This window comes from Streptomyces sp. NPDC048483 (assembly GCF_040651455.1).
Lineage (GTDB): Bacteria > Actinomycetota > Actinomycetes > Streptomycetales > Streptomycetaceae > Streptomyces.
Genome location: NZ_JBEZJZ010000070.1, coordinates 1 through 42,336 on the forward strand (window position 1 = coordinate 1; position 42,336 = coordinate 42,336).

A 42,336-nucleotide genomic window follows, 5' to 3' on the forward strand; every position below is an offset into this window, starting at 1 on the left:
GACGTCGTAGCCGGCCGCCTTGAACCAGGTCTCGTACTCGGCGGATTCCGGGCGGCGCTGCGGACGACGCGTTCGTCGGGAAAGCCCGGGGTGAGCTGTCGCCCCGGGTGGCCCGGGCGCTGTGGTGGGGGTCTGCCGGTCTGGTGCTGGCCGTCCTCGGTACCTCGGTGCTCGTCGCCGGCGCGGAGCACGGCCGTCGACTGCCTGTGGCCGTGGCCCTGGTCCTCGCGCAGGCCTGCGCCCTGAGGTGGCAGGCGCGCGCCCCGGTCGCCGTACTGGCCGTGAACGCGGCGACGGGGCTCGCGGTGTGGGCGCTGCTGCCCGCGGTGACCTTGACGGGGGCGCTGCTCGCGGCGCAGGTCTCGTTGTGCGTGCTGTCGGCCACCAGGCCGCGGCGGGTGTCGGTGCGGGCGCTCGCGGCGATGTGCCTGCCGGCGCCGCTGGCGTTCGGGGCGGGCGGCCCGGCGGGTCTGACGGTCTATCTGCTGACGGTGGTCCTGGCGTGGACCGCGGGGCAGTGGCGCAGGGCGCAGCAGGCACGGATGAGGGCGGAGATGCGCCGGGCTGTGGTGGAGGAGCGCGCGCGGATCGCGCGCGAGGTGCACGACGTCGTGGCGCACTCCCTGTCGGTGATGGTCATTCAGGCAGGCGCCGCCGACGACGTGTTCACCGAGCGGCCCGAACAGGCCCGTCAGGCGCTGCGGGCCATCGAGACGGGCGCCCGCTCGGCGCTCGGCGAACTGCGCCTGCTGCTACGTGCGTTCCGGCCTGATACGGAGGAGGACGGGGTCGGGGATCCGCGGGAGCCGGGTCCCTCGCTCGCGCGCCTGGACGATCTGGTCGACACCGTGCGCGCGACCGGGATGATGGTGCACGTGCACCGCGCGGGCGCCACCGACGAGCTACCGGCCGCGGTGGACCTGGCGGCGTACCGGATCGTCCAGGAGGCGCTCACCAACACGCTGCGCCACGCGGCCGGCGCCGACGAGGTGCGCGTGCGCGTGACGGCCGAAGGGGAGTGCGTGAAGGTCGCAGTGGTCGACAACGGGCATACGCCGCAGGGCCGTTCGGCCGCGGCAGGAGCGGGACGCGGTCTTGTGGGGATGAAGGAGCGCGCACGGCTCGTGGGCGGCAGCCTGCACGCCGGTCCGTTGCCTGGAGGCGGGTTCGAGGTGGCGGCGAGGCTGCCGGTGGAGGGCGCGTCATGACGCTGCGCGTGGTGGTGGCCGACGACCAGGTCCTGGTCCGTACCGGATTCCGCATGATCATCGACGCGCGGGACGACCTGGAGGTGGTCGGTGAGGCGTCCGACGGCCGGGAGGCGGTGCGGCTGACGCGGGAACTGGCGCCCGACGTGGTGCTGATGGACGTACGCATGCCCGTCGTGGACGGCATCGAGGCGACCCGGCAGATCGCGGAGTGCGGCAGTCGGGCCCGGGTGCTCGTGCTGACCACCTGGGACGTGGACGCACACGTGGTCGCCGCCCTGCGGGCCGGGGCAAGCGGCTTCCTGCTGAAGGACATGCGCCCCGCCGAACTCGTCGACGCGATCCGCCTCACCGCGCGCGGCGACGCGCTGCTGGCGCCGACCGTGCTGAGCCGTGTCCTGGACCGGTTCCTGCGGACCACGCCCGACCCGGCGCCGCCGCCCTCCCTGCAGGACCTCTCCGGCCGCGAGCGGGAGGTGCTCACCCTGATCGGGCAGGCGCTGTCGAACGCGGAGATCGCCGAGCGGCTGCGCCTGTCGGAGGCCACGGTCAAGAACCATGTCACCGCGCTGTTGCGCAAACTGGGCCTGCGCGACCGCGTCCAGGCCGTCGTCGCCGCCTACGACCACGGCCTCGTAAGGCCGCGCCGCCCCTGACGGCACCGTCTCCTCCTTGAGGAGGAGGCCGGGCCGCGGTCCTCCTGTGTTCCCAGTGCCACTCCGTTCCCGTGGCCGATCCGAGTCCGGGGTAGCCGCCCATAGCGTCGAGGTGTGATCGACGACTTGGCATGCCTCATGTATCTGCTCGCCCACGACGACGCGGCCGAAGGCCCTTACGACCGTTCCCGGACAGAGCTGCTGGTCCGTGCCGCCGCCCTGATCGACCTCGCGTTGCGCGGCCGCCTCAGGGAGGACGGCGGCACGGTCACCGTGTCCGGCACGGACCCGACCGGCGACCCCGTCCTGGACGGGATGCTGCGCGACGCCGCCGCCGGGCACGGCTGGAAGAACCTCGTGCGCCGCCACCGCAAGCGGACCCTGACGGAGGTGGAGGACCGGCTCGCCGAGGCGGGACTCCTCACGGTGAAGGCGCCCCGCACCCGCTTCGGCACCCGGCGGCTGACCGTGCCGGACCGCGCCGTGCCCGCCGCACTCCGCGCCCGCGTGTCCGCGGCGCTGCACGGGGACGGCCCCGTGCAGGAGATCCCCGCCGCCGACGCCGCGCTGCTGGCGCTGGCCGCGGCGGGCGGCGTCCGCTCGGTCGTGTCACGGCATGACCAGAAGACCTTCCGGGCCCGCATCGACGCCAGCACGGGGTGTCTCGCCGCCCTCGCGCCCGGCCTGGAGACAGCTGTACGCACTCTGCCGATGACCATGATCGCCGCGCAGGGCGGCATGGGCGGCAGCTGACCGGATGGGGAGATGATGAGCATGCACCGCGTCCTGACCACCCTGTGCTGTGCCCTGTCCGCCGTGCTCGCTGCGGCCTGTTCCGCAGCACCGCCGACGGAGCACGCCCGGCACGCCGCCGCCACGACGGTACGCACCCATGACGGCCCGGTGCGGGGCACCGCCCACGACGGCTACCGCACCTTCGAGGGCATCCCCTACGCGGCGCCCCCGGTCGGCAGTCTGCGCTGGGCGCCGCCCCGCCGTGCGGCCCCCTGGCCCGGGGTACGGGACGCGATCAGGCCCGCGAGCGCCTGCCCGCAACCGGCCGGCGAGGTGCCCGGCGGCAGCACTGACGAGGACTGTCTCCACCTGAACATCACGACACCCGACGGCGCAGGACCGGCACGCCCCCGGCCGGTGCTCGTGTGGCTGCACGGCGGCGGATTCACCACCGGTGCGGGCAGCTCGTACGACGCCCATCGCATGGCCACCCGCGGCGACGTCGTGGTCGTCACCGTCAACTACCGCCTCGGGGCCCTCGGTTTCCTCGCGCACAGCGGGCTGCCCGGCTCCGGCACCTTCGGCCTGGCCGACCAGCAGGCGGCGCTGCGCTGGGTCCGTGCCGAGATCGGCGCCTTCGGCGGCGACGCGCGCAACGTGACGCTGGCCGGCGAGTCGGCGGGCGGCTACAGCGTCTGCGCCCAGCTCACCTCACCCGCCGCCGCGGAGCTCTTCGACCGGGCGATCATCGAGAGCGGCCCCTGCACAGGCCGCCCCGACCGGCCGTTCGCCCCGTCCTCCGTCCCCCTGTCCACGGCGCGCGCCGCGGGCGCGGACCTCGCGGCAAAGGTCGGCTGCGGCTCCGCCCGCGACGTCCTGGCCTGCCTGCGGCGCGTGGACGTCTCCCGTCTGCTCGCGGCCCAGGACACCGATCAACAGCCCGCTCACACCACACCGTTGCTGCCCAGCGACCCCGCAGCGGCGATCGCCGCCGGCCGCTTCCACCGCGTCCCCGTGCTCATCGGCAACAACCACGACGAGGGCAACGGCTGGGCCGCCGGGATCATCCAGGCCGACCATCCCGTCACTCCCGGCACCTGGCCCGACGTCGTGGCCTCATTCTTCCCCTCTCCGGGGCAAGCGAAGGCGATCGTCCGCGAGTACCCGGTGCACCGCACCGACGGCGGCCCGGTGTTCGGCGCGGTCATCGGCGACGCGGACTTCGCCTGCCCGACGGCGCGCACCGACGGCCTGCTCGCTGCCCATGTGCCCGTCTGGCGCTACGAGTTCGCCGACGAGCACGCCCCGCCGCTCACCTCGGGCACGCCGCCGTTCCCGCTCGGCGCACCGCACGCGAGCGAACTGCCCTACCTGTTCGACCTGGGCGGCCGTCCCCGCGATCTGACCGCGGCACAGCACCGGCTGGCCGACACCATGATCGACTACTGGACCCGCTTCGCCCGCACCGCCGACCCGAACGGCCCCTCGTCGCCGCACTGGTCCCGGCGGACCGTGCTGTCCCTGGCTCCGGACCACATCGCCCCCACCCGCACGGCTCAGCCCCGCCACCACTGCGCCTTCTGGAACGCCCTCGGGTGACCACGGAGACGACCGCGTGAGGGTCCGCCGACTCGGCCGGCGGACCCTCACGGCACAACCACCTCGCCCCTTGCTCCAGCGCGCTGACCTGCGCTAACGTCCCGACCCTCGATGCCGCTTTCCTCAGAACTTCGCAGGGGCGAGATTGGCCGTTCCCTCGGCGGAAAGGGTCGACACCCAGGCGATGGGCCGCGGGACCACCGTCGCGGTCAGCAGCTTGCACCAACCGCCTGGGAAGACTTCGACCCGCCGCGGCCTGGTGTTCGGCGACGCGGGCGCGGGTGGTGGCCAAGCGGTAGGAGTCGGTGCCGGTCTCGATGATGTTGCCGCCGAAGGTGAGACGGTCGCCGATGGCGGGACCGCGGCGGCAGCTTCTTCCGTGGCTCCGGCCACGCCGAACGACAGCGCTTTCTGCACGGCGCGGAATCAGACGCAGTGCTTCGGGCGTGATAGTGGTGGATTCTCCTCTTCAACTGTCGCCAGTTCTCGTGGAGTACAGCCTGCTGCTGACCGTGTGTGATCGACGGCGGCGTACCGGCTCCAGGTTCCTCCGGCCTCGGACGCGAGGCGAACCGAGACCGCGCCTCGTCTGGCCGGTTTGTCGATGCCCCGAGGCCCGGATGACGGCGAACGCCTTGAGCGAATGCCTTATGGAGACTGCTCGTGCCGGGTGAACGCGGTGACCAGGGCGTGGGCTGTGTTGTTGTCGGAGTCGGTCCCGTGGGCCTCAGCACCTTCAAAGGTGGCAGCCTCGGTGCTGCGGGGGAACATGGCCTGCTCGTATTCGGTGAGCGCGGCCTCGATGTCGTCGGGGTGCGCGGCGAGGGCCTTGCCGAGTTCGGCGCCGTCGAGCATGGCCAGGTTGGCGCCTTCGCCGTTCGGGGCCGAGAGGTGGGCGGCGTCGCCGAGCAGGGTCACCCCCGGCACCCGGTCCCACCGGTGCCCGGTCGGCAGAGCGTAGAGGGGGCGCAGGACCGGCGCGATGTCGCCGTCGGTGATCAGCGCGGTGAGCTCCGGCACCCAGCCGTCGAACTCCTGCGCGATCCGCGCGGTGGCCACGGCGGCATCGGCGAAATCGATGGCGGCGAACCAGTCCTGCGGCTCGGACAGCCCCACGTAGGCGTGCAGAGTGTCGTCCCTTTCCCGGTGAGCGAAGATCTCCCTGCCCGGCGTGGGCGCGATCATCGACCCGCCACCGACCGCTTTTGCGGCGGCTGGGTGCCGGGTGTCGGCGTCGAACAGGTAGGTCTCGACGACCGACTTGCCGACGTACTCGGGTGTGGCGGTGGAGAGCAGCGGCCGGACCCGTGACCACGCGCCGTCCGCGCCGACCAGCAGGCTGGTGACGACGGTGCTGCCGTCGGCGAACGTCACCTCGTGGCGACTCTCGCTGAGGGTACGGGTGCTGCTGACCTTGTGCCCCCACTGGACGGTGCCGACCGGGAGTGAGTCGAGCAGGATCTGTCGCAGCTCGCCGCGTTGCACCTCGGGGCGTCCCCCCGTGCCGTCGTCAGCTTTGTCGAACAGGACGGTCCCGTCCGGGTCGAGGACCCGCATTGCCTGGCGGCCCTCCAGGATGAGGCCACGGAACTCGTCCATCAAGTGAGCTGATTCGAGGGCAAGTTGTCCGTTGTAGTCGTGGATGTCGAGCATTCCGCCCTGCGAACGCGCAGCCAGGGAGGGCTCCGCCTCGTAGACCGTGGCCGGTATTCCGTGGACGTGCAGGACGCGGGCGAGCGTGAGGCCGCCGAGTCCGGCGCCGATGATGGTGACGTCAGTGGTCATGGGGAGGGCTTCCTTCCTGATCGTGGACCGCTGGGCGGACACCCGGCAGGTCACTCCGGGAGCGCCGTTCCAGTGAGTGGGGACGATGCGATACTGGTGGCCGGTGCCGTTGATGGCCGGTGCCAACCGGCTCCAATGTCCCGGCAGCCATCGACACATCACCGACAGATCACCGACCAACGCCGACAACCAGCCGACACCGGCCCGGCCCCGGCCCCGGTCCACTGGCGGGCTCACCTCTTCACCTGTCGCCAGTTCTCCGAGGGGTCCAGCCTGGTGGTGATCGCCAGTGTGGTCTCCAGAGGCGTATCGGCTCCAGGTGCCTCCACCCTCGGAGGCCGGCTTGGCCGTGGTGACCCGGTGGTAGCCCAGAGCCTCCGCGACGACCGGGGGCGGGCATCTCCAGCACGTGCTGCCGGATCGCGGCGGTGCGGCCGGCTGTGGCGGGGATGCCGATGTCGTTGAGGAGGGCCGCAAGGACGTCGGGTGGAGCGGTTGCCCCGTCTTACTGAGGAGCAAGCCGCTGCCTACGGGGCCTTCGGCGAGGTGCCCAGGCCCCCGGAGTTGGAGCGGTTCTTCTTCCTGGACGACGACCGCGATTTGATCGCGTTGCGGCGGTCCGATGGGCATCGCCTGGGGATGGCGGTGCAGATCGGCACTGTCCCGCTACGTCGGCACGTTTCTGGGGGACGATCCGCTGGCGGTGCCCGGGGCCAAGTGGCAGAGGTGCTCTCCCCGATGGGCCTGCGCCTGTCGGAGGAGAAGACGGGTGTCGTCCATCTCGACGAGGGCTTCACCTTTCTGGGCTTCCGCATCCAGCGGCAGCGGCAGCAGGGAAGGGGCAAGCGGTACGTCTACACCTGGCCGTCCGACAAGGCTTTGACGTCGGTGAAGCACAAGGTGAAGGCCATCGCGCAGCAGACCACGAACGTCTCGCTCGGCACCCTGCTGCGCCGGATCAATCTGGTGCTGCGGGGATGGACTGCGTACTTCCAGCACGGCGTTTCCTCGCACACTTTCCATGACCTCAGCCACTACGTGTGGTGGCTGATCGGGAGGTGGCTGCGGAAGAAGCACCGCCATGCCAGCCGGGGAAGTACGTACGGCGTCGGTATCAAGTCGACCGATGGCTGTGGGCAGACCCACGGAGAACGTGCGGCTCTACCTGGCCGCATCCAGGGAAGTCACTCGCTACCGGTTCCGCGGCGAGAGAATCCCCACCCCGTGGGCCGAGTACGCGGCGCGCCAACTCGCCTGACGCCACGAAGCAGTGGAGAGCCGGATGCTCGGTAACGGGCATGTCCGGTTCGGGAGGCGGCCTGGGGAAACGGGCTGGCCGAAGGGCCAGTACCGCGCCCCAGGCCGACCTCACCGGGACTGCGACGGTGCGGATCTCCCGGAACTCCTGGCGGCGGCCACCGATGCCGGCAGGCCCACCGAGAACCCCTACCTCCAGGGTCCGTCCGCCGGGTTGCTCGCAGCCCTTGTGAGAGCGAGGCGGCACTCGCCGCCCGTTGATCAGTCAGTGTCTGCCGTCTGTCCCACGATGGACAGCTCGGGGAGGGTTCAGTGGAGCCCCCACCGAAGATGGCTCCACCGCCGCGGCCGTGCGGGCATTTACTCGTGGGCGCTGAGCACACCGCCGGCGCTGAGCACGATGGAGATGCCGTTGGCGTCGAGCCCGACGTCGTGCTGGTTCGTCTCCAGCGTGGCGGCCACGCCGTCGTGGCCGATGATCTGCGCGCGGTACCGCAGCTCGCCGACCTTCGTGACCTTGGCCGTCCAGCCACCCGCGAGCTTGAAGGTGCCCGGTCCCTGGTGTCCGCCGCCCATCCAGGAATGGACCTGGCCGTCCAGCGTGAGCGTGACGAACATGTCGTTGGCGTCGAGCCCGTCGTCGCGCCCCTTCGTCTCCAGCGTGGCCAGGACCGAACCTCGGGCGACGATCTTGGCGCGGTAGTGCTGGTCGCCGAGCTTGTAGATCTCGGCCTTGCTGATGCCGTCCGCCAGGCGCTGGGTGCGGACCGGGGATGCCGCCTTGGGCGTGGCGGACTGCGTACCGCCCGACTGCTTGCCCGTGGCGCCCGCCTTGGCATCGGCCTTGGCATCGGTGCTCGTCTTGCCATCGGAGTTCTGCGCTCCGGACCCGCCCGAGGCGGTGGACTTGGCGGCGGCCGAGCTCGTGCTCGTGTGGCCCGCGGACTTCGCATCGGCGGCGTCCGAGCCGGAGCAGGCGGTCAGGGTAAGGCCGGCGGCCGCGGTCAGGGCCGCAGCGGCGATGCGCAGAGTGCGGCGACGAGCGGTGCGGACAGTGGTGCTGGAGCTCATTTCGGATCCCCCCCGGGACGGTCGGTGTCATTGTTTTCCCGGTACGTCACCCACTCTGATCGGGGCCACTATCGCAAGGCTGCCGCTCCCCTAACGTCCGGCTAACACGGGTGCGGGCAGCGGAAACACGCCAGGGAGAACGCGAAGGACCAGGCCACGGGCGCCTAGATGCAATACCGGTGATTTAGGTTGTTTTCCGGCTGGTAGGTCTGGTCTTGGTCGGGCCGACCAGCGTCGCGCGGGGAGTGTCCGGCCGAGCCGGGTTGCGGTGCTGGGCGCGTTTGAGTTTCCAGTTGGACATCTTGCGTTTGATGACGCGGGGGCTGGCGCGCGGCCGCCGGGGCGGTAGGGGCCGTTCGCGGATCTCATGCAGGGCTGTGGTCAGGGCCCGGGCCAGTCGTGAGGGGGGAAAATGCCGCCTGGTCGGTGACGTGGCGGCGGACGATGCGCAGGGTGCGGGTGAAGGAGATCCGGTCGGGGTCCTGGCCGGAGTGCTGTGCTGCTTGGTGCATCAGGTCCCGCAGGGCGTGGTGAACCAGCAGGAAGCCGAAGATTTCCTGTTCGGCTCCGCGGGGGTGCTGGGAGCGCAGGATGAGGCGGGGGCCGCCCTGGTGGGTTTTGATCTCGTCCAGCGTGGTCTCGATCTCCCATCGCTGGGCGTAGAGCAGGGCCAGCGATGTGGCGGAGGCGGCCTTGGGGTCCAGGATGGTGGTGATCAGCCGGTAGACCGTGCCGCCGGTGCCGAGGGTGTACTCGATGACGCGGACTCGTGCCGGGTCCGCGCGGCGGTTCTTGTCCCTGGCGGCGACGATCTCCGAGAGGTAGGAGCCGTCCTCCAGCAGGGCCCTCATGGGCAGGACGGCGTCATTCTTGACCCGCCAGAGCAGGTCGGCGCCGGTTGCGGCAGCGGCCCGCCACAGGTCGAAGCCGCGAAAACCCCGGTCGGCCAGCACCAGCATCCCCGGCGTCAGCGCGCCGAACAGGCGCTGAGCCAGCTCCGTTTCATGGACTGCCAGCGGACCGGTCTCGGCCGCGAAGACGGCGTGAGTGCCGCATTCGACCAGCGCAGCCACTCTCACCTGCGGATAAGCGCTCTTCTCCTGTCCTCGGCAGACTCCCGGGCGGCCGAAGAAGCCGGCATTGGCTTCGGTGTCGGGCACGTCGAAGGTGGTGCCGTCCACGGCGACCAGCCGCCAGCTCCGGTACCAGGCCCCGCCCGTCTCCTCGGTCGCCACCGGTCGGCACACCCGGACGAACAGGGCCCGCAGCGGTTCCGGGCCCAGCCGCAGCCGGGCCCGGCCGATCGCGGCAGTGGTCGGCACCCGCCACGTCCCCTTCCACCGGCCCATCCGCTGCAGCCCGTGCGTGAGGAGCCGCGCGACCTCCTCATAGCCCTGCCCGGAAAACAGGCACATCGCCAACACGAAATAGACCACCACCCGGGCCGGCAGCAGCCGGTGGCGCCGCTCGGCCCGGCCGCACTCCGCGACCACCTCGTCCACCAGCTCCGGCGGAAACGCGCGGGTCAGCATTCCGAGCGCAATCCGGTCCGAAAGCCGGTCATCCACCAACGACTTCACCTGTCCGGGCCTTGGCACACCAAACCCAACGAGGCGAAGACCCCAAAGTCACCGGTATTGCGCCTAGATGATCGTTTCCAAGGGTTAGTGGTCGCAGGCGGTCAGTGAGTGCGGGACGCGTTGTCCGATGTGGTCGTTGTGCCAGATCGCGGCGGTCAATGCGAGGATGCGCTGCATGACACGGGCGATGACGCCGCCTGGGGTGCGGCCACGGTGTTGTTCGAGGTCGAGCTGGCCCTTGAAGCTCTCGTTGACCGACTCGATGACCTGCCGCAACGGCTTGAACAGTCGCGTGCCGGGCCGCTCCGGTTCGCCCTTGCGGTCCGGCCGCAGCAGCCGGATGCCCTGCTCAACCAGTTGATGTGCAAACCCGCGACCGAAGGAGTTCTTGTCGCCGACCAGCGTCTGACCGGGCCGGTCGGCAACGAGGTACGGCTCGGCCGCAAGCAGGTCCAGCAGGGTCTCGCGTTCGTCGACGTTGGCCCCGGTCAGGGCGAAAGCGACCGGCAGGCCCTGCAGGGTGCACACCAGGTGCAGCCGCAGGCCCCAGAAGAAGCGGCTGTGACTGGCGCAGTACCCGTACTCGGCCCATCCCAGCCAGGTCGGAGCGTTTGACGGTCTCGCGGGAGCGGCCGCACTCCACCAGCCTGGAATCCACGATCCACACATCGTCGCTCCACACGGAGGTGTCGGCGGCCAGCCGCTGGCTGACCCGACGCAGCAGGTCGGCGGCCTTACGCAGCCGCTTGTGGTAACCGGGCTGCGTGGGTAAGTACGGGAAGAGATGCCGCAGGTAGGAACGGGCGTGGCGGAGCCACCTGGCCTCGGAGGTGAAACCGAGCATGGCCTGCATCATCGCCGGCGTGACCAGCTCGGCATCGGTGGGCCGCGGGGCGATCCCCACAGTCGGCCGCCACGGCGCGAGATGCGGTGAGCCCTTCAGCAGATCATCGGTCTTCACGTACAGCGCGGTGGCGAGAGAGTCCAATTCTGTCTTCACACACTGACGTTGGGCCCCTCGCCCATGCGCGCAGCCGACCCCGCGGAATCGATCAGTTAAACACGCAGGGCCCCGTCAAGAACGGTGACCGCGTGCCCGGTGAGATGAACGCGGTCACCGTACACGGCGGTCCTGACCAGCCCGGTGCGCGCGGATACTTGCAGTCCGGTGAGCTCGTCGCGGTCGATCCGCGTCGACCAGTAGGGGGCCAGTGCGGTGTGGGCGCTGCCCGTGACCGGATCCTCGAGGATGCCCTCGGCGGGTGAGAAGAAGCGGGAGACGAAGTCGTACTCCAGGCCAGGACTGGGTGCCGGGGCTGTGATGATGACGCCGCGCAGGCCCTCGCGGCGGGTCATGTCGGCCATCACATCGAGGTCGGGGGTCACGGCCCGGACGGTGGCCTCGTCGGGCAGGACGGTCAACAGATCGCCGAGCGCACCGGTGCGGAAGGCGGCCTCCGGCCTCACCCCCAGGGCCTCCGACAGGCCTTCCGGCAACGGGCTTTCAGTGCCGGGCGCGGCAGGGAAGTCCAGGGTGATGCGGCCGTCCTCGTGCGCATGCGCGGTGAGGATGCCGCTGAACCGGCTCCGGAAACGCAGCGCACCGACAACCCCACGCTCCCGCCTCAGTGTGTGGGCCGTGGCCAAAGTGGCATGGCCACACAGATTGGTCTCGACGAGTGGGGCGAACCAGCGGATCTCCCAGTCAGCGTCGTCGCCAGCGGGGAGCGGCCGCGCGAAGGCGGTCTCCGAGTAGTTCATCTCGGCAGCTACCTGCTGCATCCAGGCATCCTCAGGCCAGTCTTCGGTATCGAGCAGGCATACGCCCGCAGGGTTGCCGGCGAACGGCCGGTCGGTGAAGGCGTCTACGACGTGGATACGCATACCGCGACCGTATCGATGCCAATCACAGTTTCGCGAAGTCCAATGTGATGAAAGTGGACCTCGTTTTCCGCCCGGAGCATCCAACCGCACACCGATCTGTGCCGCGAAGGCCGGGACCAGATCAATCAGTTGGGGCGGGCCGATCGCTGCATTCGCCTACGATCACTCCCCCCCGACACACCTGGACCGCCCACCACTGGGACGACCGCTCCACCCGCCGACCCTGCCCCCGCACCTGTCCGCGCGGGCCTCTAATATCATTTCGCGTTCTCCGACGGGCGCTGACGCCCGCTGGGTCGTGCCCGCCGCCCAACGCCCGATACGACACGACGACGTCCACCGCCTGGCGATGGAGTCGAGCATCGAGGAGAGGAACGTTCATGCGCGCCCGGAGCATCGCCACGGCCACCGCAACAGCATTGGCACTCGTGGCCGCTCGTGACCTTGTCCAGAAGAAGCACGCATTGCTCCGGAACTTCCCGGTGATCGGGCACGCCCGGTACCTGTTGGAGACGATCGGGCCGGAGCTGCGGCAGTACATCGTCACCTCCAACGACGAGGAGCGCCCGTTCAGCCGCGACCAGCGCACCTGGATCTACGCGTCGTCGAAGGGGGAGAACAACTACTTCGGGTTCGGAACCGACAACGACGTTGAGCACATGCAGGGACACGCCTACGTGAAGCAGCGCACGTTCGCCGGCACGCTGCCCGACGCACACGACCCACAGGCCCCACTGCCCTCGGCCAAGGTGCTGGGCGGGCCGCGCGGGCGCGCCAAGGCGTTCCGGCCGGCGAGCGTGGTGAACATCTCGGCGATGAGCTTCGGATCCCTCTCCGGCGCGGCGATCACAGCGCTCAACAAAGGGGCGGCGCTGGCGGGCACGATGCAGAACACGGGAGAGGGCGGCCTCTCGCCGTACCACCGCAACGGCGGCGACCTCATCCTTCAAATCGGTACGTCCTACTTCGGCTGCCGTAACGAGGACGGCAGCTTCAACATCGACAAGCTCAAGGATGTGGTCGCCGGCGCCCCGGTCAAGGCGATAGAGATCAAGCTCTCCCAGGGCGCCAAGCCAGGGCTGGGCGGGATGCTGCCGGGCGCGAAGGTGACCCCGGAGATCGCCGAGATCCGCGGCATCCCGCTCGGCAAGGACTGCGCCTCCCCGTCGCGGCACACCGCGTTCAGCGACGTCGACTCGATGCTCGACTTCGTCGAACTGCTCGCCACCGAGACCGGTCTGCCGGTCGGGATCAAGAGCGCGGTGGGCGAGATGGAATTCTGGCAGGAGCTGGCCACGCTGATGGCACGTGGTGACCGTGGCGTCGACTTCGTGACCATCGACGGCGGCGAGGGCGGCACCGGGGCGGCGCCGCTGACCTTCTCCGACTCGGTATCGCTGCCCTTCCGGATGGGCTTCTCCCGGGTCTACGGCACCTTCGCCGAGCTGGGGCTGACCGACAGCCTGACCTTCATCGCCTCCGGCAAGCTCGGCCTGCCCGAGAACGCCGCGGTCGCCTTCGCTCTGGGTGCCGACATGATCAACGTGGCCCGTGAGGCGATGCTGTCGATCGGCTGCATCCAGGCGCAGAAATGCCACACCGATAAGTGCCCCACCGGCATCGCCACCCAGAACCCGTGGCTGGCCCGCGGCCTCGACCCGACCTCGAAGGCCACCCGAGCCGCTGTCTACCTGCGCACCCTCCGCAAGGAGCTGATGAAGGTCTCGGCGGCCGTCGGCGTCGCCCACCCGGCACTCATCACGGCTACCGACATCGAGATCATGAACGGCGACTACGAAGCCCGCACCCTGGCCGGCGTCTACGGCTACAAGGACGGCTGGGGCGAGCTCGGCCCGCACCTCGCCGATGAGATCACTGCACTGCTCACCACCAAGCCGGCCTCCGTGCAGAAGCCGACCGCCTGACGCGCCGACAGCGACAAACACCGCGCTCACTGCTCTACTGCTCGGAGCACGCGCGTGGCACCAGCCGGTGTCGCCCTCGTCCCCCTGCCCCACGAACAGTCCATGCCTAGGTGATCACAACATGACCGAAAAAGTGAGATTCCCGAGCGTCGTCGGTCCCGAACTGGCCGGAGCGATCGATCTGCCAGACGGCGAGATCCGAGGCTGGGGGATCTTCGTGCACGGATTCACACTCGGCAAGGACTCGCCGGCCGCCTCGCGCGTCAGCAAGCAGCTGGCACGCGAGGGGATCGGAATGCTGCGCTACGACAACCTCGGGGTCGGAGACTCCGACGGCGACTGGGGGGACGGTTCCTTCACCATCAAGGTCCAGGACACGGTCCGTGCAGCACATCTGATGGCGGAGCGAGGGACTCCAGCAGACCTGCTGGTGGGGCACTCATGGGGAGGCGCCGCAGTCCTGGCCGCAGCGGCCGAGGCAACCGGCGTCCGCGCGGTCGCCACGATCGGGGCGCCTGTCGACCCCAGCCACGTCGAGCGACAGTACGACGCGGTCATGGATCGTGTGCTCAGCGAAGGGTCGCACGAGTGGTTCGTCGGCGGGAGGACCCTGGTCCTCAAGCGCGCCTTCGTCGAAGACGTCCGCCGTGCTCACCTGCGCGACCGGATCGGCGAGTTGAACCTGCCGCTCCTCGTCCTGCATTCGCCTACCGACAACACCGTTGACATCGACAACGCCGGGGAGATCTTCCGCGAGGCACGACACCCGCGAAGCTTCGTCTCGCTCGAAGGAGCAGACCATCTCCTGACCGCACGAGGACAAGCGAAGCGAGCCGCCCACATCATCAGTGCCTGGGCCGACCAGTACATCGGCCCGGAGGCAAGACATCCCAGGTGATGAAGAGCTCGCTCGGATAGGTGTGGGGCAGCGTCGTCGGGTGGGGCGGTCGTCCCAGCGGTAGTGGTCCCGACACGCAGTCCGCCCGCGGACAGCCAGAGCCTGGAGCGGCTGCGTGACATGGGCGTCTTCATCCGGGACGGCGCCCTGGTCACCGTGCACTTCGCAGCCGGGGCCGGGGGCGAGCGTGCCCCGTCGGTCGGTCCGGTGGGACTGGTCCCACCGTCTGACGGCCCTGAGCGCATCCACCAGTGGCGAGAGCGTGGGAGCGGGCAGCGGTCGCTCGACCCGGCGGAGTACGCGGACGAGGAGTCATCACGGCGGCCGAGCGCGACCTCACCGGCTCCGCCTCGCAGAGCGAACTGGTGCGGGGCGGGGTATTCATGAGCGCCGGGGCAGTGATCCTGCCCACCGCGCTCACGCGGGTCGCAGCGGCCGGACGTCCCCGTACATGCTCGGGGCGGTCAGGTCACCCAACACCGCCCTGACCACCTCGCCGCCTACGCCCCGAAGCGCCCCGGCGCCTACCTCCGCATCTCCTCCGACCGCTTCGGCCTGGAAGCCGAAGTCGACCGCCAGCTCGAAGGCGCCGAGGACTCCAGGATCCGCCTGCGCTGGGGCCCTTCACCAAGGTCTACCGGGAGAACGACACCTCGGCCTTCAAAAGCGCCAGGTCATCAAGCCCGACGGCTCGATGGACTGGATCGTCCTGCGCCCCGAATTCCGCGACCGCCGGGCCCGAGGTCGTCCAGGGCCGCGGCCAGCGCCTCGTTACGGGCTCGGCCGTCGCCGGTCGGCAGCGCCCTCGCCAACGAGCCGGAGCTGGGTGTGGGCGGCGATGACCAGCCAGATCACACTCTTGGCTGCCACCAGCGGAATCATCGTCGTGTCATCGCCATTTCATCGGCGGGGGTTAGCGTCGACACCGTCCGATGCAGGCAGGCTGCCCCGCGTCGGTCGTTTACCGCACTACGGAACCGGCCTCACCGGGCGCCGCGCCCCGCGCAGGGAGGCGTGCGGCTCCTACCGAAGGGATAACGCACCACAGATGCAAGGGAGATGTGTGAGATTTCTGCGCGGACGCCTGCCCAGAGCCTGTCTGTCGGCCTGATGCACCGCGGAGAAGCCGCACTCCCGATCATTACTCAGCGCCACACGCGACTTGGCCGTCGCTGTACGGGAACAGACCCGTGGGAACAGACCCGTCCAGTCCATCCTTGGATTCCTCCAAAGCTCCCGCGCTACCGCAGAAGGCCGGGCCCCTCTCGGTGCCGCTGCCCTTGGCGAGGGGCGCGCTCCTGTTACGAGCGACTCGACTCTGAAAGGCATCGACAGAATGACACGTCCATCGGACGAGAAGGACCCGACGACCAGCGGATACTCCCGTCGTAAGCTCCTCAAGATCGGCATCGGCGTAGGCGTCGCAGTGGGGGCGGGGGTCGTCGGTTCGGGTACCGAGGTAGCGATGGCCGGCGGGCCGGGCGACCCGACCAGCCCCACCCTCGCAACCAAGATCAAGAACCTGAGCGGCCCGGCCGAGACCGGCTCATTGGCCTCGCCGTGGACCGACCTCGGCATCCCCGTACTGTGCCCGAATGGCACCATGCTCTTCGTCGGCGGCGACACCTTCAATGGCGACCACGTACCGCAGCCGGGCGAGCCCGCGGACGACTGGCGCGCCCCGGTCGGCCTGCGCTCCAGCAGTGCGGACGTGAACAATCTGCGTATCGACGGCAGCGTCGGCGGCGACCATGCCAACAGCCTGGTCGACGAGCCGCACACCCCGGTCGGGGACAAGGCCACGACGGCAATCCCGTCCGATGTGTTCGTCGTCGACGGCGTCATGTATATGCACCTCATGCGCGGCGTCATCTACGACACCCACCACACGGACTTCTGGCGCTCCACCGACAACGGAGAGACCTGGGAGTACCTGTGCCAGTGGCCGGGTGACCTGCACGGCGGCCAGTTCCAGCAGAAGACCTACGCGGTGGCCGAGGGTGACTACTGCTACGTCCTGTCCACGGTCTTCAACCGCGAGGTCGAATCGGGGATGTTGCTGCACCGGGTGCGGAAGGACAGCCTCGGCAACGCGGACGCCTACGAGCCGTGGGGCTACGCCGACGGTGACTGGCGGTGGGGTGCGCCCCCGACGACGGTCTTCGGCGCCCGCAAGTGGGGCGAGATCTGCTTCCGCGCAATGGACGGCAAGTACGTCCTCACGTGGCTGAACATGAACCCGCTGTCGATCCGGGCGATGGTTTTCCCGCTCCCGACCTCGGACCTGACCAGGACGCTGGAGCAGACGATGATCCTGCCCTGCGCCCCGGGGCAGGAGGTGGCCAACCTGGTCGCCAGCCCGTACGGCGGGTTCGTCATCCCTGGCTCGACGTTCGGCAACTTCCACATCGTCGTCAGTCAGTGGTACGACCCGAAGAACTACCGGATCATGCAGTACAAGGTCAACATGCTGTCCTGAGCCGGCGCATCCGGTCCAGCGCACAGAGCCGCAAAATCGCCCAGGAAACCGAAGCTGCCGAACGGGAACGCCTTGTGACACTCGGACAGATCTCGCTGGCCGCATGCAAGTCCCTCATGGCCGCCGCCCGGCGAAGTTCGAACGGTCACAGCTGTCGGCTCCAGCCCACCGTCTACGACCTGCCGGACGGTCACCGCCTGGCGCTCGTCGTCAACAGCCGCGACCGGTTGTACTCCTTCACCGAAACCGACGGCAGCACCACCACCGTCAGCTCGCCGAACGGAAACGACGCCGGCCTGCAGCTTCCGCTCGGCTGACCACACGACGACCGCGGCTTCCACCGTGAGCGGGCCGGTGCCCCACAGCGCCGGCCCGCTCACGCTCGTTGTCGGCGCTGCACACGGCACACAGCAACCGACCCGAGGGCCCGTTGCGGCAAGGCGCGGCCGGTGGCCGCAGGCATCGTGTCCGTGGAGATTCCGGCGCGGCGCGCGACGGCGGCCACCAGGGCGCGAAGCTCGTCGTCGCCCCGTTGCTGCCCGGTGTGCTTCCCCCCCGACGCTCCCCCGCACGACGCTCCCCCGACAGCACGGCGATGCGGGCAGCCGCACGGGTTGTCTGTGGTCACCGGGTCAGCAGGATCAGCGGCCACGTCGTCTGGTGTGGGTGGTTGCGTGTCGGGTGCTCCGGCGAGGCGCTGTCTGCGCAGCATTCGCCGTCGCAGTTGTTGGCAACAGTCACAAGGCCAGCTCCACGGTCGCTTCACCGGTCTGTTGCCTCCGTAGGCGAAGCAACGACATCGACAGGCAACATCACCAGCGCAGTCGTGCCGCCGGAGTCTGACGGGCGAAGCTGGACGCGGATGCCGTGTCGCAGGGACAGGCGGCCGACCACGAACAGGCCCATGCGGCGGGAGACCGAGACGTCGACCTCCGGCGGGCTGGCCAGCCGTTCATTGATGCCGGCCAGGGCCTCGGGGGACAGGCCGATGCCGGTGTCGTGGATCTCGATCAGTACACGGCTTTCGGGCAGCGCGTGACCGGTAACCCGCACCCTGGTATGCACCGACGAGAACGTCGTGGCATTTTCCAGCAGTTCAGCCAACAAGTGCACAAGGTCGTTGATCGCGCGCCCGGCGACCTCGACCGCTGGGACCGAAGAGAGCTCGATGCATTCGTACTGCTCCACCTCGGACGCGGCGGCACGCAGAACGTCGACCAGCGGCACCGCGCGCGTCCACCGGCGACGCGGCTCCTCGCCGGCGAGGACCAGCAGGTTCTCACCGTTGCGGCGCATACGGGTCGCGAGGTGGTCCAGCTTGAAGAGCGAGGAGAGCTGGTCCGGGTCGGCCTCGCGGGACTCCAACTCAGATATCAGCGATAGCTGACGCCCAATCAAGTCCTGGCTGCGACGTGAGAGGCTGATGAACATCGCGTTGACGCTCCCCCGTAACCGCGCCTGCTCAGCGGCCTGCCGAACCGCCACACCGTAGACCTCGTCGAAGGCGCGGGCCAACGGAGCCACCTCTGGCTGCGTGAAGGTGCCCACAGAATCGACAGGAAGGTCCATGTCTTGATGATCGGGCTGCGCTAGCAGGGCAACAACTTCGGGGAGTCTTCGACGGGCGAGATCCTCTGCAGCGTCCTGCAACTGACGCAGCGCGTCAGAACTGCCTGCATCTGGGGGCCAGATCTGATTCGCCTGCGCTTCCTCAACGAACTGCCTGGCCCTCACATCCGCTTCGGAAAGCCTGTTGTTCGCGGTCCGAACAATGTCGCGTACCCTCTCGCCGGCGAAATGAAGTTCTTCGGGCGGCTCCCGGTGACTCTGCCTGCGCAGACTTTCAAGCTCGGTTTCCCAATGGGACCATAGTTGGCCTGCCTGTTGACTCACTTCAGCCGCAGCCTGGCGGGCATGACTGATCACACGCTCGGCCTCGACCGCTGCCTGGTGCCGGACCTGCATGGCGTGTTGGTGCGCCTGACTTCGCACCGACTCCGCCTCGGAGACAGCCGCTGTGACGATGGCCCTGGTGGCGTGCCGTACACGCCGCAACGCGGATTGCACTCCGCGTTGCCGGAGATTCAGCTCTCTCCAGCGGTTCTTCCACTCCTCCATCCGCTCCGGTCGGGTCCCCAGGACCGGTGAGGCGTTTTCGGATACCCGAGGGCAGTCGCTCAGCACACGCACGATCTCCGCAATGACGTCGATCGACGGCAGGACTTTCCCGGAGAATGCATCGTCGATGTCGGCCTCGGCGAGTTTGCTACCCGAAGACGCCGAGATCATCTCACCGACTGAAGGCGCACCGAACTGGACATGAAGGCGTTTCAGAGCCCCGGAGAAATCCGAAAGAGCTTTGTCGTATGCCGCAAGAATCTCGAAGTCATCGCTGTCGACGCCGCGTCCGTCCAACGCCACCTTTTGTGCTCCAATGTGTTGAGTGGGAAATACCGTTCTCGCAGGCTGGCAGCGGTGCGTCCCTTGCATTCATTCCCATTGGAGAGCTGTTGCTGGGGAAAGCGCTGGGTCACCGCGCCAGCGGACGGCCACGAGCCCCTCTGGGCCGGCAACGGCCAAATTCTTGCCAACACAGGCAATCGCCTGAGCTGTCACGCCCAGGGGAAGAGTCCATGACGCGGTGGAGCACGGGTCCCATACCCGCACCGTGGTGTCCGTGCCTCCTGTGGCGAGCAGGGCACGCCCTTCCCCCTCCGGCTCAAACGCCACCATGGCGGTCACCGAGCCCTTGTGACTGCTCCGGGGCGGGCCAACCGCCCGGCCACTCAAGGGATCCCAGACCCGCACAGTCCGGTCGTTGCCTGCCGTGGCCAGGAGGAGCCGGCCGTCCGCACCGGTGAAGGCCGCAAGGGTACGCACCCAATTCCTGTGACCCACCATCGGTCTTCCGACGGCCTCGCCGGTCTTCAGATCCCAGACACGGATGGTTCGGTCGTTGCCGGTGGTGGCGAGCAGGCGCCGACCGTCGGGGGCGGTCAGCGCGCTCATGGCTCGAACCCAGTCATTATGGCCGATAAGGGGCTGCCCAACGGCATGGCCGGTGAGCGCGTCCCAGACCTGTACCTCGCCGTATCCCGTGCCTGTGGCGAGCAGTGGGTGACCGCTGGGGGTGGTGCATGCGGCCAGCGACAGGACGTTCGATCCGTAATGGGTCAAGGGCTGTCCTACTGTTTGCCCGCTGAGTGCATCCCGGACCTGGACGGTGTGTCCGTCGATCGCAATGGCCAGCAGGGGGCGGCCGCCGGGCGCGGTGAACGCCACCATGGCCTCGATCATGCCGTGGTCGCCGATCAGGCGCCGACCAACGGCATGGCCTGTTTCCAGATCCCACACCCGCACAGTCCCGGCGTAGTCGCCTGTGGCGAGCAGGGGTTGGCCATCGGGGGCGGTGAACGCCGTCATCGACAGCACTCCTGTCCCGTGACCCGTGACAGGCTCCCCGACCGACTCCTCGGTCTGTGGATCCCACACCCGCACTGTGCGGTCTTCGCTCCCCGTGGCAAGCAGGGGACGGCCGTCCGGGGCAGCGAACCCAGCCACCACCCCTGTCGCGCCCAGGTGACCGGTAAGCGGCCACCCGACGTCGCCGCTGCCCAGCGGATCCCTGATATGCACCTTGCCGCCGCCGCTGCCGACGGCGAGCAAGGCTCGGCCATCGGGCCCGGTGAAGGCCGCCATGGACAGCACTCCGGCCCCGTGTCCGGTGAGCGGCTCCCCCACGACCTGGCCGGTGAACGGGTCCCAGACCCGCACGGTGTGGTCCTGGCTCCCACTGGCCAGAAGGAGTCGATTATCCGGTCCGTGGAACGCCACCAGCGCCCAAACCCGGTGCTCGTGGCCGGTCAGGGGTTTGCCCACCGGACTTCCGCGCAGTGCGTCCCACAACCGCACTTCGCCGTCGCTGCTTCCCGTGGCGAGCAAGGCTCGGCCATCGGGCCCGGTGAAGGCCACCATGGACAGCACTCCGGCCCCGTGTCCGGTGAGCGGCTTCCCGATGACCCGGCCGGTGAGCAGGTCCAGAATGCGTACCGTGCGGTCGTCGCCCACGGTTGCCAGCAGAGTACGGCCGTCAGGCGTGACGAAAGGGGCTATCGCCGTTACGGAGCCCTCGTGACCGGTTTGGTGTTCCGCAACGTCTCGACCGGTGAGGGGATCCCATACGCGCACTGTCCCGGCGTCGTCCGCCGAAGCGAGCAAGGCACCCCCACCGTTCGCGTCGAACGCCGCCACCGCCCCCACCAGGCTCTCGTGGGTCACAGGCTGCCCGACGGCTCGTCCGGTGAGGGGGTCCCAGATGCGTACGGTGTGATCGTCGGCCGCGGTGGCGAGTAGCCGTCGTCCGTCCGCCGCCGTGAAGGGCGCTGCCGCCCACACTCCACCCTCATGGCCGTGCAGGGTGAGGTGGAGGGGCCGGGGCAGGAGGTGCGCCCATCTCACGGACCAAATGGCGGTGCCATCCTGATGGTGTATCCGGGTTGGCTGGTAAGTACCTGCGGTAAGTGCCATGCCCAGTTCGCGCAGACCGGCCCGGTCCTCGAGGGGTGCTGTCGCGGCGTGATGCTGAGTGGAGATCGCCCCGGCGATGGCAAGGGGCACTTCGATGCGACCGAAGGCATGCGTCATGAACTCAGCGACGAGCGAGACCACGTCGATGCGGTCCAGGACGCGTGGACGATGAGCGAGATCCTCCCATGCGCGCTGGCCGGCCTGGGCTACATGTGCCGACAGGTGGTTGACGATGTACGGGTTCAGCGCAGTGCCGGACGGGTGCGCGTCGGCCTGTGCGGTGAGGGCCTGCGCGATGGCATGGTGCAGGTCGCGGTGATCGGCCGCCTTCGTGGTGAAGAACTCGCTGAAGGTGCGATGGGCGAGGCGGTAGACCGTCTGCCCCGCTTCGGTGTCCAGGACCAAATAGGGTGCGGCGGCATCGGCGAGCGCGTGGATGGACGCGTCAGAGACGGTCGGTGAGTCGGTACTCAGCGCACTGGCTGCAGAGGCCCAGATGCCGTCGCGGAGGGGCAGGCCTCGGCCCTGGGCGAAAGCGAGGGCTTGCAACAGCGGGCCGAAGGCGGCTGAGCGGTCCGTGAGCCGATGGACGGCACGCGCAAACAGCTCACGGTGTGTGCTCGTCTGCAGGAGCGCGAGATCGTCCACCTGGGCCGGATCATGAAGGATCTCGTGAACGGCCAGGCGAGCGTGGAGGAATTCCTGTCCGCTGTGGCCCAGACGGATGGCCGCCTGCTCGATCTGCCACGGTTGGAGAGACAGGACGTTCCGCTGCGTGGCACGGGTGAGCCGGCGGCGGATGTAACGGGACATGGCATGGGGGTCACGGGCCACCACCAGTTGCCTGCTTGCTCCGCCATCTCCTCCAGAAGGTAGCAACAGCGCATCGAGGATGTCCGTGCGAGCAGGAACGGGAAGGTCGGGGTCTTCGTGAGTGGAACTGCGCGTTCCTACGATCGCGCGGACCTGGGGCAGGCTTGCAAGGGGGCGGATCAGCCTGTCTGCCAGCAGGAGTGGATCGGCGGCTTCGTCGATCGCGTCCAGCAGAACGGTGAACGGACCGGGCTGCTGGGCCAGGCGGTCGAGGAGCCAGTCGATGCGTTCACTGACGGTGAGTTCACTCGGAGGGCCGGCGAGCCCAGCGGCCTCGGCGAGCCGGTCCACGGCTTGCTGTGCAGTGGCACCCGACAGATGAAGCACTGCGTCAAAGGGATCGTCAGGGCAGGGAGTCCCGGGCGGGAGTGGGCTGAGGTGGCCACCACGCAGGAGTAGTTCCCGCAGCCGGGGCCGGGAGTGGAGGAGCACATGTCCCAACAGCGCGGACTTCCCCGCGCCGGCGGCACCAGTAACGGTCAGCAGACCTTGGTTGGCCGTGTCCAGCCAGCCAAGGATCGCATCGCGTTCTTCTTCTCGGCCTTCGAAGTGCCACGACTGCTCGCCCAGATCGGCGCCGGCCGCCTTGGGGAGGAAATGGCGTTGCTCGTCCGGCGGGAGCTGATCGATGACGGCTTGGATCTCGGTGAGGAGATCCAAGGTCGTGGTGATGGCGCCGGCTGCTGTGGGCACCGCGCGGCGCAGCAGGGCGCGTCCGGTTGAGGTATGGGGCAGCACCGGACAGTCGCGCAGGTTGCGACCGAGCTCTGTGGCCAGGTCTCGAAGGTCGATGACACCGTCGGCGGCGAACGTCGTGTTGAGGACCGCATGAAGGGCACGGCTGAAGGAGCCGAGGTCGGCGGTGGACCGGGCGGATGTGGCCACCAGAAGAAAGTTGTGCGGGCGCTCGGCAGCCAAGTGGGCACGAGCACTGAGGAGTTCAACGAAGCGGTCGGACCGGCAGGCATCAATGATGACGATCGCCCAGTGATCACGACTATCAGGGTGGGCCTGCCGCGCAGTGAGATAGGCCAGGATCTGCTCCGGTGTGATGCCGCTGTGCAGCAGCGGCATCGGGCTGACGGCGTGGGCGAGCAGGGCTCGGTCGTCGTTGCTCTCGCCATGGCCGACCCAATACAGGAACGTGTTGGCAGGGTGCCCCGGGTGGGCCCAGTCACTCAGGCGCTCTTCGACCGCGCCAGCGTCGCGCCCGGAGGGCGGTGTCTCCCACAGTGCGGTGCGCGGCGCGAAGGACGCCAGGGCATCCTGAACGGCGCTGACTTCCGCAGCGGTGTCGAGGTCATCGTGGTGCCGGTAAGAGCCGAGGTCGACAGGGAAGAACTCCAGCCCGAACGCGGGTAGTTCATCAAGGGCCACGTCAGTGTCTTACCCTGCGGTGTCTTCGGGTTCGTGGGCCAGGACCAGTTGAGTGAGCGGCGTGATACCCCCTGCTGTGACCACAACCCGGAACAGGCCGGGGGTAGGCGCCGTGACCGTGGCAGCCAGTTCTCCGTCGCGGGCGGCGAGGCGAGCCCTGGCGACCTGACGTCCGGTATCCGCATCGGTGAGTACGCAGCTCACACCCGCGGGGACGGTCCGGCCGGTGACGCGTATCGTCCACGGTACTCCGGCGATCACGCCCTCCTCAGGAACGGCAAGACCCAACTCGCCCTGCCCCATGGGGGGGCCGATCAGGCCGTCGTACTCCGTCAGGACGGCGTGCACGTACTTGAGTGCGGTCTCGTTTTCGGCCAGTGCTCCGTGCTGCACTGGAAAGTAGCTGGGCTTGACAGCGCCGCTACACGCCGCGTCCCGGTAGACAGTGCCATCGCCCTGACGGTTTCGACGTTCGGGGATGCCGTGGGCGTCGCGCCGCAGACGCCCGTCGGAGTGGGTCAGGAAGGCTTCGTATTGGGCTGTGACCACCGCACTGCTGATGCGAATGCTCTGTACGGTCTCCTGCGCCACTCCGACCACCGCGCGGTGGTCGGGCATCACCACAGCTCCCGGTGCTCGCATCCTTGACTGGCGGGCGATCGCGGCGGCGGCGAGTTCCCTGTCACCGCCCAAGGCTTCCACCATGAGTGGGTCCAGGCGGACGACCTCCAGCCCTTCGTCGACACAACGGTAGTCGGGCAGAAGGTCGTGCACTCCGGGAAGTGTCGCAGCCAGAGCCTGCAGGTTCCGAAGCAGGCGGGCCGGGAGACGGCTCCCGCGGTCGCCGTTCAGCACCACGGCAGTCTTGGCCGCGCCCAGAAACGGTGTGCCGAGGGTGATGACGGTACGTGTGTCCGGCACCAGGTCACGGTGGTGGTCCAGAGCCTCCCAGGTGACCAGCCCGCCCATGGAGTGGCTCACGAAAACCAGCCGCGGAGGCCGTTCCCACAATCTGCGCAGCGCCGGTTCGGCGGTGGCCGTGGCGGTCCAGGTTTCCAGATGCCGGCGGGCCGCTCGCGCAAGCAGACGGCCGTTGTACTCCACGGAAAGTCGCCAGTCGTAGGGAAACGTGAGCACGGCACGTGGGTCGGCGACCGCATCGTCCACAGTCCTGCACAGGGCAGCATAGGGTTCGAAACCCTGGAGGACCGGCGCCCAGGCTGGGGCCCTGAGCAGGGCGGTGGCTCGCACACGCCCGAACGTCCCGGCGCGTTCCCACGGTGTCAGGCGCAGCTCCTGAAACATCTGCGAGTTCCGCCATGCCTGCTCCAGCAGGCGCGGGTTGAGCCCCCAAAGCAGTCGTCCATCTTTGGCGTCGCGCAGTTCACTACCCATTATCCCCGGTACGACGACGACAGCGTCGTACGTGGCATCGGCGTGCAGCGGCGGACGTGCACGCCATAACCGTTCGGTGCCCGGTCCTTGGTTCCTCGTCCCCCCAGTTCCCATAGCCCAGCACACTACCGGGCCCGTCCTGTGGGCCGGCACCCTTCCCTGCCAAGGGGAATGGGGGACGGCAAGGGGGCCGCTGACGGAACCGAATCCGACCGGCCGCGGCAAGCCGGGATCGGAAATCCACCTGATCACTGACCGGAACGGACTGCCACTGTCCCTCCGTGTCTCCGCGGCCAACCTCCATGACAGCCAGGCTCTGCGACCACTGGTCCATGGCTTCGAAGCCGGGGCATCACCCACCGCATCGCCCGCAAAGGGATCGAGCCCTCTCATCGGCCGGGACGCCAACGCCTGCCCCGGCGCCCTGTTCAAGTGCACCAACATCCCGCAAGCGCCGTACGAGTTCTCGAAGATCTTCTCGCAGTAACATCGGCTGACATCGGTCAGCTCACCTGCGGTGGTCGCCCTCAGCGCCCAGCTGTCGGCTGTCAGCTGTCAGCGCAGGGCGACCACCGCGCCCGTTCGTTCGGTGGCGATCCTGACGGCGAAGCCCGCCAGCGCGGTGCCCATCGCATACCGGTGCAGGCGCTGCCAGAGCGGATGCCGGGCGAAGAACCCGGCGACGGAGCCGGCCGTCACGATGAAGAACGCGTTGCCCGCGACCCCCACCGCGATCTGGGTCAGCCCCAACAGCAGCCCCTGCAGGCCGACATGGCCGCGCGTCGGGTCGACGAACTGCGGCAGCAGCGAGATGTAGAGGACGGCCACCTTGGGATTGAGCAGGCAGGTGAGGAAGCCCATCAGGAAGAGCTTGCGGGCCCCGTCCTGCGTCAACTCCTGGGTCGCGACAGCGGATCGGTTGCCCGGCCGGACGGCCTTCCAGGCCAGCCAGAGCAGGTAGCCCGCTCCGGCCAGCTTGATCGCCAGGTAGATCTCCGGCACCAGCGCGAAGACGGTGGCGATACCGGCGGACACCGCGAAGAGGTAGGCCAGGAAGCCGAGAAAGACCCCGGCCAGCGAGATCAGCCCCGCCCGTCGGCCCTGGGCGATCGAGCGGGAGACCAGGTAGATCATGTTCGGCCCCGGCGTCAGCACCATGCCGAGCTCCACCACCGCGATCCCCGCTAGTGCTCCCAGCCCGATCACAGCACAGCCTCCGTACACGCGTTCGCCTGGACGCAACCTAGCAGCCCACGGCCATGTGCGGCTCAGTGTGCCGAGCCGAGACAGCTGTCACCTCGCCACGCCAACTGTGACCAAGGTCGAGACCGGCGAAGTCGCGGCACGAGGTGACCCTCTTCACCGCACCGCAGCAGGGCGCCCCTCACGCGGCACGAAGCGCATTTCGGCAGTCAGCCTGCGGGCACGGGACCGGGCAGAGCGTCGTACGGCCAGGTGCCAGACGGCCATCAGGACGCCGGTCAGCAGGGCGCTGTGCCACAGCAGGGCGTCCAGCCGGCCGGCCGCGAGGTAGGCACCCGCGGCCACGGCCGCCAGGGCACACACGGCGCGGTCGACGATGCTCTCGACGGAGAGCAGGGTGGCACGTGGTGCGCCAGGGGGAATGGCATCGTTCACCAGCTTGCGCTGGAGCGGGTAGGTGAAGCCGCAGACGGCGGCGAACAGGCAGAGCAGAACGACGACGGTCCACGGGCCGCCGAGGGCGAAACCCGCCAGTGTCCCGGCCATCGCGAGGCTGAGCAGTGTCACCCATGCCGCCGGCCGCAGCCGCGAAGTGAGCCACTGCGGGCGGGCCGAGGCCACCGCCTCCGCGACGGTCATGGCGGCCAGTACCGCGCCGTGCGAGCTCTCGCCGATGCCGTGGTTCAGCAGCACCGGCTGGAAAAGGTTGACCTGGCAGAGCCGGGAGAGGGTGAAGACCGCTACTCCCTGGACCATGACCAGGGCGAGCCACGGGGTGGCGCGTAGGGTGCGCAGCGCCGCCGTGGCGTCGTGCAGGGCCGCGGGGCGGCGGCGCGGGGCGGCGACGTGCGGGGCCGGGGCACGGCCCGGCAGGACCTGGGCGCAGAGGAGCGAGCCGGCGGCGCTGCCGGCGCTCAGTGCGTACGGTGCGCCGTGCACGAGGTCCATGAGCGGGCCGACCAGCGGCCAGCACAGCACCTTCGCGCCCAGGCCCCACGCCCTCGCCTGTCCCTCGGCCTTCAGGTAGTGCTCGCCCGCGCCTTGGGCGTGCAGGCTGTCGTAAAGGTAGGCGCTGGCGGCACCGGAGGTCAGGGAGCGTCCGGCGGCGATCGCCAGGAAGTGCGCCAGGAAACCTGTGTACGTGGGAGCGAGGAGGGGGGCAAGGTTCGCCGCGGTCATCACCACGGCACCGGCGCGCAGGCAGTTGCGGGCCCCGATGCGGTCGGCCACCAGTCCCGTCGGAATCTCGAACAGGCAGAAGGCGATGTAGTAGATGCTCTGGATGCCGAAGATCTGTCCGTCGGAGAGGCCCGCCTGCCGCTGGTAGGCGTAGAAGACCGGCATCCACCACAGGAGGTTGAACAGCAGCTGGAAGGCGTTGTTCAGGCGGATGATCCGGCGGGCCCGTGGGGTCAGGGGCCGGGGCACGGTCCGCGGTGTACCGGCGCTGCCTGGGTGGGTGCTGCGGCGGCTCATCGTGCGTAGGGGCGGATCTGGACCAGGTGGAACGCGCCCTGATCGGTCATCAGCCACTCGATGTCGAGCGGACGGTCCACGTCCGGTGCGCTGAAGTGCGACTGGAGCAGCCGGCCGGCCAGGGCCAGGTGCGCCAGCCTCTCCCGTGTGGCGGCGGGCAGGTCCGTCCCGGACGAACCGAGCGCGACGGTGCGGCCACCGCCCTCGACCGTGTTGTAGAGGTATTGAAGGGGCAGCGCCGTGCCGTCGACGACGGCCTCGGGCGATCCGGGCGAGCAGTTCAGGCAGACGTTGCGGAAGTCCGAGCGCCTGGTCGGGTTGCAGGTCACCAGCACCCCGCCGAGGGCGGCCGGCGCGTACGGCTGGACGATCACGCCCATGTAGGTGTCGTCGGGGGAGATGCCCGCCTGATGGCGGAGCCGAACGCTGCGCGGCGACAGCAGGGAGGCCCACACCTCACGCACGGCGTCGAGGAGCTGGTCCGCGCCGTACACAGAGGTGACCGACGTGTAGACGCCCGCCGCGGAGAAGCCGGGCAGGTCCTCGGCGTTGGCGGACGAGCGGACCACGAGACGGTGGCCGGCGGCCGGCCCGATGGGCAGTGCCCGGACGATTTCGCGGGCCACCTCGTCGGGGAGGGCGGTGGTGCGGACGAGCTGTTGCAGCCGCAGGCAGAGCGGATCCAGGGCCTCGGGGGCGTCGCCGTCGAGGGCCGCCTTGAGGCGGATGACGCCCTCGCGCAGTGCCGGGGAGGAGAGCAGGAAGCGGTGCTGCAGGCCGAAGGGCAGGGCGATGCCGTCCGGGGCGCTGACGGTATCGGCCACGAAGTCGGCCGCCGCGGCCCGGAGTTCGCTGGGGGCCGCCGGGTTTGTGGTGCCAAGACGGGCGGCCAGATGCCGGTAGAGGTCGGGGCGGGGCGGTCGCGGCTGCCCGTGGAAGGCGGTGAGGTCGGCGGTGCGGGCTTCCAGGACGTGGTGGAGCTCCCCGAGGTGGGCCGCCTTGGTGCCGTAGCGGTTCTGATCCGCGAGGCGCAGCCGGCGCAGCGGTCGCGCCGAGATGTCGTCCAGCAGCGGCGTCCGCAGCCGGATCTGCTGCCGGTGCCGGGCCGGTGCGGCCGGTACCGCCGCCGGGGCGAGCGGGACGAGGCTGATGTCGTCCTCGGTGACCCGGTAGCGGACCCAGCCGCCGTCCAGGCCCTCGGCCTCGATGAGCCGGTCCAGGTCACGGACGATGGCGTTGGGGATGCCCCAGCCGGAGGCGAGGACGTTGGTGTGCGAGAGCGGGGTGGTCGCCGCGGTGTTGATGAAGCCCGCGACGCGAGGGACGTCGTCCGGCAGGCACGGCATGGCCAGGATGTCGGATCCGCCGAGTGTGGCGGCCGCGGCCGCGTACTCCTCGGTGGTACGGAAGTGGCGGAGCCGGCCGGCGGCTTCGCCGGGATTGAGTGGTGTGCGGGTGCGATGGCCGAAGAGCTCATGGCTGAGGATCCGCGGCACCCGGACGTCGCTGATGGGGGCGAGGGCCTGCTCCTGACCGTGGTTCGCCGGTTTCAGCAGGAGCGGCAGCCGGCCGTCGAGCCGGTGCCGGACGCACGTGTAGAACTCCTCCAGCAACGGACCGTCCATCGTGTCGGCCTCGGTCGTCTCCAGTACGAGGAAGGGCCGGCGGCGGCCCTCGGTGTCCTCGTCTGTGTGCAAGGAGAGCACTCCCAGCAGGAAGCGGCGGTCGGGGGCCATGTAGACGGAGGCGTTGAAGGCGTCCAGGCAGGAGTCCAGCTCCACCGGTTGCATGCCGAGGACGCGGGTGGCGATGTAGTCGACGTGGAAGGGGTGGACGGCGGTGTCGAGCAGGTGCCAGGTGTCCTCGACGCGGTCCACCACGACCTTGAGGTACGGATGGCCGGCCAGGGTTCCGGCCAGGCTCCGGAACAGTGGCAGGGCAAGGTGTTGGCCGACGGCCGTGCGGTCGGCGACGGGACGCGGAGCGGCGGCCGGCGGGACGAGGGTGGTGCTCATGAGCGGGCCTCCGTGGCGCCGGCAAGGGGCAGGATCTTCGGCAGGGCGTGCACCAGGGCCTGGAAGTCGCGGAGCACGGCTCCTGGGTCGGTGGCGGAGAGCAGGCACAGCGCCGCCATCGTGTTGGCGCCCGCGGTCGGGTCGTACACCGGCACCGGAGCGCCGTCCGGGAGCGAGTTGTCGGCCACTACGGACAGCCGGCCGGCGGCGCTGACCGGCAGGGTGTCCCGTACCGTCGGGAAATCCCAGACGCGGCGGTCCGGCCAGGCGTTACCGGCGGCGTCGACGGCGAGGACGACGAGCGAGCCGGCCGCACCGCGCGCCTCCTGGGAGGTGAGGGCCTGGGCGGGCCATACGACCGGGCGTCCCAGCAGGTGGTCGACGAGCATGCCGATGAGGTCCAGGCCGAAGACCTCCTCGATCTGCGGAACGGTCATCGCGCCACCGAAACGTGCGGCGGTCTCGATCACCCACATCCGGCCGTCCGCACCGAGCTTGACCTCCGTGTGGGTACCGCAGTTCTCCAGGCCGAGCGCGTCGACGGCTTCGCGGGCGAGGGCCACGATGCGCCGCTGGGCATCGTCCGGCAGCGGCGCGGGGGTGATGCCGGCGCGCTCGGTGAACGGCGGCACGGTCGGCATCCGGCCAGTGAGACACACCGGGCGGAACTCCCCGTCGGCGACGACCCCCTCGACGCTGACGTAGTCGCCCCAGCCGCTCTGCCCGAACCAGCCGTCCGCGGTGCCCACAACGATTTCCTCGACGAGGAAGTCCGCACCGGCGCCGGCCACGTGGAGTTCGGCGTAGCCCAGCTCCGCGGATTCGGCCATCACGGCATTCGCCCGGTCCCAGGCCGCCGGTATCTCGTCGGCGGAGCGAATGATCTGGTGTGCGGTGGAGCCCGCGCTCCAGGCGGACTTCAGCAAGAGGGGAAGGCAGAGCGTGCCGGCCGCGGCGCGGAACTCCTGCTCGTCCGCCACGGGGCGAAACCGCGGCTGGGAGATGCCCCGCTGCATCCAGGCGCGGCGCATCAGCCGCTTGTCGCGGGCGAGCGCACTGGATCCGCCGGCCCCGGCAAGGCCGAGCTTCGCACAGGCCTCGGCGACCGCGACGACCGCGTACTCGGAGAAGGTGACGATCGCGTCCGCGCCGACGGCCTCGGCCCGGGAGACGATCAAGGACACCAGATCGTCCCGCTCGGCCCTGTCGGGGTTCACCACCGAGGCGCACAGCCGCTCGGCGGCCGGGGCTGCGGTGGACGGCAGCGTGCTGAGCGCCAGCAGGTGCACTGCCGACCGCGCGGCGACCCGTGACAGGGCATACCCCAAGGGCGGACCGCCCTTGGCATACACGAACAGCACAGTGCTCACTGGAATCCGACTCCTCTACAGGCGGGTGGGGGCCGTACCTACCGGTGGACCGGGGCGGCCGACGACGCCGGATCCGCTGTCCGTTCGCCGTACCTCAAGCGAAGCAGCCGGGCGCCGCCCGCTGCGCCACGGCGGGCCTCACGCACTCAGGCAAACGCCAGAGTTGTGGACTTCGCGGTCAGCCGGTGGAGATTCCGTGATGCTGTATGGCGGTGGAGGGAGTGCGTCCGGAGGCCGGACACATGCGCCCAGATCGGCCGAGAAGTGCGTATGCGCCCGGGGAGCGCCGGATACGCATGGCGGTGGCGCGGCATACGTGCCGTCGCTGGACTCGTGAACTCATCACCACAGAGAGGTCGTTGTGGACGAGACCGGTCTGAATTCGCTGCTCGAGCACCTTCCGGCGTCCTGGTGGGAGGCCGACCGTGAGCTGCGTGTGATCGACAGCGGCGGTGGCGCCTTCGACGACACGGGGACCGCGCAGCGCTTCCTGGACACCGTGCGCCAGAAGCCATACGGCCCGTCCGCCGCCGGACTCAGCCACTGGCAGGCGCAGTTCGACGGCCGGCTCTTCGACGTGCACTGGCCCGTCGGGGCGCCGCGGCAGGGGCGCTCCCTCGGACTCGCCGTGGAGGTGGGCACCGGTCCGGCCGCCGACCGTCGTTACGACGCCTTCGCCGACCTGGCCCCCGCCGCGGCCTTCATCCGGGATGCCGGCGGTCACCACCTCTGGGCGAACCACGCCTACGCCCACCTGTACGGCACCACACCGGAGCAGATCATCGGCAAGCACGTCGAGGAGGTCGACTCCCCCGTCGACGCCGCACGGGTCCTCGCCCTCGACAACGATGTGCTCACTCGCGGAAAACCGGTGCGGCACACCCTCACCTATCACCGCCCGGACGGCAGCAGCGGGCAGGCGGCCGGTCATCGCTTCCCCGTACAGGAAGGCACCGAGACCTGCGTGGCCGGCATCTACATCGACATCAGCGACTACACCCGCGCACTCCACCAGCGCCGGGAGGCAGAGGAAAGCCTGTGCGCGCTGCGCGATCACAGCGGGCTGCCGTGCGCGCTGATCTCCGCCGGCGGCCGGATCCAGCAGGCGAACGCGGCGGCCGCCGAACTGCTGCAGATCCGGGTGTCCGACCTGGTCGGCCGCCGGGCCGACAGCGTACTGGCGCCCGTATCGCAATCAGCCGGTCTGTGGCGCGGCTGGCGCGACCTGATAGTCCGCCGCAGCCGACGGATCCAGACCTCCGCCGTACTCATCGACGCCCACGGTCGGCAGCGCAGGGCCCGGCTGCATCTGACGACGGTGGGGCGAAGCGCGGCCCGCGCCACCGGCGTCTGGGCGGTCATCACCCACCAGGGCATCGCCCACCCGCCCCATCCCGACCTGACGGCAAGCCAGGAACGTATTCTGTCCCTGCTGGCGGCCGGCCGCAGCAACGCGGACATCGCCACCTCGCTGCACCTCTCCCGGCAGACCGTCGACTACCACCTGAGCCGCCTACGGGACCTCCTGGACGCTCCCAACAGGTGCGCGCTGGTCGCTCGCGCCTACGCCCTCGGCATCCTCGCTGCCCAGACCTGGCCCCCGCGCGCGGCGACCATCGGCCCGGCGCTGAAGTCCACATGAAGGGCCCGGCAGCCGACCCACCCAGCAACGGTCACCTGGCACCTGCGCCTCACCCGTAACAGGCGCAGGAAACAACCCGCTAAGCGGCCATCGCACAGATGGCGGGAATCGCTCCGTCTTTCGTCACATGCGCTTTCCGGAAGCAGACCCCTTGGTGTGTGAAGTTCCTACGACACCGCCATCCCCCGGGCACGCGTGGATCGGCCGTGGCCACTTCGTCCGCGCACTGACCGACGGGCTTACCAACGGTTACCGTCCACGATGCGAATTGTGGAGTCCGGTCAGCGTGACAAGGAATGAACGAGGCAGCATCCGGGCGTGATGACACGGTTTCCAGTCAGATCCAACGAAAGTCCATCTGGCGGGAATGCCAGCCGTGACAATTCAGCAGGGCATCGATCGGGGCTGAAACCGTGTGCTGCGGCAGAGGCCCATGGAGTGGCACATCGCCTGTTGTTTCACGGGCAACGTTCGGCAACGGGGCAGACACGCAAAAACAGAAACGAAGGGGCGAACGTGATCCGGGTCTTGGTGGTGCACGAAACGCGGCTGCTGCGCTCGGCGCTCACCGCGCTGTTGCGCGACGAGGAGGGCATCGACGCTGTCGCCGCCTGCTGGAGAACCGCACCCGGGCGTGCCCGTTCCTTCCGGCCGCAGGTGTGCGTCGTGGACGTGGACTGCGCGGGTTCGGTGTCATCGGCGGACCATCCGGGCGGCCCGGGGTGCGCGTTGCTGGTTCTGGTCAGTGCCTGCCGGCCCGGCACCCTACGCCGGGCCATCTCCGCACGCGCGCGGGGCTTTGTGGACAAGGACGCGCCACCGGCGCGGCTGCTGCACGCCATAAATCTGGTGGCGGCCGGGAAGCGCTATGTCGACCATTCGCTCACACCGGATTTCCTCGAGGCCGCCGACATGCCGCTGACGCCACGTGAGTTGAGCGTGCTGTCGCTCGCCGCAGGAGGCGCTTCCGTCTCCGAGATCGCCCGTGAATTGCATCTGAGCAGCGGGACGGTACGTAATTACATGGCGGCGATCAATCGCAAAACCGGTGCTCGAAACCGGGTGGACGCCATACGCATATCGCAGGGGGCAGGCTGGGTCTAAAGGCAGGCTGCTTGTGTTCCTGGTGAGCCTTGGCTTTGCGCAACGTCGCGTCACGGCTTTGCGCAACGTCGCGTCACGGCTTGCGCGAAGTGGCGTTCACGGCTTGCGCGAAGTGGCGTTCACGGCTTGCGCGAAGTGGCGTTCACGGCTTGCGCGAAGTGGCGTCATCCGCCCGGAGGGCGTGACTTTGCGGAGAGTCCCGCACTACGCTCACGTGTCCCCGGCTGCCAGCTTCCTGCCAGGTCGCGATAGAGGACCGAGCGGCCGAGCAGTTCGTCATGGGTGCCGCAGGTGGCTCGGGCGCCGTCGAGCACCAGGATCCTGTCGGCCCGGCGAGCCGAGGTGATCCGGTGCGCCACGACGATCAGAGTTCCGGGGCGCTCCGCGAAGGCGCGTTCGGCCCGCATCTCCGCCGCCGGGTCGAGGTGGCAGGTCGCCTCGTCGAGGAGGACGAGCGGGGCGGGTGACAGATGGGCCCTGGCCAGTGCGATCAGCTGCCGCTCGCCCTGGGACAGGGTGTTCGGATCGAGCTGCGCGTCCCATCCGCCCAGCCGGCACACCAGTTGGCCCAGGCCGACGGCGTCCGATGATGTCTGCAACGCGGACGTCGGTGCGCCGTCGGGGCACAGATAGCCCAGGTTCTCGCGCAGGGTTCCGGAGAAGACGTAGGCCTGTTGCGGGATGAGGACGCGCGGCAGGGACGGGCCGGATCCTGCGCGGACCGGGCGGCCGGCCACGCGTATCTCGCCGTGGGCGGGTTCGAGCAGGCCGGCGACGAGAGCGGTCAGGGTCGACTTTCCGATGCCGCTCGGCCCCACCACGACGAGGTGCTCGCCCGGTTCGACGGTCAGGTCGAGATCGTGCAGCACGGGCTGCGCGGCGGGCCCGTAGGCGAAGGTCACCGCCCGCAGTTCGACGCGGGGGCCGCCGGGCGCGGCGGGGACGAGGGGTGGGACAGGGGCGAGAGAGGGGGCTGCGACCAGGGGCGCGGGATCCGGTGTGGTGGTGGAGAGCGGCGCTGCGGTGGGGGTCGGCTCTACGGTGGCGGTGGCCTCCGGGTCCTGGGCGGGGCCGGTGGTGAGCCGGTCGAGGACCACGAGCAGCCGGGTGCCGGCCGAGCCGAGCGCATTCATCAGGGTGTGCAGTGCAGGCAGCAGGGACTGGGTGAGATAGGTCAGCGCGCCCAGTACGACACCAGCGGTGAGTCCTTGCCGCAGCAGCCAGGGCGCGGTGACCAGCAGCAGCAGGATCGGCAGTTGGCCCGCCAGGCCGAGCGCAAGACAGCGGACGGCGGCCCAGCCCGCCAGCTGTCGTGCCGCGCAGGCCTCGTCCTCGATCAAGCCGTGGGCCCGCGCCGCGGTCGGCTGCTGCGCCCCGCAGGCCACCACGTCGCGCAGCCCCTCGGCGACGGTCCCGAACTGCGTCGACAGATCCTCGTCCGCCTGCAGACAGGCGCGCTGGCGGGCCGCCATCGGCCGGAGGGTGGCCAGGAAGAGCAGCAGCCCGGCGGCGAGCGGAGGCATGACGATCAGCAGCAACAGGGGGGCCAGGGACAGGAGTCCGAGCACCGCGCCGGCAGCGGTGAACACGAAGGAGCGGGCGCCCAGGACCAGTCCGGCGAAGCTGTCCCGGGCGATCTCGGTCTGGTTGGTCAGCCGGGAGACCACGGCGCTGTCCGCCGCGCGAGCCGGATGCGCCACCGCTTGCGTCAGCGAGCGCGACACCACCTGACGTATCAGGCTGTCGCGCAGCGGCTCGACGAGGCCGGCAAGGCCGCGGAAGACCCCTCGGCCGGCCAGGCCGCCGGCAACGACGGCGAGCGCGGAGACGGCCAGCCAGGCCAGCCCGACGCCGGTATCGCCGGCCAGAAAGCCCTGGTCCAGGGCCTTTGCCACGCCATAGCCGCTGAGGAAGGTGTGTGCGGACTCCAGCAGTGACCAGCCGGCCAGCAGCAGTAGTACGCGGGTCCGGCGGCGGAGAAAGCGCATCGCCCGGGGCTGCAGTCGTGCCGTCGGCGTCGTCATGCGGCGGTCCGGGAGTCCGCGTCGTCGGTATGGGCGAAGACCGCTCGGTAGTCGGCATCCGCCCAGAGACGGTCGTGCGGGGCGACGGCGCGCAGTCGGCCGTTCTCCATCCAGGCGACGAGATCGGCGCGGGCGGCGGAGGAGACGCGATGGGCGATCAGCAGCCGGCTGCCGGTCCTTACGTCATGCACCAGGGCCCGGCTGACGTGGAGTTCGGTGACGCTGTCCAGGCTGGAGGTGGCGTCGTCCAGGATGAGCAGACGGCCGGCATGGGCGAAGGCCCGTGCCAGGCCGAGGCGTTGGACCTCCCCTCCGGACAGCGGGGCCCCGGCGAGCGGCGTGCGGTATCCGTCCGGAAGCAGCCGGACGAACGAGTCCGCACCGGCCGCGCGGGCGGCGGCCTCGATCGCATGGGCCGGGGGCTCGTAGGGGCCGAAGCCGATGGCGGCCCCTACGGTGGCGCCGAACAGGGCGGGGCGTTCGAAGGCGTAGCCGATCTCGCGGCGCAGCTGGGACGGATCGGCCTCGCCGAGCGGTACGCCGTCCAGCAGCACCTGTCCGCCGTCAGGGTCGGTGAGCCGTCCCGCGACGGCGGCGAGCAGCGACTTGCCCGACCCCGAGTGCCCGACGACAGCCATGGTCGTGCCCCCTGGCACCACCAGGTCGATGCCGTGCAGCGAGGGGGCACCGCCGCGGACGACAGTGACCGCACGCAGTTCGAGCCGGCCGCAGCCGTCGGCGGGCAGCGGCCGGGAGCCGTGGGCTGCCGCGGGCAGGGCGAGCAGTTCGCCGATGCGGTGGGCCGCGGCGCGGCTGCGCACCAGGGTGTTGAGCTGTCCCACCACCCCGCCCAGTCCGGCGGTGAGGGCGGCGTATCGGGAGGCCGCCAGCAGCTCGCCGACGGACAGGCCGCCGTACGCCAGCCGGAGTCCGCCGACGGCGAGGACGGTGGTGGTCAGCAGCGGCACCAGGATGCTGCTGCCGACCACGGCGCGACCGTATACCTGCCACATGTGCCGTCCCTGCGCGCCCAGTTCGGGAAGCGGTGCCAGGACCCGGGCCTGCTCACGCTCCGCGGTTCCGGCCGCGGCGATGGTCCGGGCGCCGCCGAGCACCTCGACGAGCCGGGTCGCGATGTCCGCCTGGGCGCGTTGATAGCGCCGGACGCTGTCGGACGATCCGCGGGCGAAGACGTGCAGCAGCCGAGTCAGCAGCGGGAGCCCGGCGAGGAACACGGCGGCCAGCCAGATGTCGGTGAGGGCCAGGAGGATCAAGGAACCGACCGGAGTGACCAGGGCGGCGAGACCGCTGGCCGTGGTGGTGGGTGCGGTCCCGGCGTCGGCGGCGTTTCCGGTGAGGCGGGTCACCAGGTCACCGGGGGTGAAGCGGTCGGTGACACGGTGCGGTGCCAGGGACATCAGATGGTCGATTCCGCGCCTGCGAAGCCAGGCGGTGCTGCGGGCGGTGGTGACGCCGCCGGTCAGCGCGACCAGTGCGTCGAGGAACACTTCCGCGAGCAGCAGCGCGGCACACAGGGCCAGCGCACCGTGGAGGCCCGGACGTGCGCCGAGCACGAGGTCGAGAGTGTGACCGAGTACGGCGGGCAGGGCGACGGCGGAACCCGCGGACGCCACGCTGAAGAGGCAGACGGCGGTGGCGCGTGCGGGGCTGTGCCGAAAGGCTCCGGTCAGGACAGAGCGGACACCCGCGTCCGGCCTGCGCCGGGCGGCCGACGGGGGCCGGGGGGTACGGGGCATAGGGGTGGGGACCTCGCCTCCAAGGGACGTACACGGGTGGCTGTGGCAGGCCCCGGACGGTGTTGCCGCCCGGGGCTCGCCCATGACTTTCGCGCTACGGATTCCGAAGCTCCGTGGCGCCGGAGAGTCAGTTACAGGTGGTGACGCTCAGGCTGCTGTCGCCGCAGAGCAGCAGGCTGGCGCGGCTGCCGGTGTGGAGCTCCTCCGTGGCCTCGGCCTTGGGGGTTTCCATCGTCTGCAGGTCGAGAAGGGTCATGGTGGTTCCTCTCATTCATGGGGACGGGGATGTTTCTCGATCGGCCCCGGACGGGGCCGGCTTCAGGACCGCCGTGGCGGCGGGAGGAAGGGCAGGTGCACGGGTGTGTCGTGCAGCGCGCTGCCCAGTGCGAGCAGACATCCGGCGGTGCCGGTGCTCAGGTCCATGGAGAGCCGCATCATCTGCTCCCCGGCGAAGGCGAGGTGCCCTCGATAGGGGACGGCGCCCCAGGAAAGGGAGTCGATCTGGCGGCGGAGATCGGCGGCGTGGGTGCCGGGGCCGCCGGCCGTGGTGCGGCTGAGGTGCAGCACCATGCCCGCCGCGCCACGGAACAGGCCGGGCTGGGCATAGAACTTGGCTTGGGCGGCCTGCACGATCTCGGCCCGCGCCCGTTCAAAGGCGTCATCCGGACGGTGGGCGAGGAAGTCGTCGAGCACCATGCCGATGCCGACGCTGCCGGCGCCGAGGTAGGGCATGGTCCGCCGGCCCTCGTCGACCTGGAGTGCGCCGCCCGCGCCGCGGACACACCGGGCCAGGTCCCGACGCAAGGCGTCGGCGGCCAGATCGAGCAGCGCGGGGTCGCCGCGGCGCTCGTACAGGCGCAGGAAGAGAAGTGCCGCTCCGCTGTCTCCGTGCAGCAGCCCGGCGCGGGGCCGCGCACCGCCTTCGGCCGACGGCGCGGCGGTGCGGAGCTTGTCGGCCACGAGCTGCGCACAGTGCAGGGCACGCTCCTCAAGGAAGCGTTCGCCGGTGGTGTGGGCCAGAGAGTCGAGTGCCAGGCCGAGGCCGGCCAGTCCGCTGTGCAGGTCCGGTGCGATGTCCTGCCGGCTCTGGGCTTCGATGGTGTCGATGAGGTCCAGGGCCCGTTCCCGGTGTCCGAGCCGATCCAGGACCCAGGCGACGCCGGAGAGGCCGTCGTAGAAGCCGAGCGAGCTGCCGGGCGCGGGGGTCTTCGTCCTGCGCAGCAGCCACTCCTCCGCCTCCGGGCAGCGCTCCGCGCCGGTCTCCGCCAGGGCGTACAGCACCCCGGCCGCCCCGTAGGCGAAGCAGGTGCCCCCTCCTGCCGTGGCGAACTGGGCGATGTCGCCGGGGAAGCAGCGGTCCTCCCGCTCGGGAGTGGCCGAGGCGAGCACAGCGCGGGCCATGGAGTCGCGGCTGTGCGGCCAGTCGCCGAGGGCTACGGGTAAGTAGTCCGCTCCCCCGCGCCGGTCCGTGTGGCCGGAGCCGCTCGCCGGCTGGCGGCCCCGGAGGATTTCGGCCACCGCCTCGTCGAGGTAGTCGCGGGGCACCGGGAACTGCGCGGCGGCGATCTGCGCGAGGTGTGCCGCCTTGCCGCGGTCCACCGCGAAGAGGCTGGTGAGCGGGAGGAACAGCGCCAGGCGCAGGCAGGCCAGGGCGTAGTGGTCGACGTCGAAACCCCTGCGGTCCGCGGGGGCGACAAAGCCCGGGTTGGCGATCACCTGGCGGCTGCATTCGTCGTCGACGGCAGCGGCCTCGAAGTCCAGGAGCACCACGGAGGACTCGTCCTCGGACATCATGATGTTGAACAGATGCAGATCGTTGAAGACGACGCCACGGGAGTGGATCGTCTTGACCGCGTCGGCCACCAGACCGTGCACACGCATGGCCCACTGGGTGTACTCCGCGAGCCGATCAGGGGTCGGATCAGCCTCGATCAGCGGGTGGCGGTGCGCGAAGAAGCTGTTCAGCGGCCGGCCTTCGATGAATTCCAGCACCAAGAAGGTGTGGTCGCCGAGGGTGAACCAGTCGTGCACCTCGGGGGCGCAGCCGAGCCCCGACAGCCTCTTCAACGCGTCCCGCTCGCGCTCCAGCCGGGTCACGGCATCTGCCTCATCGGCGGCCAGTCCGGCGTACGGCCGCGCCTCCTTGAGCACCACCCGTTGGTCCGTCCGCAGATCCCGGCCGACGTAGACCCCGCCGCCGTTGGAGAAGTGCAGCGCCTGCTCGATCTTGTACGGCAGGTCGGCGACGGTGGTGGCAGAGCGGGCGGCCAGATGCGGCTCGAGGAAATCCGGGAGGGTGACCCACTCCGGGACGCGGAACGCGGGCTCTCTGAGGTCGGGGACCAGGCGCCCGTGGTCGTCCTCGATCGCGGGGCGGAGTTCGCCCCTGTCATCGTAGCAGTGCCGCTCGGTGAAGCTGCCGTAGCGCACATACACCGGACCGGCGCCCCAGCGCAGATCGCTGAGGATGTACGGCCCCGGTTCGCCGGCGAGCAGTTCGTCCAACTCCTCGGCGATGAGGCGGCATTGCTCATCGTCGGCCGGGTAGACGGTGAGGAACTTTCCGCTGGCGCCGCGGTCGGCGTACTTGGCGTTGCGGGTGTGCAGCAGATACCGGCTCGGTATGCATTTGAAGGCCACCGAGCGCGGGACGCAGTAGTCCCAGACCTTCGCCAGCACCCTTTCGGCGTTGTCCAGGCAGGCCGAGATATGGATCTTCCAGCCCTGACTGGGGAGTTCACGGTCCAGTGGCCGGAACGCCAGCCAGTCGCCCGAGCGGTGGCGCTGCCAGCCCTCCGGCAGCTCCCGGCTCAGCGTCGCGTAGGGAGCTCCACGCCCCTTGCCGGTCGCCGACAGCCGGTGGGGAGCGTCGTAGAACTGCCGGTCGGCGTCGCAGAAGACGGCGTAACCCTTGTTCATCGCACTCCCTCGGCTCTGGTGACAGGTATGACGCTGTCATGGCGCAGGGGCGGCAAACAGTCACGTCTGTCATGAAGAACCCGTGAGAAATGCATGTTGCTGCGAATTTGCTGAGGAATGATCAGTGCAGGCGCGACAGGCGCCCTGTCATTCGACCATTCCTTCTCGGGTGCAAACCCCGCCGGCTCACCACATGTCGAAACCGGTGCTGTCGGTGCTCGCCCCTACAGTTTCCGCATGCTCACCATGGTCACTGAGACAGAGCCGGAGAACTCCCCGCGGCAACTGCTTCAGAACTGGATCGGCGATCCGCCGTATCAACTGCTGTTGTTGGAGAAGGTTCTGGTCGGCGATGACTCCCCTTCGACTACTCCCTCAAGTCGCTGGACGCTCTGGAAGCACGCGTACTGGAGCACTGCGACTGCGCCCAAGTCCCCGAGAAACGGGCGGAGTTCATCGTCCACGCTCAACACCCGGCGTATTCTCACGAACAACCTCGATCGGCATGCCAGTGACGTCGCGGACGTAGTCCTCGCTTCCGCATGTCCAACGTCAGATCGCCACCGCCTCGTCCGCCAGGCGCCGGGCCCGGCGCCGCCGGCAATGCAACGACCTCGCCCACCGAGCCCGCGCATCCTCCGCAGCCTGAGCCCGCCGTGACAAGCTGAGAGAGCCCTCACCGGCAAGGACCCCTCGCAGCACCACCTGCACATCACGGCAGCGCAGTGCGAGCTACTCACTCCACCGCATACAGCAGGTTGTACTCAGCACCATCCGCCCTGAAGTGCAGACTGCGTTCACCAGGCGTATCCGTAATCCACTGCTTCCCGAGCCTGTCATCCCTGTCCGGGCCGCCGTCCTCCCAGAGAGAGACAGCAATCGTTCCCGTGAAGTCGCAGTCATACTTGACGGTGTACATCCGGTCTCCCAGCACCGTCCCATTCCACACAGTGCCGCGATCCTGGACGACAAGCCTCGGCTCATCGAAGCCGCTCCAGCCCTCAGCCGTGACGCACTTGAGCTTCTCCAGATACAACTTGGCCATACCGTCCCCTGCGAAGAATCCTTCCCGACACCTCACACTCTGCCGAGCCTCAATAAACGATCACTAAACGCATGGACGCGGTACTCGCCGCCAAGGCGACACCCCGCCCGAGGGAGGCAGGTGTCGCCGTAGCCCCCGTCAGAGCAGCCAGTGGGCGCCAGCACCGCCAGCACCAAGGCTCTGATCAGCCACGCCACGGGCTCCGAGAGCGCCTGAGAGGCCCGCTACGTCGTGCTCTCGGCGACGCGGAACGACTGGAGCAGTTCACTGAGGGCCAGGGGCTGTTCCCTGCAACAGCTCCACCAGTTGCCTGTGGGTCATCCTCCGGTCGATGCCCTCCTGAAGCCTCAGGGTCCGACGCTTCTGCTGTGAACTCATTCCCTCGAAGTTGTCCGGCACCGGGCAGCAAGGTCGACCCGAGGCCCAACGGGAGGCTGTAACTGATCGTTTCAGAATGCGGTTCGTAGTCGTCGCAAGCAGATGATGGAGCAGGCGAGTTCGAGTAGTGCCTGGTGGAGGTCTGCGCGTATCT

Annotated in this window: 26 protein-coding genes and 6 pseudogenes; 13 read left to right on the plus strand and 19 right to left on the minus strand. The window is 69.5% G+C overall.

Annotated features, from left to right (window positions below; translation table 11 throughout):
* The first annotated feature begins 107 nt into the window (after positions 1–107).
* From AB0D04_RS28605 to AB0D04_RS28620, 4 genes are all read left to right on the plus strand, one after another.
* The gene (locus tag AB0D04_RS28605) at positions 108–1,208 is read left to right on the plus strand and encodes a sensor histidine kinase (RefSeq protein WP_362708925.1); all 1,101 of its coding nucleotides are present in this window, start codon (positions 108–110) and stop codon (positions 1,206–1,208) included.
* Positions 1,205–1,864: a response regulator transcription factor gene (locus tag AB0D04_RS28610; protein WP_362708928.1), complete on the plus strand. Its 660-nt coding sequence runs from the start codon at positions 1,205–1,207 to the stop codon at positions 1,862–1,864. The genes AB0D04_RS28605 and AB0D04_RS28610 overlap by 4 nt, the downstream gene beginning before the upstream one ends.
* Positions 1,865–1,978: 114 nt before the next feature.
* Positions 1,979–2,617 carry a GPP34 family phosphoprotein gene (locus AB0D04_RS28615; protein WP_362708930.1) on the plus strand — a complete coding sequence of 213 codons (639 nt, stop codon included), beginning with the start codon at positions 1,979–1,981 and terminating at the stop codon, positions 2,615–2,617.
* A 15-nt stretch (positions 2,618–2,632) separates the two neighbouring features.
* Positions 2,633–4,198, plus strand: coding sequence for a carboxylesterase family protein (locus AB0D04_RS28620; protein ID WP_362708985.1), 1,566 nt, complete (start codon positions 2,633–2,635; stop codon positions 4,196–4,198).
* 135 nt (positions 4,199–4,333) lie between these two features.
* On the opposite strand, the pseudogene AB0D04_RS28625 reads toward AB0D04_RS28620, so the two are convergent.
* From AB0D04_RS28625 to AB0D04_RS28635, 3 genes and pseudogenes are all read right to left on the minus strand, one after another.
* A pseudogene (locus AB0D04_RS28625) lies at positions 4,334–4,414 on the minus strand (flavin reductase family protein); the annotation flags it as partial.
* A gap of 31 nt (positions 4,415–4,445) precedes the next feature.
* Positions 4,446–4,553, minus strand: a pseudogene (locus AB0D04_RS28630) (AAA family ATPase); the annotation flags it as partial.
* Positions 4,554–4,846: 293 nt separating this feature from the next.
* Complete coding sequence (locus AB0D04_RS28635; RefSeq protein ID WP_362708932.1) at positions 4,847–5,983, minus strand: NAD(P)/FAD-dependent oxidoreductase; 1,137 nt, start codon at positions 5,981–5,983, stop codon at positions 4,847–4,849.
* A gap of 546 nt (positions 5,984–6,529) precedes the next feature.
* On the opposite strand from AB0D04_RS28635, the pseudogene AB0D04_RS28640 reads away from it, so the two are divergent.
* Positions 6,530–6,698, plus strand: a pseudogene (locus AB0D04_RS28640) (DUF4158 domain-containing protein); the annotation flags it as partial.
* Positions 6,699–6,700: 2 nt separating this feature from the next.
* Entirely contained in the window at positions 6,701–7,276 is a 576-nt protein-coding gene (locus AB0D04_RS28645) for a group II intron maturase-specific domain-containing protein (RefSeq protein ID WP_362708935.1), read from the plus strand.
* A gap of 324 nt (positions 7,277–7,600) precedes the next feature.
* Here AB0D04_RS28645 and AB0D04_RS28650 read toward each other — a convergent pair whose 3' ends face one another.
* From AB0D04_RS28650 to AB0D04_RS28665, 4 genes and pseudogenes are all read right to left on the minus strand, one after another.
* Positions 7,601–8,311: a hypothetical protein gene (locus tag AB0D04_RS28650; RefSeq protein ID WP_362708938.1), complete on the minus strand. Its 711-nt coding sequence runs from the start codon at positions 8,309–8,311 to the stop codon at positions 7,601–7,603.
* A gap of 365 nt (positions 8,312–8,676) precedes the next feature.
* A complete protein-coding gene (locus tag AB0D04_RS28655) occupies positions 8,677–9,909 on the minus strand; it encodes an IS4 family transposase (protein ID WP_362708941.1) in 1,233 nt (410 codons plus the stop codon).
* 66 nt (positions 9,910–9,975) lie between these two features.
* A pseudogene (locus AB0D04_RS28660) lies at positions 9,976–10,891 on the minus strand (IS982 family transposase).
* Positions 10,892–10,947: 56 nt separating this feature from the next.
* Positions 10,948–11,775: a PhzF family phenazine biosynthesis protein gene (locus tag AB0D04_RS28665; protein WP_362708943.1), complete on the minus strand. Its 828-nt coding sequence runs from the start codon at positions 11,773–11,775 to the stop codon at positions 10,948–10,950.
* A 380-nt stretch (positions 11,776–12,155) separates the two neighbouring features.
* Between AB0D04_RS28665 and AB0D04_RS28670 the strand changes: the two genes are divergently transcribed.
* From AB0D04_RS28670 to AB0D04_RS28685, 4 genes are all read left to right on the plus strand, one after another.
* Complete coding sequence (locus AB0D04_RS28670) at positions 12,156–13,700, plus strand: FMN-binding glutamate synthase family protein (protein WP_362708945.1); 1,545 nt, start codon at positions 12,156–12,158, stop codon at positions 13,698–13,700.
* A 121-nt stretch (positions 13,701–13,821) separates the two neighbouring features.
* Positions 13,822–14,598: an alpha/beta fold hydrolase gene (locus tag AB0D04_RS28675; RefSeq protein WP_362708948.1), complete on the plus strand. Its 777-nt coding sequence runs from the start codon at positions 13,822–13,824 to the stop codon at positions 14,596–14,598.
* Between the two features lie 1,336 nt (positions 14,599–15,934).
* Entirely contained in the window at positions 15,935–17,077 is a 1,143-nt protein-coding gene (locus AB0D04_RS28680) for a DUF4185 domain-containing protein (RefSeq protein ID WP_362708950.1), read from the plus strand.
* 74 nt (positions 17,078–17,151) lie between these two features.
* A complete protein-coding gene (locus AB0D04_RS28685) occupies positions 17,152–17,394 on the plus strand; it encodes a hypothetical protein (protein ID WP_362708953.1) in 243 nt (80 codons plus the stop codon).
* 478 nt (positions 17,395–17,872) lie between these two features.
* On the opposite strand, the pseudogene AB0D04_RS28690 reads toward AB0D04_RS28685, so the two are convergent.
* From AB0D04_RS28690 to AB0D04_RS28700, 3 genes and pseudogenes are all read right to left on the minus strand, one after another.
* Positions 17,873–18,826 (minus strand): annotated as a pseudogene (locus AB0D04_RS28690) (ATP-binding protein); the annotation flags it as partial.
* Between the two features lie 741 nt (positions 18,827–19,567).
* Positions 19,568–23,854 (minus strand): WD40 repeat domain-containing protein, encoded by a 4,287-nt coding sequence (locus AB0D04_RS28695; RefSeq protein ID WP_362708954.1) that lies wholly within the window; start codon positions 23,852–23,854, stop codon positions 19,568–19,570.
* A gap of 9 nt (positions 23,855–23,863) precedes the next feature.
* On the minus strand, positions 23,864–25,249 hold the full coding sequence (locus tag AB0D04_RS28700) for a hypothetical protein (RefSeq protein ID WP_362708957.1): 1,386 nt from the start codon (positions 25,247–25,249) through the stop codon (positions 23,864–23,866).
* Positions 25,250–25,445: 196 nt separating this feature from the next.
* On the opposite strand from AB0D04_RS28700, the pseudogene AB0D04_RS28705 reads away from it, so the two are divergent.
* Positions 25,446–25,633: pseudogene (locus AB0D04_RS28705) on the plus strand (transposase); the annotation flags it as partial.
* A gap of 171 nt (positions 25,634–25,804) precedes the next feature.
* On the opposite strand, the gene AB0D04_RS28710 reads toward AB0D04_RS28705, so the two are convergent.
* The 4 genes from AB0D04_RS28710 to AB0D04_RS28725 form a co-directional block, all read right to left on the minus strand.
* Positions 25,805–26,455: a LysE family translocator gene (locus AB0D04_RS28710; RefSeq protein WP_362708960.1), complete on the minus strand. Its 651-nt coding sequence runs from the start codon at positions 26,453–26,455 to the stop codon at positions 25,805–25,807.
* Between the two features lie 153 nt (positions 26,456–26,608).
* The gene (locus tag AB0D04_RS28715) at positions 26,609–27,928 is read right to left on the minus strand and encodes an MFS transporter (RefSeq protein WP_362708963.1); all 1,320 of its coding nucleotides are present in this window, start codon (positions 27,926–27,928) and stop codon (positions 26,609–26,611) included.
* Entirely contained in the window at positions 27,925–29,943 is a 2,019-nt protein-coding gene (locus AB0D04_RS28720) for a PEP/pyruvate-binding domain-containing protein (protein ID WP_362708966.1), read from the minus strand. The genes AB0D04_RS28715 and AB0D04_RS28720 overlap by 4 nt, the downstream gene beginning before the upstream one ends.
* Positions 29,940–31,313: an ATP-grasp domain-containing protein gene (locus tag AB0D04_RS28725; protein WP_362708969.1), complete on the minus strand. Its 1,374-nt coding sequence runs from the start codon at positions 31,311–31,313 to the stop codon at positions 29,940–29,942. The genes AB0D04_RS28720 and AB0D04_RS28725 overlap by 4 nt, the downstream gene beginning before the upstream one ends.
* A 361-nt stretch (positions 31,314–31,674) precedes the next feature.
* Here AB0D04_RS28725 and AB0D04_RS28730 point away from each other — a divergent pair, with 361 nt between their 5' ends.
* Both AB0D04_RS28730 and AB0D04_RS28735 read left to right on the plus strand, forming a co-directional pair.
* A complete protein-coding gene (locus tag AB0D04_RS28730) occupies positions 31,675–32,955 on the plus strand; it encodes a PAS domain-containing protein (protein WP_362708972.1) in 1,281 nt (426 codons plus the stop codon).
* A gap of 516 nt (positions 32,956–33,471) precedes the next feature.
* Complete coding sequence (locus AB0D04_RS28735; RefSeq protein WP_362708974.1) at positions 33,472–34,059, plus strand: response regulator transcription factor; 588 nt, start codon at positions 33,472–33,474, stop codon at positions 34,057–34,059.
* Positions 34,060–34,223: 164 nt separating this feature from the next.
* Here the strand turns inward: AB0D04_RS28735 and AB0D04_RS28740 are convergent, their stop codons facing one another.
* The 5 genes from AB0D04_RS28740 to AB0D04_RS28760 form a co-directional block, all read right to left on the minus strand.
* Entirely contained in the window at positions 34,224–36,083 is a 1,860-nt protein-coding gene (locus AB0D04_RS28740) for an ABC transporter ATP-binding protein (protein WP_362708976.1), read from the minus strand.
* Positions 36,080–37,840, minus strand: coding sequence for an ABC transporter ATP-binding protein (locus tag AB0D04_RS28745; RefSeq protein WP_362708979.1), 1,761 nt, complete (start codon positions 37,838–37,840; stop codon positions 36,080–36,082). Before AB0D04_RS28745 ends, AB0D04_RS28740 begins: the two co-directional genes overlap by 4 nt.
* Before the next feature lie 127 nt (positions 37,841–37,967).
* Positions 37,968–38,096 carry a SapB/AmfS family lanthipeptide gene (locus tag AB0D04_RS28750; RefSeq protein WP_238570329.1) on the minus strand — a complete coding sequence of 43 codons (129 nt, stop codon included), beginning with the start codon at positions 38,094–38,096 and terminating at the stop codon, positions 37,968–37,970.
* Between the two features lie 62 nt (positions 38,097–38,158).
* Positions 38,159–40,759 (minus strand): class III lanthionine synthetase LanKC, encoded by a 2,601-nt coding sequence (gene lanKC, locus AB0D04_RS28755; protein ID WP_362708981.1) that lies wholly within the window; start codon positions 40,757–40,759, stop codon positions 38,159–38,161.
* A gap of 736 nt (positions 40,760–41,495) precedes the next feature.
* A complete protein-coding gene (locus AB0D04_RS28760; RefSeq protein WP_362708984.1) occupies positions 41,496–41,804 on the minus strand; it encodes a hypothetical protein in 309 nt (102 codons plus the stop codon).
* Positions 41,805–42,336: the final 532 nt, after the last annotated feature.

Coding starts and splice junctions, on each gene's coding strand:
- AB0D04_RS28675 (WP_362708948.1), top strand. CDS start 13,822: ATGACCGAAAAAGTGAGATTCCCGAGCGTCGTCGGTCCCGAACTGGCC.
- AB0D04_RS28760 (WP_362708984.1), bottom strand. CDS start 41,804: ATGGCCAAGTTGTATCTGGAGAAGCTCAAGTGCGTCACGGCTGAGGGC.
- AB0D04_RS28745 (WP_362708979.1), bottom strand. CDS start 37,840: ATGCCCCGTACCCCCCGGCCCCCGTCGGCCGCCCGGCGCAGGCCGGAC.
- AB0D04_RS28750 (WP_238570329.1), bottom strand. CDS start 38,096: ATGACCCTTCTCGACCTGCAGACGATGGAAACCCCCAAGGCCGAGGCC.
- AB0D04_RS28610 (WP_362708928.1), top strand. CDS start 1,205: ATGACGCTGCGCGTGGTGGTGGCCGACGACCAGGTCCTGGTCCGTACC.
- AB0D04_RS28720 (WP_362708966.1), bottom strand. CDS start 29,943: ATGAGCACCACCCTCGTCCCGCCGGCCGCCGCTCCGCGTCCCGTCGCC.
- AB0D04_RS28700 (WP_362708957.1), bottom strand. CDS start 25,249: ATGGGTAGTGAACTGCGCGACGCCAAAGATGGACGACTGCTTTGGGGG.
- AB0D04_RS28715 (WP_362708963.1), bottom strand. CDS start 27,928: ATGAGCCGCCGCAGCACCCACCCAGGCAGCGCCGGTACACCGCGGACC.
- AB0D04_RS28670 (WP_362708945.1), top strand. CDS start 12,156: ATGCGCGCCCGGAGCATCGCCACGGCCACCGCAACAGCATTGGCACTC.
- AB0D04_RS28650 (WP_362708938.1), bottom strand. CDS start 8,311: ATGAGCTCCAGCACCACTGTCCGCACCGCTCGTCGCCGCACTCTGCGC.
- AB0D04_RS28635 (WP_362708932.1), bottom strand. CDS start 5,983: ATGACCACTGACGTCACCATCATCGGCGCCGGACTCGGCGGCCTCACG.
- AB0D04_RS28740 (WP_362708976.1), bottom strand. CDS start 36,083: ATGACGACGCCGACGGCACGACTGCAGCCCCGGGCGATGCGCTTTCTC.
- AB0D04_RS28680 (WP_362708950.1), top strand. CDS start 15,935: ATGACACGTCCATCGGACGAGAAGGACCCGACGACCAGCGGATACTCC.
- AB0D04_RS28620 (WP_362708985.1), top strand. CDS start 2,633: ATGAGCATGCACCGCGTCCTGACCACCCTGTGCTGTGCCCTGTCCGCC.
- AB0D04_RS28665 (WP_362708943.1), bottom strand. CDS start 11,775: ATGCGTATCCACGTCGTAGACGCCTTCACCGACCGGCCGTTCGCCGGC.
- lanKC (WP_362708981.1), bottom strand. CDS start 40,759: ATGAACAAGGGTTACGCCGTCTTCTGCGACGCCGACCGGCAGTTCTAC.